Origin of the sequence: Enterobacter sp. BNK-8, from assembly GCF_048685095.1 — a bacterium.
In the GTDB taxonomy this organism is placed as follows: Bacteria; Pseudomonadota; Gammaproteobacteria; order Enterobacterales; family Enterobacteriaceae; genus Enterobacter; species Enterobacter quasiroggenkampii.
On record NZ_JBLQTN010000001.1, the window covers coordinates 4683931 to 4741601 of the forward strand.

The 57671-nt window shown below is 56.3% G+C and carries 46 protein-coding genes and 3 rRNA genes (2 of these 49 only partly in view); 33 read left to right on the plus strand and 16 right to left on the minus strand.

Going from position 1 to position 57671, the window contains the following annotated elements:
* The 5 genes from hemE to ACMGGU_RS22625 form a co-directional block, all read left to right on the plus strand.
* Window positions 1-828 carry the 3' portion of a uroporphyrinogen decarboxylase gene (hemE, locus tag ACMGGU_RS22605; protein WP_395299720.1) on the plus strand. 237 nt of this gene lie to the left of the window's left edge, so 828 of the gene's 1065 nt are visible here — the last part of the coding sequence; the start codon falls outside the window, past its left edge; it ends in the stop codon at window positions 826-828.
* Window positions 829-837: 9 nt separating this feature from the next.
* Window positions 838-1509, plus strand: a complete 672-nt coding sequence (gene nfi / locus ACMGGU_RS22610) for a deoxyribonuclease V (RefSeq protein ID WP_021242964.1) — start codon at window positions 838-840, stop codon at window positions 1507-1509.
* A 41-nt stretch (window positions 1510-1550) separates the two neighbouring features.
* Window positions 1551-2141 (plus strand): YjaG family protein, encoded by a 591-nt coding sequence (locus ACMGGU_RS22615; protein WP_008503468.1) that lies wholly within the window; start codon window positions 1551-1553, stop codon window positions 2139-2141.
* Window positions 2142-2327: 186 nt separating this feature from the next.
* Window positions 2328-2600, plus strand: a complete 273-nt coding sequence (gene hupA, locus ACMGGU_RS22620; protein ID WP_002445246.1) for a nucleoid-associated protein HU-alpha — start codon at window positions 2328-2330, stop codon at window positions 2598-2600.
* Between the two features lie 11 nt (window positions 2601-2611).
* Window positions 2612-3304: a DUF1481 domain-containing protein gene (locus ACMGGU_RS22625; protein ID WP_045909513.1), complete on the plus strand. Its 693-nt coding sequence runs from the start codon at window positions 2612-2614 to the stop codon at window positions 3302-3304.
* A gap of 90 nt (window positions 3305-3394) precedes the next feature.
* On the opposite strand, the gene purD is transcribed toward ACMGGU_RS22625, so the two are convergent.
* Entirely contained in the window at window positions 3395-4687 is a 1293-nt protein-coding gene (purD, locus tag ACMGGU_RS22630) for a phosphoribosylamine--glycine ligase (protein WP_045909512.1), read from the minus strand.
* A gap of 15 nt (window positions 4688-4702) precedes the next feature.
* On the minus strand, window positions 4703-6292 hold the full coding sequence (gene purH, locus ACMGGU_RS22635; RefSeq protein WP_069720473.1) for a bifunctional phosphoribosylaminoimidazolecarboxamide formyltransferase/IMP cyclohydrolase: 1590 nt from the start codon (window positions 6290-6292) through the stop codon (window positions 4703-4705).
* A 561-nt stretch (window positions 6293-6853) separates the two neighbouring features.
* On the opposite strand from purH, the gene ACMGGU_RS22640 reads away from it, so the two are divergent.
* From ACMGGU_RS22640 to aceK, 7 genes are all read left to right on the plus strand, one after another.
* Window positions 6854-8393, plus strand: a 16S ribosomal RNA gene (locus ACMGGU_RS22640).
* Between the two features lie 198 nt (window positions 8394-8591).
* Window positions 8592-11495 (plus strand): 23S ribosomal RNA (locus ACMGGU_RS22645).
* 72 nt (window positions 11496-11567) lie between these two features.
* Window positions 11568-11683 (plus strand): 5S ribosomal RNA (rrf, locus tag ACMGGU_RS22650).
* The 16S, 23S and 5S rRNA genes sit together here, the layout of an rRNA operon.
* A 223-nt stretch (window positions 11684-11906) precedes the next feature.
* Window positions 11907-12836: a homoserine O-acetyltransferase MetA gene (gene metA, locus ACMGGU_RS22655; RefSeq protein ID WP_008503405.1), complete on the plus strand. Its 930-nt coding sequence runs from the start codon at window positions 11907-11909 to the stop codon at window positions 12834-12836.
* Window positions 12837-13106: 270 nt separating this feature from the next.
* Entirely contained in the window at window positions 13107-14708 is a 1602-nt protein-coding gene (gene aceB, locus ACMGGU_RS22660; RefSeq protein ID WP_420300945.1) for a malate synthase A, read from the plus strand.
* Window positions 14709-14739: 31 nt separating this feature from the next.
* Window positions 14740-16044, plus strand: coding sequence for an isocitrate lyase (gene aceA, locus ACMGGU_RS22665; RefSeq protein ID WP_008503407.1), 1305 nt, complete (start codon window positions 14740-14742; stop codon window positions 16042-16044).
* Window positions 16045-16094: 50 nt separating this feature from the next.
* Complete coding sequence (aceK, locus tag ACMGGU_RS22670; RefSeq protein ID WP_048030165.1) at window positions 16095-17831, plus strand: bifunctional isocitrate dehydrogenase kinase/phosphatase; 1737 nt, start codon at window positions 16095-16097, stop codon at window positions 17829-17831.
* A gap of 37 nt (window positions 17832-17868) precedes the next feature.
* On the opposite strand, the gene iclR is transcribed toward aceK, so the two are convergent.
* A complete protein-coding gene (iclR, locus tag ACMGGU_RS22675) occupies window positions 17869-18699 on the minus strand; it encodes a glyoxylate bypass operon transcriptional repressor IclR (protein WP_420300946.1) in 831 nt (276 codons plus the stop codon).
* Window positions 18700-18892: 193 nt separating this feature from the next.
* Here iclR and metH point away from each other — a divergent pair, with 193 nt between their 5' ends.
* Entirely contained in the window at window positions 18893-22576 is a 3684-nt protein-coding gene (metH, locus tag ACMGGU_RS22680; protein ID WP_420300947.1) for a methionine synthase, read from the plus strand.
* 116 nt (window positions 22577-22692) lie between these two features.
* Complete coding sequence (locus ACMGGU_RS22685; protein ID WP_420300948.1) at window positions 22693-24324, plus strand: Na/Pi cotransporter family protein; 1632 nt, start codon at window positions 22693-22695, stop codon at window positions 24322-24324.
* Here ACMGGU_RS22685 and ACMGGU_RS22690 read toward each other — a convergent pair.
* Entirely contained in the window at window positions 24321-24608 is a 288-nt protein-coding gene (locus ACMGGU_RS22690) for an addiction module antidote protein (protein ID WP_021242718.1), read from the minus strand. The genes ACMGGU_RS22685 and ACMGGU_RS22690 overlap by 4 nt on opposite strands.
* A 6-nt stretch (window positions 24609-24614) precedes the next feature.
* Window positions 24615-24917 carry a type II toxin-antitoxin system RelE/ParE family toxin gene (locus ACMGGU_RS22695; RefSeq protein WP_023293553.1) on the minus strand — a complete coding sequence of 101 codons (303 nt, stop codon included), beginning with the start codon at window positions 24915-24917 and terminating at the stop codon, window positions 24615-24617.
* A 197-nt stretch (window positions 24918-25114) separates the two neighbouring features.
* Between ACMGGU_RS22695 and rluF the strand changes: the two genes are divergently transcribed.
* On the plus strand, window positions 25115-25987 hold the full coding sequence (gene rluF, locus ACMGGU_RS22700; RefSeq protein ID WP_008503414.1) for a 23S rRNA pseudouridine(2604) synthase RluF: 873 nt from the start codon (window positions 25115-25117) through the stop codon (window positions 25985-25987).
* Here the strand turns inward: rluF and ACMGGU_RS22705 are convergent, their stop codons facing one another.
* The 3 genes from ACMGGU_RS22705 to rtcR all read right to left on the minus strand — a co-directional run bounded on the left by ACMGGU_RS22705 (window position 25988) and on the right by rtcR (window position 28935).
* Window positions 25988-26260 (minus strand): DUF3811 domain-containing protein, encoded by a 273-nt coding sequence (locus ACMGGU_RS22705; RefSeq protein ID WP_014830263.1) that lies wholly within the window; start codon window positions 26258-26260, stop codon window positions 25988-25990.
* 50 nt (window positions 26261-26310) lie between these two features.
* Window positions 26311-27255: a ketopantoate/pantoate/pantothenate transporter PanS gene (gene panS / locus ACMGGU_RS22710; protein WP_045909140.1), complete on the minus strand. Its 945-nt coding sequence runs from the start codon at window positions 27253-27255 to the stop codon at window positions 26311-26313.
* A 105-nt stretch (window positions 27256-27360) separates the two neighbouring features.
* Window positions 27361-28935 carry an RNA repair transcriptional activator RtcR gene (gene rtcR / locus ACMGGU_RS22715; protein ID WP_048030173.1) on the minus strand — a complete coding sequence of 525 codons (1575 nt, stop codon included), beginning with the start codon at window positions 28933-28935 and terminating at the stop codon, window positions 27361-27363.
* A gap of 440 nt (window positions 28936-29375) precedes the next feature.
* Between rtcR and ACMGGU_RS22720 the strand changes: the two genes are divergently transcribed.
* Genes ACMGGU_RS22720 through ACMGGU_RS22730 form a run of 3 tightly spaced genes read left to right on the plus strand, consistent with a single transcriptional unit; the run spans window position 29376 to window position 32527 of the window.
* Window positions 29376-30503 carry a slipin family protein gene (locus tag ACMGGU_RS22720; RefSeq protein ID WP_048030175.1) on the plus strand — a complete coding sequence of 376 codons (1128 nt, stop codon included), beginning with the start codon at window positions 29376-29378 and terminating at the stop codon, window positions 30501-30503.
* A gap of 4 nt (window positions 30504-30507) precedes the next feature.
* A complete protein-coding gene (locus tag ACMGGU_RS22725; RefSeq protein WP_063622883.1) occupies window positions 30508-31734 on the plus strand; it encodes an RtcB family protein in 1227 nt (408 codons plus the stop codon).
* 4 nt (window positions 31735-31738) lie between these two features.
* Window positions 31739-32527, plus strand: a complete 789-nt coding sequence (locus ACMGGU_RS22730; RefSeq protein WP_063622882.1) for a DNA polymerase beta superfamily protein — start codon at window positions 31739-31741, stop codon at window positions 32525-32527.
* Window positions 32528-32568: 41 nt separating this feature from the next.
* Here ACMGGU_RS22730 and lysC read toward each other — a convergent pair whose 3' ends face one another.
* Complete coding sequence (gene lysC, locus ACMGGU_RS22735; protein WP_045909145.1) at window positions 32569-33918, minus strand: lysine-sensitive aspartokinase 3; 1350 nt, start codon at window positions 33916-33918, stop codon at window positions 32569-32571.
* A 374-nt stretch (window positions 33919-34292) separates the two neighbouring features.
* Here lysC and pgi point away from each other — a divergent pair, with 374 nt between their 5' ends.
* The 6 genes from pgi to psiE all read left to right on the plus strand — a co-directional run bounded on the left by pgi (window position 34293) and on the right by psiE (window position 40688).
* Complete coding sequence (gene pgi / locus ACMGGU_RS22740; RefSeq protein WP_045909146.1) at window positions 34293-35942, plus strand: glucose-6-phosphate isomerase; 1650 nt, start codon at window positions 34293-34295, stop codon at window positions 35940-35942.
* A 367-nt stretch (window positions 35943-36309) separates the two neighbouring features.
* On the plus strand, window positions 36310-36552 hold the full coding sequence (gene yjbE / locus ACMGGU_RS22745) for an exopolysaccharide production protein YjbE (RefSeq protein WP_008503423.1): 243 nt from the start codon (window positions 36310-36312) through the stop codon (window positions 36550-36552).
* Between the two features lie 63 nt (window positions 36553-36615).
* Complete coding sequence (locus ACMGGU_RS22750; RefSeq protein WP_262797321.1) at window positions 36616-37254, plus strand: YjbF family lipoprotein; 639 nt, start codon at window positions 36616-36618, stop codon at window positions 37252-37254.
* A complete protein-coding gene (locus tag ACMGGU_RS22755) occupies window positions 37251-37988 on the plus strand; it encodes a capsule biosynthesis GfcC D2 domain-containing protein (RefSeq protein WP_074180456.1) in 738 nt (245 codons plus the stop codon). Before ACMGGU_RS22750 ends, ACMGGU_RS22755 begins: the two co-directional genes overlap by 4 nt.
* Window positions 37988-40084, plus strand: a complete 2097-nt coding sequence (locus tag ACMGGU_RS22760) for a YjbH domain-containing protein (RefSeq protein WP_420300949.1) — start codon at window positions 37988-37990, stop codon at window positions 40082-40084. The genes ACMGGU_RS22755 and ACMGGU_RS22760 overlap by 1 nt, the downstream gene beginning before the upstream one ends.
* A gap of 193 nt (window positions 40085-40277) precedes the next feature.
* Window positions 40278-40688 (plus strand): phosphate-starvation-inducible protein PsiE, encoded by a 411-nt coding sequence (psiE, locus tag ACMGGU_RS22765; RefSeq protein WP_000202963.1) that lies wholly within the window; start codon window positions 40278-40280, stop codon window positions 40686-40688.
* Window positions 40689-40785: 97 nt separating this feature from the next.
* Here psiE and malG read toward each other — a convergent pair whose 3' ends face one another.
* From malG to malE, 3 genes are all read right to left on the minus strand, one after another.
* Window positions 40786-41676: a maltose ABC transporter permease MalG gene (malG, locus tag ACMGGU_RS22770; protein ID WP_008500077.1), complete on the minus strand. Its 891-nt coding sequence runs from the start codon at window positions 41674-41676 to the stop codon at window positions 40786-40788.
* A gap of 14 nt (window positions 41677-41690) precedes the next feature.
* Window positions 41691-43235 carry a maltose ABC transporter permease MalF gene (malF, locus tag ACMGGU_RS22775; RefSeq protein ID WP_048030187.1) on the minus strand — a complete coding sequence of 515 codons (1545 nt, stop codon included), beginning with the start codon at window positions 43233-43235 and terminating at the stop codon, window positions 41691-41693.
* A gap of 120 nt (window positions 43236-43355) precedes the next feature.
* Entirely contained in the window at window positions 43356-44546 is a 1191-nt protein-coding gene (gene malE, locus ACMGGU_RS22780) for a maltose/maltodextrin ABC transporter substrate-binding protein MalE (protein ID WP_045909150.1), read from the minus strand.
* Between the two features lie 370 nt (window positions 44547-44916).
* Here malE and malK point away from each other — a divergent pair, with 370 nt between their 5' ends.
* The 5 genes from malK (at window position 44917) to ubiA (ending at window position 50049) form a co-directional block, all read left to right on the plus strand.
* Window positions 44917-46026, plus strand: a complete 1110-nt coding sequence (gene malK / locus ACMGGU_RS22785) for a maltose/maltodextrin ABC transporter ATP-binding protein MalK (RefSeq protein WP_008500080.1) — start codon at window positions 44917-44919, stop codon at window positions 46024-46026.
* Window positions 46027-46097: 71 nt separating this feature from the next.
* Window positions 46098-47423, plus strand: a complete 1326-nt coding sequence (locus tag ACMGGU_RS22790) for a maltoporin (protein ID WP_074168353.1) — start codon at window positions 46098-46100, stop codon at window positions 47421-47423.
* A 112-nt stretch (window positions 47424-47535) separates the two neighbouring features.
* Window positions 47536-48489, plus strand: a complete 954-nt coding sequence (gene malM / locus ACMGGU_RS22795) for a maltose operon protein MalM (protein WP_063622880.1) — start codon at window positions 47536-47538, stop codon at window positions 48487-48489.
* Between the two features lie 180 nt (window positions 48490-48669).
* Window positions 48670-49167: a chorismate lyase gene (ubiC, locus tag ACMGGU_RS22800; protein WP_021242729.1), complete on the plus strand. Its 498-nt coding sequence runs from the start codon at window positions 48670-48672 to the stop codon at window positions 49165-49167.
* A 12-nt stretch (window positions 49168-49179) separates the two neighbouring features.
* Window positions 49180-50049: a 4-hydroxybenzoate octaprenyltransferase gene (gene ubiA / locus ACMGGU_RS22805; RefSeq protein WP_420300950.1), complete on the plus strand. Its 870-nt coding sequence runs from the start codon at window positions 49180-49182 to the stop codon at window positions 50047-50049.
* An 89-nt stretch (window positions 50050-50138) separates the two neighbouring features.
* On the opposite strand, the gene zntA is transcribed toward ubiA, so the two are convergent.
* Both zntA and ACMGGU_RS22815 read right to left on the minus strand, forming a co-directional pair.
* Window positions 50139-52310, minus strand: a complete 2172-nt coding sequence (gene zntA, locus ACMGGU_RS22810) for a Zn(II)/Cd(II)/Pb(II) translocating P-type ATPase ZntA (RefSeq protein WP_395299727.1) — start codon at window positions 52308-52310, stop codon at window positions 50139-50141.
* A gap of 76 nt (window positions 52311-52386) precedes the next feature.
* A complete protein-coding gene (locus tag ACMGGU_RS22815) occupies window positions 52387-53013 on the minus strand; it encodes a lysoplasmalogenase (protein WP_045909154.1) in 627 nt (208 codons plus the stop codon).
* Window positions 53014-53142: 129 nt separating this feature from the next.
* Between ACMGGU_RS22815 and ACMGGU_RS22820 the strand changes: the two genes are divergently transcribed.
* Window positions 53143-53502, plus strand: coding sequence for a DUF2500 domain-containing protein (locus ACMGGU_RS22820; RefSeq protein WP_048030196.1), 360 nt, complete (start codon window positions 53143-53145; stop codon window positions 53500-53502).
* 82 nt (window positions 53503-53584) lie between these two features.
* Here ACMGGU_RS22820 and ACMGGU_RS22825 read toward each other — a convergent pair whose 3' ends face one another.
* Window positions 53585-53866 (minus strand): DUF1145 family protein, encoded by a 282-nt coding sequence (locus ACMGGU_RS22825; RefSeq protein ID WP_235401079.1) that lies wholly within the window; start codon window positions 53864-53866, stop codon window positions 53585-53587.
* Window positions 53850-54452: a 16S rRNA (guanine(966)-N(2))-methyltransferase gene (gene rsmD, locus ACMGGU_RS22830; protein ID WP_008500089.1), complete on the minus strand. Its 603-nt coding sequence runs from the start codon at window positions 54450-54452 to the stop codon at window positions 53850-53852. The genes ACMGGU_RS22825 and rsmD overlap by 17 nt, the downstream gene beginning before the upstream one ends.
* 127 nt (window positions 54453-54579) lie before the next feature.
* Between rsmD and ftsY the strand changes: the two genes are divergently transcribed.
* The 3 genes in view from ftsY to ftsX are tightly spaced (at most 2 nt apart) and all read left to right on the plus strand, a layout consistent with a single transcriptional unit that may run on beyond the window.
* Window positions 54580-56040 (plus strand): signal recognition particle-docking protein FtsY, encoded by a 1461-nt coding sequence (gene ftsY, locus ACMGGU_RS22835; RefSeq protein ID WP_395299728.1) that lies wholly within the window; start codon window positions 54580-54582, stop codon window positions 56038-56040.
* A 2-nt stretch (window positions 56041-56042) separates the two neighbouring features.
* The gene (gene ftsE / locus ACMGGU_RS22840; protein ID WP_025758973.1) at window positions 56043-56708 is read left to right on the plus strand and encodes a cell division ATP-binding protein FtsE; all 666 of its coding nucleotides are present in this window, start codon (window positions 56043-56045) and stop codon (window positions 56706-56708) included.
* On the plus strand, window positions 56701-57671 hold the 5' portion of the coding sequence (gene ftsX, locus ACMGGU_RS22845) for a permease-like cell division protein FtsX (RefSeq protein ID WP_045909157.1). Its footprint extends 85 nt past the window's final position; 971 of the gene's 1056 nt are visible here — the first part of the coding sequence; the start codon lies at window positions 56701-56703; its stop codon lies beyond the right edge, outside the window. Before ftsE ends, ftsX begins: the two co-directional genes overlap by 8 nt.

The following is a 57671-nucleotide window of genomic DNA, read 5'->3' on the forward strand; positions in this document are numbered from 1 at the left end:
ACCATTCCGGATGCCATGGGCCTGGGCCTGTACTTTGAAACGGGTGAAGGCCCGCGTTTCACCTCTCCGATCAAAAGCAAAGCCGACGTGGACAAGCTGCCGATCCCCGATCCGGAAGGTGAACTGGGCTACGTGATGAACGCCGTGCGCACCATTCGCCGCGAGCTGAAAGGCGAAGTGCCGCTGATTGGCTTCTCCGGCAGCCCGTGGACGCTGGCGACCTATATGGTGGAAGGGGGCAGCAGTAAAGCCTTCACCCTGATTAAAAAGATGATGTACGCCGAGCCGCTGGCCCTGCATGCGCTGCTCGACAAGCTGGCGAAGAGCGTCACGCTCTATCTGAACGCGCAGATTAAGGCGGGTGCGCAGTCGGTGATGATTTTCGACACCTGGGGCGGCGTGCTGACCGGCCGCGATTATCAGCAGTTCTCCCTGTACTACATGAATAAAATCGTCGACGGCCTGCTGCGTGAAAACGAAGGTCGCCGCGTGCCGGTGACGCTGTTCACCAAAGGTGGCGGCCAGTGGCTGGAAGCGATGGCCGCCACCGGCTGCGACGCGCTGGGTCTCGACTGGACCACCGATATTGCCGATGCCCGCCGCCGCGTGGGCGACAAAGTGGCGCTGCAGGGCAATATGGACCCGTCCATGCTCTATGCGCCGCCTGCCCGCATTGAAGAAGAAGTGTCGACTATACTGTCTGGTTACGGCCAGGGGGAAGGCCACGTCTTTAACCTCGGCCACGGTATTCATCAGGATGTACCGCCAGAGCACGCAGGCGTATTTGTGGAGGCGGTGCATCGGCTTTCTGCCCAGTATCACAAGTAAGGAGTCGTTATGGATCTCGCGTCGCTACGCGCTCAACAAATCGAACTGGCCTCATCGGTGATCCGCGAGGATCGTCTGGATAAGGATCCTCCGCAGTACATTGGCGGAGCAGACGTCGGGTTCGAGCAGGGTGGGGACGTGACGCGAGCGGCGATGGTGGTACTGAAGTACCCTTCGCTCGAGCTGGTGGAGTACAAGGTCGCGCGTATTGCCACCACCATGCCCTATATTCCCGGCTTTCTCTCCTTTCGCGAATATCCCGCGCTGCTGGCAGCGTGGGAGCAGCTCTCGCAAAAACCTGACCTGCTGTTTGTCGATGGGCACGGGATCTCACACCCGCGCCGCTTAGGCGTTGCCAGCCACTTTGGGCTGCTGGTGGATGTGCCGACCATTGGCGTTGCCAAGAAACGCCTGTGCGGGGCGTTTGAGCCACTCTCCGCCGAGCCGGGTGCGCTGGCGCCGCTCATCCATAAGGGCGAGCAGCTGGCGTGGGTCTGGCGCAGCAAGGCGCGCTGTAATCCGCTGTTCATCGCCACCGGCCATCGGGTGAGCATGGACAGTGCTCTGGCGTGGGTACAACGCTGCATGAAGGGCTACCGTTTACCGGAGCCGACGCGCTGGGCTGACGCGGTGGCCTCTTCGCGTCCGGCTTTTGTTCGTTGGCAGGAAATTCAGCGATGATTCAGGTAAACTGCGCCTAATTTTCGATTCGAGAGATCATCATGCTACAAAACCCGATTCACCTGCGCCTTGAAAAGCTGGAAAGCTGGCAGCACGTCACCTTTATGGCTTGCCTGTGCGAGCGCATGTATCCCAACTATGCCGCGTTCTGCAAGCAGACGGGCTTTGGTGATGGCCATATCTACCGCCGTATTCTGGATCTGATCTGGGAAACGCTGACGGTGAAAGACGCGAAGGTGAATTTCGACTCTCAGCTCGAAAAGCTGGAAGAGGCGATTCCGGTGGCGGATGATTTTGACCTGTACGGCGTCTACCCGGCAATTGATGCCTGTGTGGCGTTAAGCGAATTGCTCCACTCCCGCCTGAGCGGTGAGACGCTGGAGCACGCTATCGAAGTCAGTAAGGCCTCTATCACTACCGTAGCGATGCTGGAAATGACCCAGGAAGGTCGCGAAATGACCGATGAAGAGCTGCGCGCAAACCCGGCCGTTGAGCAAGAATGGGATATCCAGTGGGAAATTTTCCGCCTGCTGGCAGAGTGTGAAGAACGCGATATTGAACTGATAAAAGGGCTGCGTGCGGACTTACGTGAGGCCGGCGAGAGTAATATTGGTATAATTTTTAACCAATGAGATAAGAAAACTTGAGATAACGCCCGTTTTGTCGCTCCTCGACTCTTCCCTTTCGCCCCTTGTCTGGTCTACATTTGGGGGGCGAAAAAAAGTGGCTATCGGTGCGTGTATGCAGGAGAGTGCTTTTTTGGCATTTTCGTCGCACTCGATGCTTAGCAAGCGATAAACACATTGAAAGGATAACTTATGAACAAGACTCAACTGATTGATGTAATTGCGGACAAGGCTGATCTGTCTAAAGTGCAGGCTAAAGCTGCTCTGGAATCTACCCTGGCTGCTATTACTGAGTCTCTGAAAGAAGGCGATGCTGTACAACTGGTTGGTTTCGGTACCTTCAAAGTGAACCACCGCGCTGAGCGTACTGGCCGCAACCCGCAGACCGGTAAAGAAATCAAAATCGCCGCAGCGAACGTGCCGGCATTTGTTTCTGGTAAAGCACTGAAAGACGCAGTTAAGTAAGACGCGTGGCAGTGAACAGTTTTAGCGAAGGGGCGGCAACGCCCCTTTTGTCTTTCTGGCGCGGAACGCTCGCGCTGGCAGGCATGCTGCTGCTGTCAGCCTGTAGCCACGACACCGCTTTGCCGCCGTTTACCGCCAGCGGCTACGCGGACAACCAGGGCGCGGTCAGGATCTGGCGTAAAGATTCCGGCGGCGAAGTGCATCTGCTTTCTGCCTTTAGCCCGTGGCATAGCGGCAATACATCGACGGCGGAGTATCGCTGGCAGGGAGATGACCTGTCGCTGATTGAGCTGAACGTCTACAGCAAGACCCCCGAACACGTGAAAGTGCGTTTTGACGACCATGGCGAGCTGAGCTTTATGCAGCGCGAAGTCAGCGGTCAAAAACAGCAGCTTTCCAGCGATCAAATCGCCCTCTACCGTTACCGGGCCGAACAAATCCGCCAGACCAGCGATGCGCTTCGTCTGGGACGCGTCGTGCTGCGCCAGGGGCGCTGGCATAATGACGGGACGGTGACGACCTGCGAAGGGCAAACGGTCAAGCCTGAGCTCGAGTCCTGGGCGACCGAACACATTCAACGCCGTCAGCGTCATTCATCAATGGAAGTGAGTGTGGCGTGGCTGGAAGCGCCGGAAGGTTCTCAATTGCTATTGGTGGCGAACGAAGACTTCTGCACCTGGCAGCCGACAGAGAAGAGTTTCTGAGTTCTGTGGATTAAGCCGGATGGCGCTGACGCTTATCCGGCCTACGAACGATTCCCTCTCCCCGTGGGAGAGGGTGAGGGCGAGGAGGAATTACTCCCCCTGCTCGCGCGCAATCGCGCGATAGCCGATATCCTGACGGCTAAAGCTACCGTTCCAGTGAATATCCGCCATCAGCGCATAGGCGCGCTTCTGCGCTTCTGCCACGGTATGGCCCAGCGCGGTTGCACACAGCACGCGGCCGCCGTTGGTCAGAACGCGATCGTCCTCAGCCAGCTTCGTACCGGCGTGGAACACCTTCGCACCTTCCCTCTCTTCCAGCGGCAGACCGTGGATTTCATCTCCGGTGCTGTAGTTGCCCGGATAACCACCCGCAGCAATCACCACGCCGAGAGACGCACGCTCGTCCCACTCGGAGGTTTTTTCGTCCAGCTTGCCATCGCAGGCTGCCAGGCACAGATCCACCAGATCGGATTTCATGCGCAGCATGATGGGCTGTGTTTCCGGATCGCCAAAGCGGCAGTTGAATTCGATGACCTTAGGGTTACCCTGCTTGTCGATCATCAGACCTGCGTAAAGGAAACCGGTGTAGGTATTCCCTTCTGCTGCCATTCCCTTCACGGTAGGCCAGATGATGCGATCCATGGTGCGCTGGTGGACGTCGTCAGTCACGACCGGAGCAGGGGAGTAAGCGCCCATCCCGCCGGTGTTAGGACCCGTGTCGCCATTACCCACACGCTTGTGATCCTGGCTGGTGGCCATCGGCAGAACGTGCTCGCCGTCGACCATGACGATAAAGCTCGCCTCTTCACCGTCGAGGAACTCTTCAATCACGATGCGGTGGCCCGCATCGCCAAAGGCGTTACCTGCCAGCATGTCCTGAACCGCGGCTTCGGCTTCGTCGAGCGTCATCGCGACGATCACGCCTTTACCGGCGGCCAGTCCGTCGGCCTTGATAACAATCGGCGCGCCCTTCTCACGTAAGTAGGCCAGAGCAGGCTCCACTTCAGTGAAATTCTGATATTCCGCCGTCGGGATGTTATGACGCGCGAGGAAATCTTTGGTGAAGGCTTTGGAGCCTTCCAGCTGCGCGGCGCCTTCCGTTGGGCCGAAGATTTTCAGGCCCGCTGCGCGGAACGCATCCACCACGCCAATCACCAGCGGCGCTTCCGGGCCGACGATGGTCAGGTCGATTTTCTCGCTCTGGGCAAAACTGAGCAGCGCCGGAATGTCGGTCACGCCGATAGCCACGTTCTGCAGCGCGGGTTCCAGTGCGGTACCGGCGTTGCCCGGTGCCACGAAGACCGTTTTCACCAGCGGAGACTGCGCCGCTTTCCACGCCAGCGCGTGCTCGCGTCCGCCGTTACCAATCACTAATACTTTCATTTTCAGCTCCGGGAATTAATGGCGGAAGTGGCGCATGTCGGTGAAGATCATCGCGATGCCGTGTTCGTCGGCAGCGGCAATCACTTCGTCGTCGCGGATTGAACCGCCTGGCTGGATCACGCAGGTGATGCCGACAGCGGCTGCTGCGTCGATACCATCACGGAACGGGAAGAAGGCGTCAGAGGCCATGGCGGAGCCTTTGACTTCCAGACCTTCGTCACCTGCTTTAATACCCGCGATTTTCGCAGAGTAAACGCGGCTCATCTGGCCTGCGCCTATCCCGATGGTCATGTTCTCTTTCGCGTAGACGATGGCGTTGGATTTCACGAACTTCGCCACTTTCCAGCAGAACAGCGCGTCACGCAGTTCCTGTTCGGTCGGCTGACGTTTGGTCACCACGCGCAGGTCGGCTTCTGTCACCATACCCAGATCGCGATCCTGAACCAGCAGACCGCCGTTTACGCGTTTGAAGTCCAGGCCCGGCACGCGTTCTGCCCACTGGCCGCAAACCAGTACGCGCACGTTCTGTTTTGCCGCGGTGATTTTCAGCGCTTCCTCGGAGGCCGATGGCGCGATGATCACTTCGACAAACTGGCGGGAGATGATGGCCTGAGCCGTTTCCGCATCCAGCTCACGGTTGAAGGCAATGATGCCACCGAACGCGGAGGTTGGGTCAGTTTTGTATGCGCGATCGTAAGCTTCCAGAATCGACGTGCTTACCGCCACGCCGCATGGGTTGGCGTGCTTGACGATAACGCAGGCCGGCTCGCTGAACTCTTTCACGCATTCCAGCGCCGCGTCGGTGTCGGCAATGTTGTTATAGGAGAGCGCTTTGCCCTGCACCTGCTGAGCGGTTGCAACAGAGGCTTCTTTTACCTCTTCTTCTATATAGAAGGCTGCCTGCTGGTGGCTGTTCTCACCGTAACGCATATCCTGCTTCTTAATGAAGTTCAGGTTCAGGGTGCGCGGGAAGCGGCCGGAAGGATCTTTGCTTTCACCGTGGTAAGCCGGTACCAGGCTACCGAAGTAGTTGGCGATCATGCTGTCGTACGCCGCGGTGTGTTCGAAGGCTTTGATGGCGAGGTCGAAACGCGTTTCCAGGGTCAGCGACCCTTCGTTGGCGTCCATCTCATTAATAATGGTGGTGTAATCGCTGCTCTTTACCACGATGGCGACATCTTTATGGTTCTTGGCCGCAGAGCGCACCATGGTCGGGCCGCCGATATCAATGTTCTCTACAGCATCTTCCAGAGAGCAGCCTTCGCGGGCAACGGTCTGGGCAAACGGGTAGAGGTTAACGACAACCATGTCGATCGGCGCGATGTCGTGCTGTTCCATAATGGCGTCGTCCTGACCGCGACGGCCAAGAATACCGCCGTGGACTTTCGGATGCAGGGTTTTGACGCGTCCATCCATCATTTCCGGGAAACCGGTGTAATCGGACACTTCGGTTACCGGCAGACCTTTATCTGCTAACAGGCGAGCGGTTCCACCTGTGGAAAGCAGCTCCACACCGCGTGCAGAAAGTGCCTGAGCGAATTCGACGATACCGGCTTTATCAGAAACACTGAGCAGAGCGCGGCGGACTGGACGACGTTGTTGCATGGTAAATCCCCTGGATTTCACGATTACAGAGAGCGTTAGATGAATTTTCCTGTGAAAAACTCATCTAACACACCTGACGAGGCATCCTTGTTAAGCGCGAGCATTTTAACGAAAACGTTTGCGCAACGCTCGCACATTTTTACTTTTTCGTATCATTGTGGATAAGTCTGTGCGTAAAAAGGTATAAGGCGGGGTTTTGCTGTGGAATGCAGCAGTCAGTCATTTTTCTGTCATTTAGCGGTTGCGGCCTGCGGAGAACTCCCTATAATGCGCCTCCATCGACACGGCGGATGTGAATCACTTCACACAACAAGCGGTTCGGTTGAAGAGAAAAAATCCTGAAATAACGGGTTGACTCTGAAAGAGGAAAGCGTAATATACGCCACCTCGCAACGGTGAGCGAAAGCCGCGTTGCACTGCTCTTTAACAATTTATCAGACAATCTGTGTGGGCACTCAAAGTGACATGGATTCTTAATGTCTTCGGACAATAAATGAATACCAAGTCTCTGAGTGAACATGCGTAATTCATTACGAAGTTTAATTCACGAGCATCAAACTTAAATTGAAGAGTTTGATCATGGCTCAGATTGAACGCTGGCGGCAGGCCTAACACATGCAAGTCGAGCGGTAACACAGGGAGCTTGCTCCTGGGTGACGAGCGGCGGACGGGTGAGTAATGTCTGGGAAACTGCCTGATGGAGGGGGATAACTACTGGAAACGGTAGCTAATACCGCATAACGTCGCAAGACCAAAGAGGGGGACCTTCGGGCCTCTTGCCATCAGATGTGCCCAGATGGGATTAGCTAGTAGGTGGGGTAATGGCTCACCTAGGCGACGATCCCTAGCTGGTCTGAGAGGATGACCAGCCACACTGGAACTGAGACACGGTCCAGACTCCTACGGGAGGCAGCAGTGGGGAATATTGCACAATGGGCGCAAGCCTGATGCAGCCATGCCGCGTGTATGAAGAAGGCCTTCGGGTTGTAAAGTACTTTCAGCGGGGAGGAAGGCGTTGAGGTTAATAACCTCAGCGATTGACGTTACCCGCAGAAGAAGCACCGGCTAACTCCGTGCCAGCAGCCGCGGTAATACGGAGGGTGCAAGCGTTAATCGGAATTACTGGGCGTAAAGCGCACGCAGGCGGTCTGTCAAGTCGGATGTGAAATCCCCGGGCTCAACCTGGGAACTGCATTCGAAACTGGCAGGCTAGAGTCTTGTAGAGGGGGGTAGAATTCCAGGTGTAGCGGTGAAATGCGTAGAGATCTGGAGGAATACCGGTGGCGAAGGCGGCCCCCTGGACAAAGACTGACGCTCAGGTGCGAAAGCGTGGGGAGCAAACAGGATTAGATACCCTGGTAGTCCACGCCGTAAACGATGTCGACTTGGAGGTTGTGCCCTTGAGGCGTGGCTTCCGGAGCTAACGCGTTAAGTCGACCGCCTGGGGAGTACGGCCGCAAGGTTAAAACTCAAATGAATTGACGGGGGCCCGCACAAGCGGTGGAGCATGTGGTTTAATTCGATGCAACGCGAAGAACCTTACCTACTCTTGACATCCAGAGAACTTAGCAGAGATGCTTTGGTGCCTTCGGGAACTCTGAGACAGGTGCTGCATGGCTGTCGTCAGCTCGTGTTGTGAAATGTTGGGTTAAGTCCCGCAACGAGCGCAACCCTTATCCTTTGTTGCCAGCGGTTAGGCCGGGAACTCAAAGGAGACTGCCAGTGATAAACTGGAGGAAGGTGGGGATGACGTCAAGTCATCATGGCCCTTACGAGTAGGGCTACACACGTGCTACAATGGCGCATACAAAGAGAAGCGACCTCGCGAGAGCAAGCGGACCTCATAAAGTGCGTCGTAGTCCGGATTGGAGTCTGCAACTCGACTCCATGAAGTCGGAATCGCTAGTAATCGTAGATCAGAATGCTACGGTGAATACGTTCCCGGGCCTTGTACACACCGCCCGTCACACCATGGGAGTGGGTTGCAAAAGAAGTAGGTAGCTTAACCTTCGGGAGGGCGCTTACCACTTTGTGATTCATGACTGGGGTGAAGTCGTAACAAGGTAACCGTAGGGGAACCTGCGGTTGGATCACCTCCTTACCTTAAAGAACCTGCCTTTGCAGTGCTCACACAGATTGTCTGATGAATGATGAACTTCTGAATGTACTTTTGAGTGCATTAAGAAGTTTTGCTCTTTAAAAATCTGGATCAAGCTGAAAATTGAAACGACACATCTTTAAGGTGTGTTCGAGTCTCTCAAATTTTCGCAATCAGAAGTGAAACATCTTCGGGTTGTGAGGTTAAGCGACTAAGCGTACACGGTGGATGCCCTGGCAGTCAGAGGCGATGAAGGACGTGCTAATCTGCGAAAAGCGCCGGCGAGGTGATATGAACCTTTGACCCGGCGATGTCCGAATGGGGAAACCCAGTGTGATTCGTCACACTATCGTTAACTGAATACATAGGTTAACGAGGCGAACCGGGGGAACTGAAACATCTAAGTACCCCGAGGAAAAGAAATCAACCGAGATTCCCCCAGTAGCGGCGAGCGAACGGGGAGCAGCCCAGAGTCTGAATCAGCTTGTGTGTTAGTGGAAGCGTCTGGAAAGTCGCACGGTACAGGGTGACAGTCCCGTACACGAAAACACACAGGTTGTGAACTCGAAGAGTAGGGCGGGACACGTGGTATCCTGTCTGAATATGGGGGGACCATCCTCCAAGGCTAAATACTCCTGACTGACCGATAGTGAACCAGTACCGTGAGGGAAAGGCGAAAAGAACCCCGGCGAGGGGAGTGAAAAAGAACCTGAAACCGTGTACGTACAAGCAGTGGGAGCACCTTCGTGGTGTGACTGCGTACCTTTTGTATAATGGGTCAGCGACTTATATTCTGTAGCAAGGTTAACCGTATAGGGGAGCCGAAGGGAAACCGAGTCTTAACTGGGCGTTAAGTTGCAGGGTATAGACCCGAAACCCGGTGATCTAGCCATGGGCAGGTTGAAGGTTGGGTAACACTAACTGGAGGACCGAACCGACTAATGTTGAAAAATTAGCGGATGACTTGTGGCTGGGGGTGAAAGGCCAATCAAACCGGGAGATAGCTGGTTCTCCCCGAAAGCTATTTAGGTAGCGCCTCGTGAACTCATCTTCGGGGGTAGAGCACTGTTTCGGCTAGGGGGCCATCCCGGCTTACCAACCCGATGCAAACTACGAATACCGAAGAATGTTATCACGGGAGACACACGGCGGGTGCTAACGTCCGTCGTGAAGAGGGAAACAACCCAGACCGCCAGCTAAGGTCCCAAAGTCATGGTTAAGTGGGAAACGATGTGGGAAGGCACAGACAGCCAGGATGTTGGCTTAGAAGCAGCCATCATTTAAAGAAAGCGTAATAGCTCACTGGTCGAGTCGGCCTGCGCGGAAGATGTAACGGGGCTAAACCATGCACCGAAGCTGCGGCAGCGACACTATGTGTTGTTGGGTAGGGGAGCGTTCTGTAAGCCGTTGAAGGTGTGCTGTGAGGCATGCTGGAGGTATCAGAAGTGCGAATGCTGACATAAGTAACGATAAAGCGGGTGAAAAGCCCGCTCGCCGGAAGACCAAGGGTTCCTGTCCAACGTTAATCGGGGCAGGGTGAGTCGACCCCTAAGGCGAGGCCGAAAGGCGTAGTCGATGGGAAACAGGTTAATATTCCTGTACTTGGTGTTACTGCGAAGGGGGGACGGAGAAGGCTATGTTAGCCGGGCGACGGTTGTCCCGGTTTAAGCATGTAGGCGGAGGTTCCAGGTAAATCCGGTACCTTTTAACGCTGAGGTGTGATGACGAGGCACTACGGTGCTGAAGTAACAAATGCCCTGCTTCCAGGAAAAGCCTCTAAGCATCAGGTAACATTAAATCGTACCCCAAACCGACACAGGTGGTCAGGTAGAGAATACCAAGGCGCTTGAGAGAACTCGGGTGAAGGAACTAGGCAAAATGGTGCCGTAACTTCGGGAGAAGGCACGCTGATATGTAGGTGAAGCCCCTGCGGGTGGAGCTGAAATCAGTCGAAGATACCAGCTGGCTGCAACTGTTTATTAAAAACACAGCACTGTGCAAACACGAAAGTGGACGTATACGGTGTGACGCCTGCCCGGTGCCGGAAGGTTAATTGATGGGGTTAGCGGCAACGCGAAGCTCTTGATCGAAGCCCCGGTAAACGGCGGCCGTAACTATAACGGTCCTAAGGTAGCGAAATTCCTTGTCGGGTAAGTTCCGACCTGCACGAATGGCGTAATGATGGCCAGGCTGTCTCCACCCGAGACTCAGTGAAATTGAACTCGCTGTGAAGATGCAGTGTACCCGCGGCAAGACGGAAAGACCCCGTGAACCTTTACTATAGCTTGACACTGAACACTGGTCCTTGATGTGTAGGATAGGTGGGAGGCTTTGAAGTGTGGACGCCAGTCTGCATGGAGCCGTCCTTGAAATACCACCCTTTAATGGCTGGTGTTCTAACGTAGACCCGTGATCCGGGTTGCGGACAGTGTCTGGTGGGTAGTTTGACTGGGGCGGTCTCCTCCCAAAGAGTAACGGAGGAGCACGAAGGTTAGCTAATCCTGGTCGGACATCAGGAGGTTAGTGCAATGGCATAAGCTAGCTTGACTGCGAGAGTGACGGCTCGAGCAGGTGCGAAAGCAGGTCATAGTGATCCGGTGGTTCTGAATGGAAGGGCCATCGCTCAACGGATAAAAGGTACTCCGGGGATAACAGGCTGATACCGCCCAAGAGTTCATATCGACGGCGGTGTTTGGCACCTCGATGTCGGCTCATCACATCCTGGGGCTGAAGTAGGTCCCAAGGGTATGGCTGTTCGCCATTTAAAGTGGTACGCGAGCTGGGTTTAGAACGTCGTGAGACAGTTCGGTCCCTATCTGCCGTGGGCGCTGGAGAATTGAGGGGGGCTGCTCCTAGTACGAGAGGACCGGAGTGGACGCATCACTGGTGTTCGGGTTGTCATGCCAATGGCACTGCCCGGTAGCTAAATGCGGAAAAGATAAGTGCTGAAAGCATCTAAGCACGAAACTTGCCCCGAGATGAGTTCTCCCTGAGACTTTAAGTCTCCTGAAGGAACGTTGAAGACGACGACGTTGATAGGTCGGGTGTGTAAGCGCAGCGATGCGTTGAGCTAACCGATACTAATGAACCGTGAGGCTTAACCTTACAACGCCGAAGATGTTTTGGCGAAGAGACGAACAATCAAAATTCAGCTTTGATACAGATTAACAGAATTTGCCTGGCGGCTTTAGCGCGGTGGTCCCACCTGACCCCATGCCGAACTCAGAAGTGAAACGCCGTAGCGCCGATGGTAGTGTGGGGTCTCCCCATGTGAGAGTAGGGAACTGCCAGGCATCAATTAAGAAGAACCCCGTACCGTAAGGTGCGGGGTTTTTTGCTTTTGTTTTCTCCCTCTCCCTGTGGGAGAGGGACGGGGTGAGGGCGTCAGACTGCACCATCCTCTCCTTGAAACTTTCTCACCTTCTGCTTGCAGACTCGACATTCAAGCCATTTCTGGGTATCGTTAGCTGTCTGGATGTCTAAACGTTTATACGTATGCTGTGAGGATACAAAGCTATGCCGATTCGGGTGCAGGACGAGCTACCAGCCGTCAATTTCTTGCGTGAAGAAAATGTCTTTGTGATGACGACTTCACGTGCGACAGGTCAGGAAATTCGCCCGCTGAAGGTGCTTATTCTCAATCTGATGCCCAAAAAGATCGAAACAGAAAACCAGTTCCTGCGTCTGCTGTCGAACTCCCCGCTGCAGGTCGATATTCAACTGCTGCGAATCGACGCCCGTGAGTCACGCAATACGCCTTCTGAGCATCTGAACAACTTCTACTGCAACTTCGATGACATTCAGGGTGAAAACTTCGACGGTCTGATTGTGACCGGCGCGCCGCTGGGCCTGGTGGAATTTAACGATGTCGCTTACTGGCCGCAGATCAAACAGGTTCTGGAGTGGGCAAAAGATCACGTCACGTCCACGCTGTTTGTCTGTTGGGCGGTACAAGCCGCACTGAATATTCTCTATGGCATCCCCAAGCAAACCCGCACTGAAAAGCTCTCCGGCGTATACGAACACCATATTCTCCATCCCCATGCGTTGCTGACGCGCGGGTTTGATGATTCTTTCCTGGCTCCGCATTCTCGCTACGCTGACTTCCCGGCCCAGCTGATTCGTGATTACACCGATCTGGAGATTCTGGCCGAAACGGAAGATGGGGACGCTTACCTGTTTGCCAGTAAAGATAAGCGCATTGCCTTTGTGACCGGACATCCTGAGTACGATCCGCACACCCTTGCGTCAGAATATTTCCGTGATGTCGAAGCGGGTCTGAACCCGGATGTCCCGTACAACTATTTCCCGAAAGACGATCCGCAAAACAAACCGAGAGCGACCTGGCGAAGCCACGGGAATTTGCTTTTTACTAACTGGCTCAACTATTACGTCTACCAGATAACGCCATACGATCTGCGTCACATGAATCCAACGCTGGAGTAATCGTCTGCACTAAACGATCCTAAAGCGTTTCAGCTATTCAAATCAGGCACCTTCGGGTGCCTTTTTTATTTCCGAAATGTCACTCATCATTCTTTAAAACTTTAATTTCAATAAAATCAATCAATTAATTGCAATTTATAATTAAAATGGAAATTGTTTTTGATTTTAGAAAAAATAGAGATAGTCTTAATTCTGCTGAGCGAAAACTACCCAACGATCTTTCGTTCGCATCGGGAGCGTGATTTTGGATCTTTGATGAGGAGCAGAGTAATGACTCAACAGGCAACGACGGTCGATGAACTGGCCTTTACCCAGCCGTATGGCGAGCAAGAACAGCAAGTTTTGACGGCAGAAGCGGTAGAATTTCTGACTGAACTGGTGACCCGCTTTACCCCGCAGCGCAATAAGCTGCTGGCGGCACGTATTCATCAGCAGCAGGAAATTGATAACGGCAAGTTGCCTGGTTTTATTTCGGAAACCGCTTCCATTCGCCGTGGCGAGTGGAAAATCCGCGGCATCCCTGAAGATTTACAGGATCGCCGCGTCGAGATCACCGGTCCGGTAGAGCGCAAAATGGTGATCAACGCCATGAACGCCAACGTTAAGGTCTTTATGGCCGATTTTGAAGACTCGCTGGCGCCGGACTGGCGTAAGGTCATCGACGGACAGATCAACCTGCGCGACGCCGTAAACGGCACCATCAGCTATACCAACGAAACCGGCAAAATATACCAGCTCAAACCGAACCCGGCGGTACTGATCTGTCGCGTGCGTGGGCTGCACCTGCCGGAAAAACATGTCACCTGGCGTGGTGAAGCCATTCCGGGAAGCCTGTTTGATTTTGCGCTCTATTTCTTCCACAACTACAAAGCCCTGCTGGCGAAGGGCAGCGGCCCATATTTCTATCTGCCTAAAACGCAGGCCTGGCAGGAAGCGGCCTGGTGGAGCGAAGTCTTCAGCTATGCGGAAGATCGTTTCAACCTGCCGCGCGGCACCATCAAAGCCACCTTGCTGATTGAAACGCTGCCTGCCGTGTTCCAGATGAATGAAATTCTGCACGCCCTGCGTGACCACATTGTCGGCCTGAACTGCGGACGCTGGGACTATATTTTCAGCTACATCAAAACGCTGAAAAATTATCCCGATCGCGTACTGCCGGATCGCCAGGTCGTGACCATGGATAAATCGTTCCTGAGCGCCTACTCGCGTCTACTGATCAAAACCTGCCACAAGCGCGGTGCCTTCGCGATGGGCGGCATGGCGGCCTTTATCCCGAGCAAAGATGCCGAGCGCAACAATCAGGTGCTCAACAAGGTGAAAGCCGACAAAGAGCTTGAAGCACGTAACGGCCATGACGGGACGTGGATCGCGCATCCGGGTCTGGCCGATACGGCGATGGACGTCTTTAACCGCGTGCTTGGCGACAATAAAAACCAGCTGTTTGTCACGCGTGAAGACGATGCCCCAACGGCTGAAGAACAGCTGCTGGCCCCGTGCGCGGGCGAACGGACGGAAGAGGGGATGCGGGCCAATATCCGCGTTGCGGTGCAGTACATCGAAGCGTGGATCTCCGGCAACGGCTGCGTGCCGATCTACGGCCTGATGGAAGATGCTGCGACGGCGGAGATCTCACGTACCTCTATCTGGCAGTGGATCCACCATCAAAAAACGCTCAGCAACGGCAAGCTGGTGACCAAATCCCTGTTCCGCCAGATGCTGGCCGAAGAGATGCGGGTGATCCAGGACGAGCTGGGCGAACACCGCTTCAGCAGCGGACGCTTTGACGACTCTGCGCGCCTGATGGAGCAAATCACCACATCAGATGACTTAATCGACTTCCTGACCCTGCCGGGATACCGCTTCCTGGCGTAACTCACCACATAACAATATGGAGCATCTGCACATGAAAACCCGTACCCAACAAATCGAAGAATTAAAGAAAGAGTGGACACAACCTCGCTGGGAAGGCATCCGCCGTCCGTACAGCGCGGAGGACGTGGTGAAATTACGCGGCTCGGTCAATCCGGAATGCACGCTGGCGCAAAATGGCGCGGCTAAAATGTGGAAGCTGCTGCACGGTGGCTCTAAAAAGGGCTACATCAACAGCCTCGGCGCGCTGACCGGCGGTCAGGCGCTGCAGCAGGCGAAGGCCGGTATTGAGGCGATTTACCTCTCCGGCTGGCAGGTCGCGGCGGACGCCAACCTGGCCTCCAGCATGTACCCGGATCAGTCGCTCTATCCGGCTAACTCCGTGCCGTCGGTCGTGGATCGGATCAACAACACTTTCCGTCGTGCGGATCAGATCCAGTGGGCGGCGGGCATCGAGCCTAACGATCCGCGCTTTATTGACTATTTCCTGCCGATCGTTGCAGATGCGGAAGCGGGCTTCGGCGGCGTGCTGAACGCCTTTGAACTGATGAAATCGATGATTGAAGCCGGTGCAGCGGCCGTTCACTTCGAAGATCAGCTGGCGTCAGTGAAGAAGTGCGGACATATGGGCGGTAAGGTGCTGGTTCCCACACAGGAAGCGGTTCAGAAGCTGGTTGCCGCGCGTCTGGCTGCTGACGTGCTCGGCGTGCCGACGCTGGTCATTGCCCGTACCGATGCCGACGCGGCTGACCTGATCACCTCTGACTGCGATCCGTACGACAGCGAGTTCATCACCGGCGAGCGTACCAGTGAAGGTTTCTATCGTACCCACGCGGGTATCGAGCAGGCGATCAGCCGCGGTCTGGCGTACGCGCCGTACGCGGATCTGGTCTGGTGTGAAACGTCTACGCCGGATCTGGCGCTGGCAAAACGCTTTGCTGATGCCATTCATGCGAAGTACCCGGGCAAACTGCTGGCCTACAACTGCTCGCCGTCCTTCAACTGGCAGAAAAAGCTGGATGACAAAACGATCGCCAGCTTCCAGCAGCAGCTGTCCGACATGGGCTACAAATACCAGTTCATTACTCTGGCAGGCATCCACAGCATGTGGTTCAACATGTTCGATCTGGCGCACGCCTATGCGCAGGGTGAGGGCATGAAGCACTACGTTGAGAAGGTGCAGCAGCCGGAATTTGCGGCGGGCAAAGATGGTTATACCTTCGTCTCTCACCAGCAGGAAGTGGGCACCGGCTACTTTGATAATGTGACCACGATTATTCAGGGCGGCACCTCCTCCGTCACCGCCTTGACGGGTTCAACGGAAGAAGCACAGTTCTAATCTTTTCCCCTCTCCCCCCTGGGGAGAGGGTTGGTGGTGAGGGGGAATATATGTCGCGTGGCCTGGAATTACTGATTGCCCAAACTATTTTGCAGGGCTTCGATGCCCAGTATGGTCGTTTTCTTGAAGTGACCTCCGGCGCGCAGCAGCGCTTCGAACACGCAGACTGGCATGCGGTTCAGCAGGCCATGAAGCAGCGTATCCATCTTTATGACCACCACGTGGGTCTGGTGGTGGAGCAGTTGCGCTGTATTACCGACGGTAAAAGTCCGGACGCGGAATTTTTACTGCGCGTAAAAGAGCATTACACCCATTTGTTACCCGACTACCCGCGCTTCGAGATTGCGGAGAGCTTTTTCAACTCCGTCTATTGCCGGTTATTTGATCACCGCTCATTATCTCCTGAGCGGTTATTTATCTTCAGCTCCCAGCCCGAGCGACGCTTTCGTACCATTCCGCGTCCGCTGGCGAAAGATTTCTTCCCCGATCGCGGATGGGAAAAGCTCCTGCACCGCGTGCTTACAGATCTGCCGCTGCGCCTGCCCTGGGAGAATAAAACCCGGGATATCGGGTATATCCACGCCCATCTCAAAGAAGCCTTCGGCGCGGAGGTGCTCAGCCACAGCCATTTGCAGGTGGCCAACGAGCTTTTCTACCGCAATAAAGCGGCCTGGCTGGTGGGCAAACTGGTTACACCGACGGCCATTGTGCCGTTTCTGCTGCCCATTCACCGCACCGACGGCGGGGAACTGTTTGTCGATACCTGCCTGACCACCAGCGCCGAGGCCAGCATCGTGTTTGGCTTCGCCCGCTCCTATTTTATGGTCTATGCACCGTTACCTGCCGCGCTGGTGGAGTGGCTGCGCGAGATCCTGCCGGGCAAAACCACCGCCGAGCTGTATATGGCTATTGGCTGCCAGAAGCACGCTAAAACGGAAAGCTACCGGGAATACCTGCGTTATGTCACTACCGCTGATGAGCAGTTCATCGAAGCGCCCGGCATTCGCGGCATGGTGATGCTGGTGTTTACGCTGCCGGGCTTTGACCGGGTCTTTAAGGTAATTAAGGACAGATTCGCGCCGCAGAAAGAGATGACCGCCGCGCACGTCCGCGCATGCTACCAGCTGGTTAAGGAGCATGACCGCGTCGGGCGCATGGCGGATACTCAGGAATTCGAAAACTTTGTGCTGGATAAGCAGCAGATCGATCCGGCACTCATGGCGCTTTTATTGCAGGAAGCACCTGCCAAAATCACCGATCTTGGCGACAAGATCGCCATCAGCCATCTCTATATTGAACGACGCATGGTGCCGCTGAATATCTGGCTGGAGCAGTCCGACGGTCAGGCTTTAAGAGATGCGATTGAAGAGTACGGCAACGCGATTCGTCAGCTTGCCGCCGCCAACATCTTCCCGGGCGATATGCTGTTTAAAAACTTCGGCGTCACCCGTCACGGTCGGGTGGTGTTCTACGATTACGACGAAATTTGCTACATGACCGAGGTGAACTTCCGCGATATTCCACCGCCCCGCTACCCGGAAGATGAGCTTTCCAGCGAGCCGTGGTACAGCGTTTCGCCGGGCGATGTGTTTCCCGAAGAGTTTCGCCACTGGCTGTGCGCCGATCCGCGCATCGGGCCGCTATTCGAAGAGATGCATGCCGATCTGTTTCGCGCCAGCTACTGGCGCGGACTGCAAACGCGGATCAAAAATGGGCATGTCGAAGATGTGTATGCATACCGCCGCAAGCAGCGGTTTTGCATCAGGTTTTCAGAGGGCATCATGTAGGCCGGGTAAGGCGAAGCCGCCACCCGGCAATGCATGCTTAACGAATCCCACCGTACGCCAGCGTCACCTCTTTCGCCGCCTTAATCACCAGCGCACCCAGTTCGGTTACGCGATCGTCGGTCATACGCGAAATCGGCCCGGAGATAGAGATGGCGGCAAACGGCTCGCGGTGCTCGTCAAAAATACAGGCTGCGATACAGCGCAGGCCGAGGGCGTGCTCCTCGTCGTCAAACGAATAGCCGAGCTTGCGGGTCAGGGCCAGATCTTCTTTCAGATGGACGGGTGACACCAGCGTGGCGTGGGTATAGGCGTGCAGCCCTTTACGGTGCAGCAGCCCCGTCACCTGCTCCTCGCTCAGCTGAGAGAGAAATGCTTTCCCCGCCCCGGACGCGTGCATCGGCAGCTTACCGCCAATAGGCGCGGACATGCGCATCAGCTGCGTGCACTGTACCTGGTCGATGATAATCGCCTGGTGATCGCTCTGGTCGAGCACGGCCAGGTTTACGGTCTCTCCGGACTCCTCCATCAGCTTGCGCAGAATCGGATGCACAATCGCCAGCAGGTTGCGGCTCTGCAGGAAGCTGCTGCCAACGATAAACGCATGCGCGCCCACCGCCCAGTGCCCCAGCTCGCCCACCTGGCGGACAAAACCCAGCTGCTGCATGGTGGTCAGCAGGCGGTGTGTTGTGGAGTTCGGCAGGCCAGCCTGCTGGGCCAGCTCCGTCAGGGCCACGCTGCTGTGCGACTCGGCTATCCACTCCAGCAGCTTCAGACCGCGCGTGAGCGATTGAACCTGTCCGCCCTGTTGTGCGGCGGCGGTGGTGGCAGCAGGTTTTCTGCCGCGTTTAGCGGGAACGGTCGCGACCATGACGATCTCCTTTTTCTGTATCGTGGAAATCATTTTCGTTTTATTTGGTGAATTTGCAACCGTTATCCTGACTGATCGGAGGAGTGATGGTGAACATGTCTCATGTTACCGCTGAGCGGCTTTTCCACTGTGCGAGATTGTGCCAGTATGGAACGCAGCCTTTTGGCCTTGTTGAGCGTTGTCGGGAGCAAGTGTGAGCAGCAAAGTAGAGCAACTGCGTGCGCAGTTAAATGAACGAATTCTGGTGCTGGACGGCGGCATGGGCACCATGATCCAGGGCTATCGCCTGAGTGAAGATGATTTCCGCGGCGAACGCTTTGCCGACTGGCCCTGCGACCTGAAAGGGAACAACGACCTGCTGGTGCTCAGCAAGCAGTCCGTGATTAAAGATATCCACAACGCCTACTTCGAAGCGGGTGCGGATATCGTTGAAACCAACACCTTTAACTCGACAACCATCGCCATGGCGGATTACCAGATGGAATCCCTGTCGGCGGAAATCAACTTTGAAGCCGCGAAGCTGGCGCGCGCCTGCGCCGACGAGTGGACGGCCCGCACGCCGGATAAGCCGCGCTACGTTGCCGGGGTGCTTGGCCCGACGAACCGCACCGCGTCGATTTCACCGGACGTCAACGACCCGGCGTTTCGTAATATCACCTTTGACCAGCTGGTTGCGGCCTACCGGGAATCGACCAAAGCGCTGGTGGAAGGCGGTTCCGATTTGATCCTGATTGAAACCGTCTTCGACACCCTCAACGCCAAGGCCGCGATTTACGCGGTGAAAGAGGAGTTCGAGGCGCTGGGCGTTGACCTGCCGATCATGATTTCCGGCACCATCACCGACGCCTCTGGCCGTACCCTGTCCGGCCAGACCACGGAAGCGTTTTATAACTCCCTGCGCCACGCCGACGCACTCTCCTTCGGCCTGAACTGCGCGCTGGGCCCGGACGAGCTGCGCCAGTACGTGCAGGAGCTGTCGCGCATCGCGGAATGCTACGTCACCGCACACCCGAACGCTGGTCTGCCAAACGCCTTCGGTGAATACGATCTGGATGCCGACACCATGGCGGCACAAATCTGCGAGTGGGCCGAGTCTGGCTTTCTGAACATCGTCGGCGGCTGCTGCGGCACCACGCCGGAGCACATCGCGGCCATGAGCAACGCCGTCGCCGGGCTGCCGCCGCGCAAGCTGCCCGAGCTGCCGGTTGCCTGTCGCCTCTCCGGCCTTGAGCCGTTGACCATTGGTGAAGACAGCCTGTTTGTGAACGTGGGTGAGCGTACGAACGTCACCGGTTCCGCGAAGTTTAAACGCCTGATCAAAGAAGAGAAGTACAGCGAAGCGCTGGACGTTGCCCGCCAGCAGGTGGAAAGCGGCGCGCAGATAATCGATATTAACATGGATGAGGGGATGCTCGACGCCGAAGCAGCGATGGTGCGTTTCCTCAACCTGATTGCCGGTGAGCCGGACATCGCCCGCGTGCCGATCATGATCGACTCCTCCAAATGGGACGTGATCGAGAAGGGGCTGAAGTGCATTCAGGGTAAAGGCATCGTCAACTCCATCTCCATGAAAGAGGGCGTTGATGTCTTCATCCACCACGCGAAGAGGGTCCGCCGCTACGGTGCCGCCGTGGTGGTCATGGCCTTCGACGAAGTGGGCCAGGCCGATACCCGCGCGCGTAAAATTGAGATTTGCCGCCGCGCGTACAAAATACTGACCGAAGAGGTGGGCTTCCCGCCGGAAGACATCATCTTTGACCCGAACATCTTCGCCGTGGCGACCGGCATCGAAGAGCACAATAACTACGCCCAGGACTTTATCGGCGCGTGCGAGGACATTAAGCGCGAGCTGCCGCATGCCCTCATCTCCGGCGGCGTGTCGAACGTCTCGTTCTCGTTCCGCGGTAACGACCCGGTGCGTGAAGCGATCCACGCCGTGTTCCTCTACTACGCCATCCGCAACGGGATGGACATGGGGATCGTTAACGCCGGCCAGCTGGCGATTTACGACGACCTGCCTGCCGAGCTGCGCGATGCCGTAGAGGACGTGATCCTTAACCGCCGCGACGACGCCACCGAACGGCTGCTGGACCTGGCGGAGAAATACCGCGGCAGCAAGTCGGATGACGCAGCCAACGTTCAGCAGGCCGAGTGGCGTGCCTGGGACGTGAAAAAGCGTCTGGAATATTCGCTGGTAAAAGGCATCACCGAGTTTATCGAGCAGGACACCGAAGAGGCGCGTCAGCAGTCAGCCCGCCCGATTGAAGTGATCGAAGGGCCGCTGATGGACGGCATGAACGTGGTGGGCGATCTGTTCGGTGAAGGCAAAATGTTCCTGCCACAGGTGGTGAAATCCGCCCGCGTGATGAAGCAGGCCGTGGCGTACCTTGAGCCGTTTATCGAGGCCAGCAAAGAGAAAGGCTCCAGCAACGGCAAGATGGTCATCGCCACCGTCAAGGGTGACGTGCACGACATCGGCAAGAATATCGTCGGCGTGGTGCTGCAGTGTAATAACTACGAGATTATCGACCTCGGCGTGATGGTCCCGGCGGATAAAATCCTCAAGACCGCGCGCGAAGTGAATGCCGATTTGATTGGCCTCTCCGGGCTGATCACCCCGTCGCTGGACGAGATGGTTAACGTGGCGAAGGAGATGGAGCGTCAGGGCTTCACCATTCCGCTGCTGATTGGCGGCGCGACCACTTCTAAAGCGCACACGGCAGTGAAAATCGAGCAGAACTACAGCGGGCCGACGGTGTACGTGCAGAACGCCTCGCGCACGGTGGGCGTTGTCTCCGCGCTGCTCTCTGACACCCAGCGCGACGAGTTTGTCGAGCGCACCCGCAAAGAGTACGAAACCGTTCGCATCCAGCACGGGCGCAAGAAACCGCGCACCCCGCCAGTTTCACTCCAGGCGGCGCGTGATAACGATCTGGCGTTTGACTGGTCGAGCTATACGCCACCGGTCGCGCATCGCCTGGGCGTTCAGGAGGTCAGCGCCAGCATCGAAACGCTGCGCAACTACATCGACTGGACGCCGTTCTTTATGACCTGGTCGCTGGCGGGCAAATATCCGCGCATCCTGGAAGATGAGGTGGTAGGTGAGGAGGCGAAACGCCTGTTTAAAGATGCCAACGACATGCTCGACAGACTGAGTGCTGAGAAAACCCTTAACCCGCGTGGCGTCGTGGGGCTGTTCCCGGCCAACCGCGTGGGTGACGACATCGAAATTTACCGCGATGAAACCCGCACTCACGTACTGGCGGTCAGCCGCCATCTGCGTCAGCAAACCGAGAAAGTGGGCTTTGCCAACTACTGCCTGGCCGATTTTGTCGCGCCGAAGCTTAGCGGTAAAGCCGACTATATTGGCGCCTTTGCCGTGACCGGCGGTCTGGAAGAAGATGCCCTGGCTGACGCGTTCGAAGCGCAGCACGACGATTACAATAAAATCATGGTGAAAGCGATCGCCGACCGACTGGCGGAAGCCTTCGCCGAGTACCTGCACGAGCGCGTGCGTAAGGTGCACTGGGGCTACGCGGCGAATGAAAACCTCAGCAACGAGGAGCTGATCCGCGAAAACTACCAGGGGATTCGTCCGGCACCGGGCTATCCGGCCTGCCCGGAGCACACCGAAAAGGGCACGATCTGGCAACTGCTGGACGTCGAAGCCCATACCGGGATGAAGCTCACCGAGTCGTTCGCCATGTGGCCGGGTGCGTCAGTTTCAGGCTGGTACTTCAGTCATCCGGACAGCAAGTACTTTGCCGTGGCGCAGCTGCAGCGCGATCAGATTGAAGATTACGCCCTGCGCAAAGGCATGAGCGTGTCAGAAGTCGAGCGCTGGCTGGCCCCGAACTTAGGCTACGACGCCGACTAACGTCACTTTTCCTTACAACAAACAAGGCACCTCAAGGGTGCCTTGTCTCTTTCTTACGCTTAACCCCTTATACTAAACCTATGGAAAACGAATAATGATAAGGAGGAAGACCTTCCGTGCTGACCCTGTTACATCTGCTCTCTGCAGTTGCACTGCTCGTATGGGGCACCCATATCGTCCGTACCGGCGTGATGCGCGTTTTTGGCGCCCGTTTACGTACCGTTCTCAGCAGTAGCGTTGAGAAGAAGCCGCTCGCCTTCTGCGCGGGCATTGGCGTAACGGCACTGGTTCAGAGCAGCAACGCCACAACCCTGCTTGTCACCTCCTTTGTGGCGCAGGATCTGGTGGCGCTGGCCCCGGCGCTGGTCATTGTGCTGGGGGCTGATGTGGGTACCGCGCTGATGGCGCGTATCCTGACGTTTGACCTCTCCTGGCTGTCGCCGCTGCTGATTTTTGTCGGCGTCATCTTTTTCCTCGGCCGCAAACAGACGCGGGCGGGCCAGCTCGGACGCGTGGGCATTGGCCTGGGGCTAATCCTGCTGGCGCTGGAGCTGATTGTGCAGGCGGTCACCCCGATTACCGAGGCCAACGGCGTGCAGGTCATCTTCGCTTCCCTGACCGGGGACATCATGCTCGACGCGCTCATTGGCGCGGTGTTTGCCATCGTCAGCTACTCCAGTCTGGCGGCGGTTCTGCTGACGGCCACGCTTACCGCCGCCGGGGCGATCTCCTTCCCGGTGGCGCTGTGTCTGGTGATCGGGGCTAACCTCGGCTCGGGCCTGCTGGCGATGCTCAACAATAGCGCGGCCAATGCTGCCGCCCGCCGCGTGGCCCTCGGTAGCTTGCTGTTTAAGCTGGTGGGCAGCCTGATTATCCTGCCCTTTATCCATCCGCTGGCGAACCTGATGGACAACCTCCCGCTGCCGAAGGCGGAGCTGGTGATCTATTTCCACGTGTTCTACAACCTGGTGCGCTGCCTGGCGATGATCCCTTTTGCCGGGTCGATGGCCCGCTTCTGCGAACGACTCATTCAGGACGAACCGGAGCTGGATGCGCGCCTGAAGCCGAAGCACCTGGATACCTCCGCGCTGGACACCCCGGCGCTGGCGCTGGCGAATGCCGCACGCGAGACACTGCGCATGGGCGACGCGATGGAGACCATGCTCGAAGGCCTGCAAAAGGTAATGCACGGCGAGCCGCGGGAGGAGAAAGAGCTGCGCAGACTGGCGGACGATATCAACGTGCTCTATACCGCCATTAAGCTCTACCTGGCGCGCATGCCGCAGGACGAGCTGGCGGAGGAGGAGTCCCGCCGCTGGGCGGAAATCATTGAGATGTCGCTCAACCTTGAGCAGGCCTCCGATATCGTTGAGCGCATGGGCAGCGAGATCGCCGATAAGTCGCTGGCCGCACGCCGGGCGTTCTCCGTTGAAGGCCTGAAGGAGCTGGAAGCGCTGCACGAGCAGTTGGTCAGTAACCTGAAGCTGGCGATGCTGGTCTTCTTTTCCAGCGACGTCCCGAGCGCGCGCCGCCTGCGCCGTAACAAGCATCGATTCCGCATTCTTAACCGCCGCTACTCGCACGCCCACGTTGAGCGTCTGCATCAGCAAAACGTGCAGAGTATCGAAACCAGCTCACTCCACCTGGGACTGCTGGGCGATATGAAGCGCCTTAACTCGTTGTTCTGTGCGGTGGCCTACAGCGTGATGGAACAGCCGGATGAAGATGACCTGCGGGATGAGTATTAATCCCCGGCGTGTTTGAGTGTTAACCCAAAACCCAATGCTTTCATGACCGCGAGCGTAGTTTTGAGCGTTGGGTTTCCTTTATCACTGAATGACCGATAAAGCTGCTCACGTGATAAACCGGTTTGCTGTGAAATGTTCGACATGCCTTTGGCTCGCGCGACAACACCAAGGGCTTTAGCGATATATGTCGAGTCGCCTGTTTCTAGTGCATCAGCGATAAACACGGCGATTTCCTCGTCATCCACCAACGCGTTGGCGGGATCGTAAGGTGTTAATTTATGCATGCTCATTCACTCCTGCCATTGGGATACATTGCTCAGCATTTTTGCCATCAGTATGTCTCTGGCCTGGCTGCTTTTGTCACCACCACATAACAGCACGATGATGTAATTGCCCTGGTCTTTAAAATAGATTCTGTAGCCCGGACCAAAGTGGATCCTTAGCTCACTTATACCTTCTCCCACGGGTTTAACGTCGCCAGCTAAGCCATTTGCCAACCGAAAGAGGCGGGAAGCGATAATGGTCTTCGCTCGTCGATCTTTTAAGTTTTGCTCCCAGCGTCGGAAGGATTCTGTCTGAACAATCTCCTTCATATTACTCCCTGTGATTTATAAACTACAAATACTTCTCCATGGAGAGTAAAACTAAAAGGCTTGAACACATGGGTAAATGACAGGATGCAAAATCCTGAAAGCGTCTCGCAAACTAAAAAACCCGTCTCAGTTACCGTCGGCTAATCTTTTTTTCCAGTCCATACCTAAGGTATATTTCGCCCTTCACAGGAGAAACTATGCTGCCAACTCAATCAACCCGATTAAACAAATACATTAGCGAGAGCGGGATCTGCTCACGTCGCGAGGCGGACCGTTACATTGAACAAGGTAATGTGTTCCTCAACGGCAAACGCGCCACGATTGGTGACCAGGTGATGCCTGGCGATGTGGTTAAAGTGAATGGTCAGCTCATCGAACCGCGTGATGCCGAAGACCTGGTGTTTATCGCGTTGAACAAACCGGTTGGGATTGTCAGCACCACGGAAGATGGCGAGCGGGACAACATCGTTGATTTCGTGAACCACAGCAGCCGTATCTTCCCGATTGGCCGTCTGGATAAAGACTCTCAGGGGCTGATTTTCCTCACTAACCACGGCGATCTGGTCAACAAGATCCTGCGTGCCGGTAACGATCACGAGAAAGAGTACATTGTGACGGTGAATAAGCCGGTCACGGACGACTTTATTCGCGGTATGGGCGCCGGTGTGCCGATCCTCGGTACCGTTACGAAAAAGTGTAAGGTGAAGAAAGAAGCGCCGTTCGCGTTCCGTATTACCCTTGTGCAGGGCTTAAACCGCCAGATCCGCCGCATGTGCGAGTACTTCGGTTATGAAGTGACGAAGCTGGAGCGCACGCGCATCATGAACGTCAGCCTGTCCGGCATTCCGCTGGGCGAATGGCGCGACTTAACGGACGACGAACTGATCGAGCTGTTCAAGCTTATCGAGAACTCCTCGTCCGAAGCGAAGCCGAAAGCCAAAGCAAAACCGAAAACCCAGGCGATTAAGCGTCCGGTCGTGAAGGCACCGCAGGCGGAAGAGAAAGGACGCGGCAAACCGGGCAACGGGAAGCGATTTACCCAGCCTGGCCGTAAAAAGAAAGGGCGCTAGCTAGCGCCTTCCACGGGTAGAGGTATTGGCCGACCAGGAAAAGGTCGTTTCGGTATCCGGCTTGTAAGCCTGCTGCTTTTTCAGTTTGCGGGCTTTTTTCGCCTCGGCGTCACGCTGCGCCATCAGTTTGTCGATGTACTCTTTTTTCACCTGATTGGTTTCGGCGTTGGTCAGCGTACGGCCATGCGCGATGCGGGCGCGGTCGAGAAGCGTTTTCAGTTCGCGCTGCTCGGCTTCCGTCATGTCTTTCTGGGTCAAACGTGGTGTCGCCATTGCTGAAGCCTCCTGAGAGAGAGGCTTCAGTGTAAAGCAAGCTGAGTCAATTAACCCTGCTTCACCGCATCTTTTTTCGTTTGTTCCTCAATCGGTTTGCCGGACCAGTACCCCGCCAGCAGCGAGCCGGAGAGGTTGTGCCAGACGGAGAACAGCGCACCCGGCAGGGCCGCCAGCGGCGAGAAGTAGATTTTACCGAGCGCCGCCGCCAGGCCGGAGTTCTGCATCCCTACCTCGATTGCCAGCGTGCGGCAGGTCGATTCGTCGAAGCCAAACAGTTTCCCGCCCCAGTAGCCGCCCAGCAGGCCAATGGTGTTATGCAGCACCACCGCGACGATCACCACAAAGCCTACGGAAGCAATGTGCGAGGCGGAGCCCGCCACCACGGCGCTGATGATGGCCAGAATACAGACCATCGAAAATGCGGGCAGGTATGGCTCAACGGCCTTCACCACGCGCGGGAAAAGATGGTGAATGACCAGCCCCAGCGCAATCGGGATCACCACGATTTGCAGAATGCTCAGCAGCATACCCATCACGTCCACCTGAATATGCGCATCCACGTACAGGCGGGTTAACAGCGGCGTGGCAATCACGCCCACCAGCGTAGATACGGACGAGATAGTGACGGAGAGCGCCACGTCGCCTTTCGCCAGATAGATCATGACGTTGGACGCCGTGCCGCTGGCCACGCTGCCCACCAGCACCATCCCGGCGGAAAGGTCGGGCGGCATCTTAAAGGCCATCGCCAGCAGCCACGCCGCGAGCGGCATCACCAGGTAGTGCAGAAATATTCCTGCCGCGACGGGCGCAGGGCGAGACAGCACGCGTTTGAAGTCGTCGACTTTCAGATGCACGCCCATACCGAACATGATCAGCATCAGCAGCGTGGTGACCCACGGACCAATACCGGTGAACGTGGTGGGCGTGTAATACGCGAGTACGGAGAGCAGCAGCGCCCATAACGGGAACAGCCGCGTAATAGCGGATAACATAATGATTTCCTTGCGATGAATGTTGTATGTGTTTGTTATAAAAAGCCGGGATCGAGCCCGGCTATAGTTATTGTTTATCGCGTAAGGAAGTAATATTCAAATGAATTATGACCGGATGCTTTCCCAGCTCAGACTAAAGCGAGCCAGATATTTGCGCAGTCGGTCGGCGTCGTTAGGATTGGCTTTTTTGAGCCGTGAAACGGCAAACAGCTCACGTCCGGCTTCAGACAACGATGCGCTGCGGCGACATACCTCCAGCACCGTTTCAAGTTGCCGCTGGTCAAAGAGGTCAATCTCCATGTCAGTTGCAGGCTGCGTCACGTCAGTTTGCCAGTCGGTCTGAAGACGTGAGATCTCCTCCAGCACCAGATCCTGAGTAATACGCCCTCGTTCCGCCAGGGTCGCCATGCGTGCGACGCTGGCGCTCAGTTCGCGAAAGTTGCCCCGCCACAGCGCCCTGCTGGAACAGGCAAAGGCCAGATAGCCTTCGCGCGCCTCTTTATCGAAGCGGATTTGCGTCTGGCTTTCGCGAGAGAAACGTTGAAGTTCGTAGTCGACATTCGGCGTGATGTCCTCTTTCCGTTGGGCAAGGCCGGGCAAGGCAAAGCTCCACATATTAATACGGGCATAGAGATCTTCACGAAAACGTCCCTCTGCCACCCACTGGCGCATATCACGGTGGGTTCCGGCGATAAGTTGAAAATCGCTGTGAACTTCTTTATCGGAGCCAAACGGGAAAAAAGTTTTCTCTTCAATGGCTTTGAGCAGCATCGCCTGTTCATCCAGGCCTAGTTCGGCAATCTCGTCGAGGAAAAGGACGCCGCCATCGGCTTCACGCAGCAGGCCGCTGCGCGCCGACAGTGCGCCGGTAAAGGCTCCTTTCACATGGCCGAACAGCGTGGACATGGCGTTATCACCGCGCAGGGTCGCGCAGTTGACGGAAACCAGCTTGCCGGAAACTTGATGGCGTGACTGCTTAAGCTGATAAATGCGGTTCGCGAGGAACGACTTGCCCGCGCCGGTGGGGCCGGTCAGCAGAATCGGGGCTGTTGAACGTAGCGCCACGCGTTCAATCTTGTCGATAAGAGTGTTAAAGGTGGCATTTCGCGTATCAATGCCCGCTTTCAGAAATGAGATTGACTGCTGCTGCTCGCGCTGAAAACGGTTGGTAAGGGTCGTGTAGCGGCTTAAATCCAGGTCGATAATTGAGTAAGTTCCGGCTGCAGTCTCCTCAGCAGAGGCTTCTTTTCTGGCAGGGCCAGTCTGCAAAAGGCTGGCGGGAAGATAGCGGGCTTCCGTCAGCAGGAACCAGCAGATCTGCGCCACATGCGTGCCGGTGGTGATGTGGACGAAATACTCTTCGTGATCGGTATCAAAAGTATACTGGGTGGCGAAATCGAGAAACGCGGCATAAACCTCTTCGAAATCCCACGGGTCTTCAATGATTACCGTGCTGGGACGCACCTCGGTGTGGGGGGAAACCAGCACAATATCTTCCGCCAGTTGCTGAGCCATGCCGAGATCTCGCGGTTGATGTAGCAGCTCCAGCCTGTCGACCGGGAAATCCGGCTGTTGGCACAGCCCGACGGTCGGTCGCCATTTGCGAAAGCGATTAGCCCGCTTTCCCCGTTTATCCATCACGGTGCCAAGCACCCCGATTACCACCTTCCGCTTCTTCATGTTTATCCAGAAAGATAATTGTCGATATAACAGGATAAAAAATGTTGAGCCGAACGGCAATGAATGAAAAGTGTGATAAATAAAAAGCATTAATTATCAATGAAATAAAAAAATAAAACGACAATTTTTGTTTTTGGCACGCTTCTGGCAATACAGATAACGTCACGACGTTGAGCACACTGGGGGTTAAGGCCCCGTCGGCGCACCAGGAACGGCAAGGCTGTTTTCCGGGGCGTTCCGTCAACCAATGACAGACAGAAGGGTTCGATTCCCGATTCATTCTCCCAATGAAAACTGGTTGTAAACATCAAAGTAAAAACGGGGATTGCGCAGTCAGCAATCCCAATGAAGGTCGCCGGTAATGGTGCCGGATCGCAGGCGAAAAGGCATTCCCCTGTGATTTCGTGCCTGCACCCGCGCCTGACTTTAAGGAATATAAAATGGCTAAAAAAATCACGATAAAAAAAGGTCAGTTAGGACTGGTAGCAAAAGCTGGCGATTATTACCGGGTACTGGAGGCGGGTGAACACCGTCTGGGTTGGTTCAATACTGACGACGTGCTGGTGGTGAGCCAGGACGGCAGCGAGGTGCCGGGTGCGCTGGCGGATTATCTGCGCCGCTTTCAGCCTGACTGGGTGGCACGTTACTGCCTGGCGGTTGATCTTACTGCGGATGAAATCGGGGTGTTATCGAACAACGGCGTATTGCAGGAGATTGTGCCGCCTTGTACACGTCGTCTGTACTGGCAGCAGGATGCGGCGTTGAGCCTGCGAAGAATTGATACCCGTGATGTGCGGGTGCCGGAGGACGTGATGAATGCTGCTCTGCAGCCGCGTCGCAATGGCGCGGTAAAAGGGCGTGACGCGATGCTGGTCGTACAGGTACCTGCCTGGCACGTCGGGGTGGTGAAAATCGACGGAGAAATTCAGGCACTGTTACCGCCGGGACTGACGGCTTACTGGAAAATTAACCATCTGGTTGAGGCAGAGGTAGTGGATACGCGCCTTCAGGTGGTGGAAGTGAGCGGGCAGGAGATCCTGACGAAGGACAAAGTTAACCTGCGCCTGAACCTGGCGGCTAACTGGCGCTACAGCGACGTGCTGCAGGCCTGCGGACAGCTTACGAAACCGCTGGAACATTTGTACCGCGAACTCCAGTTCGCACTGCGTGAAGCGGTCGGCACCCGCACTCTCGATGAGTTACTGGAAGATAAGCAGATCATTGACGAGGTGGTCAGCAAACAGGTGCAAGGCCGCCTGTCATCCTTTGGAATGGAAATTGCGTCGCTTGGGGTAAAAGATATTGTTTTACCTGGTGATATGAAAACGATTTTATCCCGTCTGGTAGAGGCCGAAAAAGCGGCCCAGGCGAATGTTATTCGCCGACGTGAAGAAACGGCGGCGACACGATCGCTGTTAAACACCGCAAAGGTGATGGAGAACAACCCGGTGGCGCTGCGTTTAAAAGAGCTGGAAACCCTGGAAAGGGTCGCGGAGCGTATCGACAAAATTTCAGTATTTGGTGGCCTGGACCAGGTATTACACGGCCTTGTTAACCTGAAAGGATAACGCAATGCAACAAAATGATTTTGAATTACTGACAGCGCCAAACGGCGCCCCGATCAAAATGTGGACTCACGGTGTGCCCGTGGAGCCAGAGGCACAAGCGCAGTTACTGAATACTGCAAAGATGCCTTTTATTTTCAAACACCTTGCGGTGATGCCCGACGTTCATCTCGGTAAAGGTTCTACCATCGGCAGCGTGATCCCGACCAAAGGGGCAATTATTCCTGCGGCGGTTGGCGTGGATATTGGTTGCGGGATGATTGCCGTTCGCACGTCGCTGGTGGCCGGTGATTTGCCGGATAATCTCAGCGGTTTACGTAGCGCCATCGAACAGGCTGTGCCGCATGGGAGAACCAATACCCGTTCTCGACGGGATAAAGGCGCGTGGGAAACGCCACCGAAAGAAGTGGACGATCGCTGGTGGGTGCTGGCCCCACGTTTTAAACAACTCACGGATAAATACCCGCAGTTGCTGAAAACCAACAACTACCAGCATCTGGGCACGCTGGGTACCGGAAACCACTTTATTGAAATTTGCCTCGATGAGCAGCAGCGCGTCTGGGTGATGTTGCACAGCGGCTCGCGCGGCGTAGGAAACGCCATCGGTAATGTGTTTATCGCCCTGGCACAGCAGGATATGCAGCATCACCTGGGACATCTGCCGGATAAAAATCTGGCCTATTTTCAGGAGGGGAGTCGTCACTATGAGGACTACATCGAGGCGGTGGAGTGGGCGCAGGATTTTGCCCGCCACAATCGGGAAGTGATGATGTCGCGCGTGCTGGCGGCGCTCTCTCGCGAAGTGACTAAGCCCTTTATTACGCAGCAGGAGGCGGTTAACTGCCATCACAACTATGTGCAGAAAGAGCATCACTTTGGGGAAGAGGTACTGATCACGCGCAAAGGTGCGGTGTCGGCGCAGAAAGGGCAAATGGGGATTATTCCGGGCTCAATGGGCGCAAAGAGCTTCATCGTGCGTGGCCTCGGCAACGAGCAAAGCTTCTGTTCCTGCAGCCACGGCGCTGGGCGAGTGATGAGCCGAACGGCGGCAAAAAAACGCTATACCCTTAGCGACCATATTCAGGCGACCTCTCACGTAGAGTGTCGCAAAGACAATGAGGTGATCGATGAAACGCCGATGGCCTATAAAGACATTGATGCCGTGATGGCCGCGCAATCGTCGCTGGTGGAGATCGTTCACACCCTGCGTCAGGTAGTGTGTGTAAAAGGATAAAAAAATGAGCAACAACGATGTTGATAGCGCGATGCGCGCACGTGTCTGCGCGCAACTTCGCGATATAGAGCAGCGCTATAACGTGCGCGTGCTCTACGCCTGTGAATCGGGCAGCCGGGGATGGGGATTTGCCTCACCGGATAGCGATTATGATGTGCGGTTTTTGTACGTTCACCGCCCAGAATGGTATCTGCGCGTCGAAGCCCAACGGGATGTGATCGAGCTGCCGATAGATGATGAACTGGACGTATGTGGCTGGGAATGGCGCAAGGCACTGGGCCTGCTGAAGGGGGCAAACCCGACGCTTATCGAGTGGCTGGATTCCCCTGTTGTTTATCAGGAGGATGAGACGGTAGTGGCCGAGTTGCGCGCGCTGATACCCGCGTGGTTCTCACCATTGCGCGCCCGCTGGCATTACTACTCGATGGCCCGAAAAAACTTCCATGAATATTTACAGGGGGAAACGGTTCGGCTGAAAAAGTACTTTTATGTTCTGCGCCCTTTGCTGGCGGCGCGGTGGGTAGAAGCGGGGAAAGGCGTTCCACCGATGCGTTTTACCGAACTGCTTGCCGGGAGCGAACTGTGTGCGCCGTTACGTGCGGAAATCGATGCATTGCTGGAAATAAAACAGCGCGCAGATGAAGCGGAATATGGTCCTAAACGGCCATTACTCCACGCTTTTTTGCAAAATGAGCTGGTGAGAGGAGAAGTACCGCCGGTACTACCCGACAGCAGAGAAGGAAATTTAAAAGATCTGGATTCGTTGCTGATGAGAACAGTAATGAAAAGCTAAAGATTGGCCCGGTAGTGAAAATGCCCGGGCCATTCTTGCGCTTATTCAAACAAATTCTGATGAAGCTTCTGCACCACCTGCTCGGCCTGATCGGCTGGCACCAGGAAGCAGAGGTTATAGCTGGACGCACCGTAGCAAATCATGCGGATGTTGAACGGGTCGAGCACGCCAAACACCTCTTTGCCCACGCCGCAGGCGCGCGACAGCTTGTTGCCGATGATGGCAACCAGCGCCAGGTCTTCTTCGACTTCCACGCGGCACAGCTCAGACAGCTCAATCAGCAGCGACTGCGTCAGCAGGGTATCACCGGTTGAGGTAGAGCCCGTGGTGTCCAGCGTCAGCGCAATGCTCACTTCAGAGGTGGTGATCAGATCCACGGAGATATTGTGGCGCGCCAGAATGCCAAACACTTCCGCCAGGAAACCGCGGGAGTGCAGCATATTGTGGCTATGCAGCGTGACCAGCGTCTGGCGACGGCGCAGGGCCAGGGCGCGGAACAGCGGCGGGTTTTCCGTTTTCTTGCAGACCAGCGTCCCGCCCGCTTTCGGATCTTTACTCGAGCCGACGAAGACCGGAATATCGCTGCGTACGGCTGGCAAAAGGGTTGCCGGATGCAGCACTTTCGCGCCGAAGGTGGCCATTTCCGCCGCTTCTTCAAACGCGATCACATCAATACGTTTCGCCGCGGAAACAACGCGCGGGTCGGTGGTGTAAATACCCGGAACGTCAGTCCAGATATCGACGCGCGTGGCATGCAGAGCCTCGCCCAGCAGCGCGGCGGTGTAGTCGCTGCCGCCACGGCCAAGCGTGGTGGTGCGGCCCTTCGCTTCGCTGCCGATAAAGCCCTGGGTGATCACGATGCCGTCTGCCAGACGCGGGGCCAGCTGCTGATTGGTCAGCTCGGCCAGTGCTTCAACGTCCGGCTCGGCGCGGCCAAAGCGGTCGCTGGTGCGCATCACTTTACGCACGTCAAACCACTGCGCCTGAATGTTACGCTCGCGCATGATTTCAACAAACAGCAGGGTGGACATCAGCTCACCGTGGCTGACCAGCTCGTCGGTCAGGGCGGTGGAGGTGGCCAGCGAGGCGGCTTCTGCCAGGGTGGTGATGTTTTCCAGCAGACGTTCCACTTCCTCGCGGATGACGTTCGGGTTCTGCAGACGCTCAAGAATGTCGAACTGAATTTTGCGCAGTGCATCCAGCTTCACGAAACGTTCTGTCGCTTCCAGTCCTTCAGACAGAGAAACCAGCAGGTTCGTCACGCCGGCAGAGGCAGACAGCACCACCAGGCGGGTATTCGGATCGGCCAGCACCACATCGGCGCTGCGGTTCATGGCATCGTAATCGGCCACACTGGTGCCGCCAAATTTGGCGACCACAAAACTCGTCATAACAACCTCGTGTCAGGGAATGAATAAGCGACCTTGGCACAAGAGTGAAACGAAAACAGGTGCAGGCGCAAAATACGGCCCTATAAATAAAATGCGGGGGAGGTCCTGTCAATGCTGGGATTATGCGGATTTTTTATGGGGGGGTACCCCTGAGAAACAGGACTTATAACAGGGCCAGATTTTATGCTCCGTTTTAGGGCATTTTGACCGACATTTCACCGCTCCTGGAAGGCGCTTCAGCAGCTATACTTTTCGGGTCTTTTCACCTGTGTTTGATGCAGGCCAGGGCAATGGCATAAAAACCATCACAATTTTTATTTGCAGGCGCTACAATCGACCGCAGTCACAATTCTCAAATCAGAAGAGTATTGCTAATGAAAAACATCAACCCAACGCAGACCGCTGCCTGGCAGGCACTCCAGAAACATTTTGATGAAATGAAAGACGTCACCATCGCGGATCTGTTCGCGAAAGATGCCGATCGTTTCAACAAGTTCTCCGCGACTTTCGACGACCTGATGCTGGTGGATTTCTCTAAAAACCGCATTACCGAAGAGACGCTGGCAAAACTGCAGGATCTGGCGAAAGAAACCGAGCTGGCGGACGCCATCAAATCCATGTTCTCCGGTGAGAAAATCAACCGCACCGAAGACCGTGCCGTGCTGCACGTCGCTCTGCGTAACCGTAGCAATACGCCAATCATCGTTGACGGCAAAGACGTTATGCCGGAAGTGAACGCGGTGCTGGAAAAGATGAAAACCTTCTCCGAAGCGATCATCTCCGGTAGCTGGAAAGGCTACACCGGCAAAGCGATCACCGACGTGGTAAACATCGGTATCGGCGGTTCTGACCTCGGCCCGTTCATGGTGACCGAAGCGCTGCGTCCGTACAAAAACCACCTCAATATGCACTTTGTGTCTAACGTCGATGGTACCCACATCGCCGAAGTGCTGAAGAACGTGAACCCGGAAACCACCCTGTTCCTGGTTGCGTCTAAAACCTTTACCACCCAGGAAACCATGACCAACGCCCACAGCGCGCGCGACTGGTTCCTGAAAACCGCGGGCGACAACAAGCACGTGGCGAAACACTTCGCGGCGCTGTCTACCAACGGTAAAGCCGTCAGCGAGTTCGGTATTGATACCGCGAACATGTTCGAGTTCTGGGACTGGGTTGGCGGCCGCTACTCCCTGTGGTCTGCGATTGGCCTGTCCATCATCCTGTCCGTAGGCTTCGACAACTTCGTTGAGCTGCTCTCCGGCGCGCACGCGATGGATAAACACTTCTCCACCACCGCACCAGAGAAAAACCTGCCGGTGCTGCTGGCGCTGATCGGGATCTGGTACAACAACTTCTTCGGCGCTGAAACCGAAGCGATCCTGCCGTACGACCAGTATATGCACCGCTTTGCTGCGTATTTCCAGCAGGGCAACATGGAATCCAACGGTAAATACGTTGACCGTAACGGCAACGCGGTGGACTACCAGACGGGCCCAATCATCTGGGGCGAACCGGGTACTAACGGCCAGCATGCTTTCTACCAGCTGATTCACCAGGGCACCAAAATGGTACCGTGCGATTTCATCGCGCCGGCTATCACCCATAACCCGCTGTCCGATCACCATCCGAAGCTGCTGTCCAACTTCTTCGCCCAGACCGAAGCGCTGGCGTTCGGTAAATCCCGCGAGGTGGTTGAGCAGGAATACCGCGACCAGGGTAAAGATCCGGCAACGCTGGACCACGTGGTGCCGTTCAAAGTATTCGAAGGCAACCGTCCAACCAATTCCATCCTGCTGCGCGAAATCACGCCGTTCAGCCTGGGTGCGCTGATTGCTCTGTACGAGCACAAAATCTTCACGCAGGGCGCGATCCTGAACATCTTCACCTTTGACCAGTGGGGCGTTGAGCTGGGCAAACAGCTGGCAAACCGTATTCTGCCAGAGCTGGGTGATGATAAAGCGATTACCAGCCATGACAGCTCGACCAATGGTTTGATCAACCGTTATAAAGCATGGCGTGCGTAATTAAAACGTCATGAAAACGTGCCGGCTTAATGCCGGCATTTTTTTATCGGATAATTCCTGATGTCTGTTAGTTAACTCAAATTCTGGTTCTGAGTTTAATCCGAAAAAGACGCTTAACCCGTTAATTGCTGCGGTTTATTTTAAGAAAATACGCAGAAGTCAGTTAATGTCTCTATATTATAACCTATTGATTTTTATTGGTTATATATTTTCCTGTTTTTCCTTTCATTTCGATTTTATCCATTAGTCCGAAAACCCTCTCCCTATTTCCCCTTACGGCAAACCCGCGGCAGTAGTTGTGTATACTCGATTCCGCCTGAAATTCTTTTCGGGCAAATCTCCATTCATTCATTGAAGGGAAATTGTTATGAAGAAAGTACTGTATGGCATTTTTGCCATATCTGCGCTTGCGGCGACATCTGTCTATGCAGCTCCGGTTCAGGTCGGGGAAGCGGCAGGGTCGGCTGCGACGTCTGCGTCTGCGGGGAGTTCTACCGCAGCCAGCGCCAGCACCGTAAGTTCAGCCGTGGGTGTCGCGCTGGCGGCAACCGGTGGCGGTGATGGCTCCAACACCGGAACCACGACCACCACGACAACCAGCACCCAGTAATAGCGGGTGTTTTAATCATAACCACACTTCGGTGTGGTTATTTCGCCCCTTCGGAGAAGAGTCGTGAAGCGACCTGCAATCATTCTGATTTGCCTGCTGCTGCAGGCGTGCTCGGCCACCACTAAGGGGCTGGGAAACTCACTGTGGGAAAGCCTGTTCGGCACACCGGGCGTGCATCTGACCGATGACGAACTTCAGAACATGCCCTATGCCAGTCAGTACATGCAGCTTAACGATGGCCCGCAACTGTTTGTGGTGCTCGCTTTCGATGAAAACGGGCAGCAGAAATGGGTGACGCAGGATCAGGCCACCATCGTGACGCAGCATGGCCGTATCGTGAAAACCCTGTTGGGCGGCGATAACCTGCTGGAGGTGAATAATATCGCCGACGACCCGCTGATCAAGCCGAACCAGATCGCCGACGGCGCAGGCTGGACGCGTACGATGGGCTGGACCGAACACAAGCAGGTGCGTTACGCCACGGCACGCTCGACCTTCCGCTGGGATGGCACCGACAGCGTGAAAGTCGGCAGCGACGCAACGCAGGTTCGCGTGCTGGATGAAGAGGTCACCACCGACCAGGCCACCTGGCACAACCGCTTCTGGATCGACGAGGAAGGGCAGATCCGTCAGTCCTTACAGTATCTCGGTGCCGGTTTCTTCCCGGTCAAAACCACCCTGATCAAGGCGGCGAAATCATGAAAACGCTCATTCACGTTGCGCTTATCGCCAGTTTTGCCGCGCCGCTGGCATGGTCCGCCGGGACAGTAAAGGTCTACACGCCGGACAGTGAAAAACCCAAAACCTTAACCCACGCCGAGCATCTGCTCGATCTTGTCGGACAGCCAAGGCTCGCCAACAGCTGGTGGCCAGGCGCGGTCATCGCTGAACGGCAGAAGACCGTGGAAGCGGAACAGCAGCACAAGGCGCTTCTTGCCAGGCTAACGGGACTCGCGGAGCAGGAAGATGGCGACGACGCGGCGGCCATTAATAGCGTCCGTCAGCAGCTGCAGGCGCTGAAGGTGACGGGCCGACAGAACGTCAATCTTGATCCGGATGAGGTGCGCGTCACGGAAAACGGCAACCCCACGCTGGAAGGGGACTATACGCTCTGGCTTCCGGCGAAGCCGACGACGGTGACCGTGATGGGGCTTATCAGCAGCCCGGGTAATAAGCCCTTTACCCCCGGTCGTGACGTGGCGAGCTATCTCGACGAGCAGAGTCTGCTGAGCGGCGCGGATAACAGCTATGCCTGGGTGGTTTACCCTGACGGCCACACGCAAAAAGCCCCTGTCGCTTACTGGAATAAGCGTCATATCGAACCCATGCCGGGCAGCATTATTTTTGTCGGTTTTGCCGACCATTTCTGGACGAAGGCGTATGACGGGCTTAACGCCGATATCCTTCACTCCCTGATTCAGCGGATACCGGAATAATGAAAAGAACCTATCTCTACAGCATGCTGGCGCTCTGCGTGAGTGCCGCCTGCCATGCAGAAACGTATCCGGCACCCATTGGCCCGTCTCAGTCAGACTTCGGCGGCGTCGGTTTACTGCAAACGCCCACCGCGCGTATGGCGCGTGAAGGGGAAATTAGCCTTAACTACCGTGATAACGACCAGTATCGCTACTACTCGGCGTCGGTGCAGCTGTTCCCGTGGCTTGAAACCACCCTGCGCTATACCGACGTGCGGACGAAACAATACAGCAGCGTCGAGGCGTTCTCAGGCGATCAGACCTACAAAGATAAAGCCTTCGACGTCAAGCTGCGCCTGTGGGAAGAGAGCTACTGGATGCCGCAGGTCTCCGTGGGCGCCAAAGATATCGGCGGTACCGGCCTGTTTGATGCGGAATACATCGTGGCCAGCAAGGCCTGGGGACCGTTTGATTTCTCACTCGGTCTGGGATGGGGCTATCTTGGCACCAGCGGCAACGTGAAAAACCCGTTTTGCTCCTACAGCGATAAATACTGCTACCGCGATAACAGCTACCAGAAAGCGGGCTCCATCAACGGTGACCAGATGTTCCACGGTCCGGCGTCACTGTTTGGTGGCGTTGAATATCAGACGCCCTGGCAGCCGTTACGCCTGAAGCTGGAGTACGAGGGGAATGACTACTCGCAGGACTTCGCCGGGAAGATTGAGCAGAAGAGCAAGTTTAACGTCGGCGCCATTTATCGCGTCACCGACTGGGCCGACGTTAACCTCAGCTACGAGCGCGGCAATACGGTAATGTTTGGCTTCACGCTGCGCACCAACTTTAACGACATGCGGCCGCACTACAATGATAACGCGCGGCCTGCATACCAGCCGGAGCCGCAGGATGCGATTCTGCAGCACTCCGTGGTGGCAAACCAGCTGACGCTGCTGAAATACAATGCCGGTCTGGCGGATCCGAAAATTCAGGTGAAAGGCGATACGCTGTACGTCACCGGCGAGCAGGTGAAATACCGCGACTCGCGTGAAGGGATCGAACGCGCCAACCGGATCATCATGAACGATCTCCCGGACGGGATCCGCACGATCCGCGTGACGGAGAATCGTCTCAACCTGCCGCAGGTGACGACGGAAACGGATGTTGCCAGCCTTAAGCGCCACCTGGAGGGCGAACCGCTTGGGCATGAAACCGAGCTGGTGCAAAAACGCGTTGAGCCGATCGTGCCGGAGACCACCGAGCAGGGCTGGTATATCGACAAGTCGCGCTTCGATTTCCATATCGATCCGGTGCTGAACCAGTCCGTCGGCGGGCCGGAAAACTTCTACATGTATCAGCTGGGCGTCATGGCGACGGCGGATCTGTGGCTCACCGACCACCTGGTGACCACTGGCAGCCTGTTCGGCAACATCGCCAACAACTACGACAAGTTCAACTACACCAATCCGCCAAAAGACTCGACGCTGCCGCGCGTGCGTACCCGCGTGCGTGAGTACGTGCAGAACGATGCCTACGTGAATAACCTGCAGGCCAACTACTTCCAGTACTTCGGCAACGGCTTCTACGGCCAGGTGTACGGCGGGTATCTGGAAACCATGTACGGCGGTGCGGGGGCAGAAGTGCTTTATCGTCCTGTCGACAGCAACTGGGCGTTCGGGATTGATGCCAACTACGTCAAACAGCGTGACTGGCGCAGCGCCCAGGACATGATGAAGTTCACCGACTACAGCGTCAAAACCGGCCACCTGACCGCCTACTGGACGCCGTCGTTCGCGCCTGACGTGCTGGTGAAAGCCAGCGTCGGCCAGTACCTGGCGGGCGACAAGGGCGGCACGCTGGACATCTCCAAACACTTCGACAGCGGCGTCGTGGTGGGCGGCTATGCCACCATCACCAACGTCTCGCCGGACGAGTACGGGGAAGGGGACTTCACCAAAGGGGTTTACGTGTCGATTCCGCTGGATCTCTTCTCGTCAGGCCCAACCCGCAGCCGCGCGGCCATCGGCTGGACGCCGCTGACGCGCGACGGCGGTCAGCAGCTTGGACGTAAGTTCCAGCTGTACGACATGACGAGCGATAAGAACATTAACTTCCGCTGATGCCCCTCACCCTAACCCTCTCCCCAAAGGGGAGAGGGGATCGCTCGGTGCTGTCTTTTCCCCCTCGTCCCTTTGGGGAGAGGGCCGGGGTGAGGGGAATCCTCTCCGGTGCGCTAAACATAAACAAAAAATATAGATCTCCGTCACATTTTTGCGTTATACAGAAACCTCGCCCTGGAGAATGAGGTGCTGTATGACATCCCTGACTCGCCCGCGCGTTGAGTTTATCTCAACTATCCTCCAGACCGTGCTAAACCTCGGTCTGTTGAGCCTTGGCCTGATACTGGTCGTCTTTTTGGGTAAGGAGACGGTGCATCTGGCGGATGTGCTGTTTGCCCCTGAACAAACCAGCAAATATGCGCTGGTGGAAGGACTGGTGGTCTACTTTCTCTACTTTGAATTTATCGCCCTGATTGTGAAGTATTTTCAGTCCGGCTTTCACTTCCCGCTGCGTTATTTTGTCTACATCGGGATCACCGCGATTGTGCGGCTGATCATCGTCGATCATAAATCCCCGCTCGACGTGCTGATCTACTCGGCGGCGATCCTGCTGCTGGTGATCACCCTCTGGCTGTGTAACTCGAAGCGGCTGAAACGCGAATAAAAAAATGGCGGCCCGGAGGCCGCCTAACAACAGTCACAAGTTGGGTCAATACAATACGTCTAAAGTTGAGGGTTGCAGTGGCATAACAAAATGAAACTTAACCTTTCACACCGCCCGCCGTCAGGCCGTTGACCAGCCAGCGCTGCGCCAGCAGGAACACCACGGTAATCGGGATGGCAGAGAGTACGGCCGCCGCGGCAAAGTCGCCCCACAGGTAGTTTTGCGGGTTGAGGTATTGCTGCATACCCACGGCCAGGGTGTAGCTGTTCACATCACGCAGTAACAGTGAGGCAACCGGTACTTCGGTGATCGCAGCGATAAACGACAGGATAAACACCACCGCCAGAATCGGCACCGACAGCGGCAGCAGCACCAGGCGGAACGCCTGCCACGGGGTAGCCCCATCCAGCGCGGCCGCTTCTTCCAGCGAACCGTCGATGGTTTCGAAATAGCCTTTAATGGTCCACACATGCAGTGCGATACCGCCAAGGTAGGCGAAGATCACGCCGCCGTGGGTGTTCAGGCCGATGAACGGAATGTACTGGCCCAGGCGGTCAAACAGGGCGTACAGCGCCACCAGCGACAGCACCGCCGGGAACATCTGGAAAATCAGCATCCCTTTCAGCAGCGTCGCTTTGCCCGGGAAACGCATACGGGCAAAGGCGTAAGCGCAGGTGGTGGACAGCGCTACGATACCGATCGCAGTAATGCCTGCGATTTTCACCGAGTTCCACAGCCACAGCAGCACCGGGAACGGCGGCGGCGTGACGCGGCCATCCGCGTGCTCCACGCTGAAGCCCAGCGCGAGCTTCCAGTGCTCCCAGGAGATTTCGTCCGGGATCAGGCTCCCGGTGGCAAAGTTACCCGAACGCAGGGAGATGGCGATTACCATCAGCAGCGGGAACATGATCGCCGCGATAAAAATCAGCAGGCCTAAATGCGTCGCCAGGAGGCGCAGTTTCTGAGATTTGGGTTGTACCATAGCCATGTTCAGTGCCCTCCTTAGTCAAATTTCATACGCGTGGCTTTCAGGTTCACTATCGCCAGTGCGCCTACCAGCAGGAAGATCAGGGTGGCAATCGCCGCCGCCAGACCGAAGTCCTGACCGCCGCCGCCTTCGAAGGCGATACGGTAGGTGTAGCTCACGAGCAGGTCGGTATAGCCTGCCGGCGTGGTGGTGCCCAGGCGGTCCGGGCCGCCGTTGGTCAACAGCTGAATCAGCACGAAGTTGTTAAAGTTAAAGGCGAAGCTGGCAATCATCAGCGGGGTGAGTGGCTTGATGAGCAGCGGCAGCGTAATCTTAAAGAAGTTCTGGAACGGGCCCGCACCGTCCATCGCCGAAGCTTCGTACAGGTCATCCGGGATGGCCTTCAGCAGCCCCATGCACAGGATCATCATGTACGGATAGCCCAGCCAGGTATTGACGATGATGATCATCGAGCGGGCGGTGGTTGGGTCGCTGAACCAGGCCGGTTTGATGCCAAACAGCGCGCTCAGCATCATGTTGATTTCACCGAAGCTCTGGTTAAACAGCCCTTTGAAAATCAGAATCGAGATAAACGACGGCACGGCATACGGCAGAATCAGCAGCACGCGGTAGATCGCTTTGCCCTTCAGGGATTCCCACTGGACAAGACAGGCCAGCACCATGCCCACGGCCACGGTGAGGATCACGGTCAGTACGGAGAAGACCACCGTCCAGACGAAGATGGCGAAGAACGGTTTCTGAATGCCTTCGTCGGTAAACACGCGGGTAAAGTTGTCCCAGCCGATGGTGACGGTGTAGCCCGGGCTGAGCTTGTCATCACCCCATTTGCCGTCGGCAGTAATGGACTGATAGAAACCAATGTCGTTATTCGGACGATATTTCACACCGCTCTGGTTGTTGGTCAGCGTGCCGTCATCCGCCAGGGTATAGAGCGGTTGGGTGCCTGAGAACTGGCGCAGCGAGCTCATGATCACTTTGCTTTCGTCCGGCAGCACGGCGGTGAGCTGGGTCAGCGCCTGACGGTTCTGGGTAATGACGCGCAGGTTGGCACGTTCACCTTCCGGCAGGGCTTGCGCCTCTTTTAAGGCCAGCTTCTGCTCGCCGCCAAATTTGAAGGCGTCAGAGACATAGTATTTCCCGCTTGCTTCGTCAGTGAGCGCTAACTTCCACTCATTGCCTGCAGGATAGAGGCCGAAGTTAAAGGTCTTGCCTGCCTGGTATGAGCGGTCCAGCAGGACCTGCTGCGCGCGTTCCTGCGCAAGCTGGTTGGTGCTGCTGTAGTTGGTAAACGCAATAGCGACGGTACAAATCAACGGGAACAGGACAAACAGCCCCATCCCGGCCACGCCAGGGTAGACATAGCGCCAGGCGTAGGCTTTACGGTTGGCGAAAATATACAGGCCAGCAGAGCTTAAAATCAGCGTCATGATGGCGAACAGATATTCCCCTTGTACGTACATTAAAACAACAAGGTAACCCACCAGCAGGCACAGCAGACCGATCGCTGACCATTTCAGCGCGTCGCTTTGCCACCAGCGTTTCTTTTTAATGACATCCATGGGGTTCTTCCTCTACAACGGTGGAATCTTATCGTCAGGTGGCGCTGCGCTTACCTGACCTACGGATCGTGCCGTAGTCGTAGGGCGGGTAAGCGCACGCGCCACCCGCCGTTTTTCTGCTTACTTAGTAATACGACCCTGAGCATCTTTCAGCGCGGCATCAACGGTCTGGCGACCGCTTGCAGCGTTGATAACCGCGGTACGGGTGGCGTACCAGAATGCGGCCATCTGTGGGATGTTCGGCATGATTTCGCCTTTCTGGGCGTTATCCATGGTGGCCGCGATGCGTGGGTCTTTCGCCAGCTGATCCTGGAAAGATTTCAGCGCGACGGCGCCCAGCGGTTTGTCCTTGTTCACTTCATCCAGACCCTGATCGGTCAGCAGGTAGTTTTCGAGGAACTCTTTCGCCAGCTCTTTGTTCGGACTGGCAGCGTTGATGCCTGCGCTCAGCACGCCAACGAACGGTTTAGACGGCTTGCCTTTGAAGGTTGGCAGCAGCGTCACGCCGTAGTTGATTTTGCTCTTATCGATGTTGGTCCAGGCCCACGGACCGTTGATGGTCATCGCGGTTTCGCCTTTGTTGAACGCCGCTTCCGCGATGGAGTAATCGGTATCCGCGTTCATGTGTTTGTTCTTGATCAGGTCAACCAGGAAGGTCAGACCCGCTTTCGCACCCGCGCTGTCGACGCCCACGTCTTTCACGTCGTATTTGCCGTTTTCAAACTTGAACGCGTAACCACCGTCGGCAGCAATCAGCGGCCAGGTGAAGTACGGCTCTTGCAGGTTGAACATCAGGGCGGATTTACCTTTCGCCTTCAGCTCTTTATCCAGTTTCGGGATCTCTTCCCAGGTTTTCGGTGGGTTAGGGACCAGGTCTTTGTTGTAAATCAGAGACAGGGCTTCGACCGCGACAGGGTACGCGATCAGCTTGCCGTTATAGCGAACGGCATCCCAGGTGAACGGGAACAGTTTGTCCTGGAACGCTTTGTCCGGGGTGACTTCAGCCAGCAGGCCAGACTGCGCGTAACCGCCGAAACGGTCATGCGCCCAGAAGATGATGTCCGGGCCGTCGCCGGTTGCCGCAACCTGCGGGAATTTCTCTTCCAGTTTGTCCGGATGCTCTACGGTCACTTTGATGCCGGTGTCTTTCTCGAATTTTTTGCCCACTTCGGCCAGGCCGTTATAGCCTTTGTCGCCGTTAATCCAGATAACCAGTTTGCCTTCTTCAATTTTGGCGAGCGCCGGTGCGGAAATCATCATTGCTGCGAGGGCGGACAATGCGAAAACGCGTGCGCCAGTCTTGATATTCATATCTGCCATCCTTTTTGGTGATGTCTCGTGGTATGACTTCAGTGGTTCAACGTGACTCAGTCTCCTTATTTGACATCCTCTTTCCATCCTCCCAACCCCTACGCCCCACCCCCCGTTTGTGTGATCTCCGTTGCATAAATTTAAGTTATGAGTGCTGGCGCACATAAAAACGCACTGAATTTTGCAGGCGGCTTCACGAATTTTGCCCTGGCCCGCCCGTGCCGGTCGCAGAGCCTGCTCTCTCATCCTCCCGCCTCCTCCCCCATAAAAAAGCCGGGGGGTGGAGGATTCGGGAAAGTAATGGATACCCCATAGTGAACTTATCTTGAATGTTTCTGTCGGTGACAGGTTGTAACGAAGGGAGAAGGGCATGGCGAGCGTACAGCTGCGTAATGTAACGAAAGCCTGGGGTGACGTTGTGGTGTCGAAAGACATCAATCTGGACATCCACGAAGGTGAATTCGTGGTATTTGTCGGCCCATCAGGCTGCGGTAAATCAACTCTGCTGCGTATGATTGCCGGTCTTGAAACCATCACCAGCGGCGACCTGCTGATCGGTGATACCCGAATGAATGACATCCCGCCTGCCGAACGTGGCGTAGGCATGGTGTTCCAGTCTTATGCTCTCTATCCCCATCTTTCCGTCGCCGAGAACATGTCTTTTGGTCTGAAGCTGGCCGGCGCGAAGAAAGAGGTCATTAACCAGCGCGTGACGCAGGTGGCGGAAGTGTTACAGCTGGCGCACCTGCTGGAGCGTAAGCCGAAAGCGCTTTCCGGCGGTCAGCGTCAGCGTGTGGCGATCGGCCGTACCCTGGTCGCCGAGCCGCGCGTCTTCCTGCTCGACGAACCGCTTTCCAACCTGGATGCCGCCCTGCGCGTCCAGATGCGTATCGAAATCTCCCGTCTGCACAAGCGTCTTGGCCGCACGATGATTTACGTCACCCACGATCAGGTCGAAGCGATGACCCTCGCCGACAAAATTGTGGTGCTGGATGCCGGCCGCGTGGCGCAGGTGGGCAAACCGCTGGAGCTGTATCACTACCCGGCAGACCGCTTTGTTGCGGGCTTCATTGGCTCGCCAAAGATGAACTTCCTGCCCGTCAAAGTGACCGCGACCGCGATTGAACAGGTACAGGTGGAGCTGCCAAACCGCCAGCAGGTCTGGCTGCCGGTCGACAGCGCCAACGTACAGGTGGGGGCAAACATGTCCCTCGGTATTCGTCCTGAGCATTTACTGCCGAGCCACATCGCCGATGTGACGCTGGAAGGTGAAGTTCAGGTCGTCGAACAGCTTGGTCACGAAACACAGATTCATATCCAGATCCCCGCCATCCGTCAGAACCTGGTCTACCGCCAGAACGACGTGGTGTTGGTAGAAGAGGGTGCCACATTCGCTATCGGCTTGCCGCCAGAGCGCTGCCATCTGTTCCGTGAGGATGGCACTGCATGTCGTCGGTTGCACAAAGAGCCAGGCGTTTAAGCAATCCCAAAAGAAGACACGAAACCGACAGGTGAAGTGTTCAAAGAAAAGCAATGATCTCAGGAGATAGAATGATGATTACTCTGCGCAAACTTCCTCTGGCAGTTGCCGTCGCAGCGGGCGTAATGTCTGCTCAGGCAATGGCCGTGGATTTCCATGGTTATGCTCGTTCCGGTATCGGCTGGACGGGGAGTGGCGGCGAACAACAGTGCTTCCAGGCAACCGGTGCTCAAAGTAAATACCGTCTGGGTAACGAATGTGAAACCTATGCGGAACTGAAGCTGGGCCAGGAAGTATGGAAAGAAGGCGACAAGAGCTTCTACTTCGACACCAACGTAGCGTACTCCGTGGCGCAACAGAACGACTGGGAAGCCACTGATCCGGCGTTCCGTGAAGCCAACGTGCAGGGTAAAAACCTGATTGAGTGGCTGCCAGGTTCCACCATCTGGGCCGGTAAGCGCTTCTATCAGCGTCATGACGTCCACATGATCGACTTCTACTACTGGGATATTTCAGGTCCTGGTGCGGGTATCGAAAACGTCGATCTGGGCTTCGGTAAACTGTCTCTGGCCGCGACCCGTTCTCAGGAAGCGGGTGGTTCATACATCTTCACCAGCAACGATATCTATCATAACTTCAAAGACACCGCTAACGACGTCTTCGATGTGCGTTTAGCGCAGATGGAAATCAACCCGGGCGGTACGCTGGAGCTGGGTGTTGACTATGGCCGAGCTAACAAAACTGACGGTTACAGCTTCGCTGACGGCGCATCTAAAGATGGCTGGATGTTCACCGCTGAACATACCCAGAGCATGCTGAAAGGCTACAACAAGTTTGTTGTCCAGTACGCTACCGATGCAATGACCACTCAGGGCAAAGGTATTCCGCAGGGTTCCTTCACCGGCAACAACTATGACAAAGACGCTGAAATTGGTGTTGTAGACAACAAGATCAACAACAATGGCTCTCTGGTTCGTATTCTCGACCACGGTGCGATCTCTCTGGGTGACAGCTGGGATCTGATGTACGTCGGTATGTATCAGGATATCGATCGTGACGACAACAACGGTACGACCTGGTACACCGTGGGTGTGCGCCCAATGTATAAATGGACGCCAATCATGAGCACCTTGCTTGAAGTGGGCTACGACAACGTTAAGTCGCAGAAAACTGACGATACCAACAACCAGTACAAAATTACCCTTGCACAGCAATGGCAGGCCGGTGACAGCATCTGGTCCCGTCCAGCGATCCGTGTCTTCGCAACTTACGCGAAGTGGGATGAGAAATGGGGTTATGACAACGGCATTGCAAAAAGCGATACCAAAGCCACAACCTACAGCCGCGGTGACAACGACGAGTGGTCCTTCGGCGCCCAGATGGAAATCTGGTGGTAATACCGTCTTAACCTGACGTAATGACCAAACTGAGGGGCGCAAGCCCCTCAATCCTTGGGACGGCGCGCTATTGCCTGGCTACCGCTGACCTGTGCATTTTGAGGTGATAACAATGAAAATGAACAAAACTCTCCTTGCCCTTTGTTTATCCGCAGGGCTGCTGGCGAGCGCGCCTGCTGTAACGCTCGCTAATGTGAATTTCGTTCCGCAAAACACAACATCCGCGCCGGCCATACCGGCCTCAGCGTTGCAACAGCTGGTCTGGACGCCTGTCGATCAATCTAAAGCCCAAACGACCCAGCTCTCGACGGGGGGACAACCGCTTAATGTTCCTGGCATCAGTGGCCCGGTGGTCGCATACAGCGTGCCCGCTAACATTGGCGAACTGACGTTAACGCTCTCCAGTGAAGTCAATAAACAGACCAGCGTCTTTGCACCGAACGTGCTGATTCTTGACCAGAACATGACGCCTTCTGCATTCTTCCCGAGCGAATACTTTACCTATCAGGAACCCGGCGTCATGAGCGCAGACCGCCTGGAAGGGGTAATGCGCCTGACGCCTGCGCTGGGTCAGCAGAAAATTTATGTGCTCGTCTTCACCACGGAAAAAGATTTGCAGCAAACCACTACGCTGCTTGATCCCGCTAAGGCCTATGCCAAAGGCGTAGGTAACGCCGTGCCGGATATTCCGGACCCGATTGCCCGCCATACCACTGACGGCCTTGTGAAGCTGAAAGTATCGACTAGCAGTGCATCCAGCGTCCTGGTCGGCCCGCTGTTTGGCTCCTCCGGTACCGGCCCTGTCACCGTAGGCAACACCGCTGCACCTGCCTATACCGCGCCAGCTGCCACGGCAGCCGCACCGGTAGCAACCGCAGCGCCAGCCCCGGCGAAGAAAGCGGAGCCGGTACTGAACGACACCGAAGAATACTTCAACAACGCCATTAAGCAGGCGGTGAAGCGCGGCGATGTCGATAAAGCGCTGAAACTGCTTGATGAAGCCGAACGTTTAGGTTCAACCACTGCCCGTTCCACCTTTATCAGCAGTGTAAAAGGCAAGGGGTAACCGTTTCCCCGCAGTGCTGATTTGTTAGTCGTTTGGTGCGCCTGAGTGGGCGCACTTTTTTTCGTCTCCGCCGGGCTGTTGCACTCTTGTTGCGATCGTGATCGTTAAATAACGTTTGGCCCCCCTCAATCCGTGTTTCTGCGATACAATGCCATTACGTTATGTATCGGAGAGTCTGGCATGTCACACCCTGCGCTAACGCAACTGCGTGCGCTGCGCTATTTCGACCAAATACCTGCGCTTGATCCCCAGCAACTGGACTGGTTGCTGCTGGAAGATTCCATGACGAAACGTTTTGAGCAGCAGGGAAAAACGGTCACGGTGACCCTGATTCAGGAAGGGTTTGTCTCTGGCGATGAGATCGCCAACGAGCTGCCGCTGCTGCCGCACGAGCCACGTTACTGGCTGCGTGAAATTTTACTTTGTGCCGATGGCGAGCCGTGGCTTGCCGGGCGGACGGTGGTGCCCGAGTCCACCCTTTCCGGGCCCGAGCTGGCGCTGCAACGTCTGGGGAAAACGCCGCTGGGGCGTTACCTTTTCACCTCGTCTGAGCTTACCCGGGATTTTATTGAGATTGGTCGTGATGCCGAACTGTGGGGGCGTCGTTCCCGCCTTCGCCTGAGCGGTAAGCCGTTAATTCTGACAGAGCTTTTTTTACCGGCATCGCCGTTGTACTAAGAGGAAGAAAAAATGGAGTGGAGCCTGACGCAGAATAAGCTGTTGGCGTATCACCGCTTAATGCGTACCGATAAACCGATTGGCGCGTTGCTGCTGCTGTGGCCGACCCTATGGGCGCTGTGGGTTGCCACGCCGGGCGTGCCGCCGCTGTGGATCCTTGGCGTGTTCATGGCTGGCGTCTGGCTGATGCGCGCGGCGGGCTGCGTGGTCAATGATTATGCCGATCGTAAATTCGACGGCCATGTAAAGCGTACTGCCGGTCGTCCGTTACCCAGCGGGCAGGTCACCGGGAAAGAAGCCCGCGTGCTGTTCATCATTCTGGTGCTGCTCTCTTTCCTGCTGGTGTTAACCCTCAACACCATGACCATCCTGCTTTCCGTTGCGGCGCTGGCCCTGGCCTGGGTTTATCCGTTTATGAAGCGCTATACCCACCTGCCTCAGGTGGTGCTCGGGGCGGCGTTTGGCTGGTCGATTCCGATGGCGTTTGCGGCGGTTAGTGAGTCCTTACCGCTCAGCTGCTGGTTGATGTTCCTGGCGAACATACTTTGGGCGGTGGCGTACGACACGCAGTACGCGATGGTTGACCGCGATGACGACCTGAAAATTGGCATCAAATCCACCGCCATCCTCTTTGGCCGTCAGGACAAGCTGATTATTGGTATCCTGCAGGTCGCGGTACTGGCGCTGATGGTGGCGATCGGTCGCCTGAACGGGCTGAACTGGGAGTTTTACTGGTCCGTGCTGGTGGCGGGGCTGCTGTTTGCCTACCAGCAAAAGCTGATTGCGAAGCGCGAACGCGACGCCTGCTTCAAGGCGTTTATGAACAATAACTACGTCGGTCTGGTGCTGTTTTTAGGGCTGGCGATGAGCTACTTCATATAAAAAAAGCCGGGTGGCGGCTTCGCCTTACCCGGCCTACGATTTAGCAGGATATGTAGGCCCGGTAAGCGTCAGCGCCACCGGGCGTTTTTTTACCGGCGACGCAACAGCCGGAGCGCGTTCGCCGTCACCAGCACCGTCGCGCCGGTATCCGCCAGCACCGCCAGCCACAGCCCGGTCATGCCCAGCAGCGTGGTCACCAGGAAAATCCCCTTCAGCCCCAGCGCGATGCCGATGTTCTGACGGATATTGGCCCGCGTCGCGCGCGCAAGATCGATCATCTGCGCCAGTCCGGTCAGGCGGTTGTGGGTCAGCGCCGCGTCAGCCGTTTCCAGTGCGACGTCGGTACCGCTGCCCATCGCAATACCGATGGTGGACGCTTTCATCGCCGGGGCATCGTTAATCCCGTCACCGACCATCGCCAGCGGCGCCTGAGCATTCAGTTCCGTCACCGCGCTGACCTTATCCGCCGGCAGCAATCCGGCTTTAAACGCCAGCCCCAGCTCACTGGCAATCGCTGCCGCCGCGCGAGGGTTATCGCCGGTGAGAATCACGCCCTGGACGCCCAACTGATGCAGCGCCGACACGGCCTCTTTTGCGTCATCGCGCAGGGTGTCGCGCAGCGCCAGCCTCCCTTTTGCGGTGCCGTCCTGCATGACGGTCACGACAGTTTGTCCGGTCTGTTCTAGCGCCTCCACCTCTGGCGTAGAAGACTTGCCCGCCGCGACAATCAGTACCTTTTTACCGTCAACGGTGGCCTCAATCCCTGTCCCGACCAGCGCCCGCTGGGCGGTTGCCGGAGGGATGTTCAGTCCGCGCGACTGCGCTTCTCGCACAATCGCCTGCGCCAGCGGGTGAGTGGACCCCTGCTCAACGGCGGCGGCCAGGGTCAGCAGTTCATCTTCACTGATGTCCTGCGGATACACGCCGGTCACCTGCGGCTTGCCGACGGTCAGCGTACCGGTTTTATCAAAAGCGATATGCTGGACCTGGCTTAGCTGCTCCAGCGCCGCGCCGCCCTTAATCAGCGCCCCGCGACGTGCCGCAGCCGCCAGCCCGGAGGTAATCGCCGCCGGGGTGGAAATCACCAGCGCGCACGGACAGCCGATCAGCAATAGCGTCAGCCCTTTATAAATCCACCCCTCCCACGGCGCGCCAAAGAACAGCGGCGGAACGACGGTAACCAGCAGGGCAACCAGCATAATGGCGGGCGTGTAGATCCGGCTGAAGCGGTCGATAAAGCGTTCGACTGGCGCGCGGCGCTCTTCGGCCTCTTCAATCAGCTTCAGGATGCGGTCGATGGCGCTGTCACCCGGCTCGGAAAGCACGGTGAGCTGCACCAGACGGTCGACGCTGGTGGCGCCTGCAGGCACTTTTTCACCCGCCTCACGTTCGACCGGAATGGATTCGCCGGTCAGGGCGCTTTCATCAAAGCTCGCGGTGGCGGTAAGCAGCGCACCGTCTGCAGGCAAGCGTCCACCTGCCGCGACTTCAATCACGTCGCCCGGACGAAGGGTCGTGATGGCGACCGTTTCACGCGTGCCGTTTACCACGCGCGTGGCGGTTTCCGGCTTCAGCGCCATCAGCGCGCTGACCCCTTTACGCGCCCGGCTGGCTGCCCAGCCCTCAAGGCGTTCACCAATTAAGAACAGCAGCAGCACCATCGCCGCTTCTGCCGTCGCGCCAATAAACAGCGCGCCGATGGCCGCCACGCTCATTAGCGTTTCGATGGCAAACCAGCTGCCGCTTTTCATCAGGCGCAGCGCCTGACGGGCAATCGGGAACAGACCGACCAGCGTGGTGGCGATAAACGCCAGGTTGCCGAACGGATGGTTAATCTGTTCCAGCCCCCAGCTCAGGGCCATCATGATGATGAGGGTGATGAGCGGCAGGTTTTCCCGCAGGGATGACGTTTTTTCCGCGGGCGCGGCTTCGCTACGCAGGCTGTAACCCGCCTTGCTTACCGCGGCTTCAACCTGTTTGCTGACGTCGTTTTCGGCGCTAACCAGCAGCTTTTCGGTGGCGAACAGCACCTGAACGTGGCTGACGCCCGGCACCTGTTTCACCGCATTTTCTACTTTACGGGCGCAGGCGGCGCAGTCCATGCCGTTAACGACCCAGCTGTAGCGGTTGCCGCTTTCGGGCAGCATTTCCGTTTGCGTTTCGCACGTGCCTTCGCAGCAGCAGTCGTCTTGCGGCGGAACCGGACTGAGCTTAAGCGCCGAGAATTGAGGAACTTTTTTGGGTGTTTCTGGAGTCGACATGGCAGTCTCCGGCAATGATAATTTTCTCATTAACCGCAGCATACACTCTGGAGTCGACTCCAGAGTCAAGCGTTATTTAGATATACAGCGAACGCACAATCAGGAAGTGCCCGGCAAAGTAACAGGCGGCGGCAATCGCGTTATCCGCCCGGAAACGGCGGCGATAGTGGCTGCCCAGCCACACGATATTCCCAATCAGCAGCAGCGCGGCGCCGAAGAATGCGGACATTGCCGGAGCGGTCGGACGGAAGAACCACAGTTCACCTGCCAGCCATACCATTACCAGGGTCATGGCGATAAACGTGCAGACCGGCAAACGCATCTCTTCCAGACGCGACCAGATCACCGCGATCAGCAGGGCGCCAATCACCAGCAGGACCAGCGGCAGCGGCCAGAAGAAAGAGAGCGTCATCTGGCTGGCGAAGTAGATGGTATACAGCAGGTGCGACAGGAAAAATGCCCCTACGGCATACAGCAGGCGCTGGCGCGGCAGCAGGGTCAGGGCGTCGCCAATCAGAGAGGCGCACAGCCCGGCGAGCACCAGATAGCTGACGGCGTTGAACATCGGCGCTTGCCAGGCCAGCAGCAACAGGAGCAACAGCGTGACCGGTTTAAACAGCCAGCGCTGCCAGGTGGGACCACGGTACGACGCATCGACATAAAGCCATGCGGAAAAACAGACAGCGATAAATGACCAAAGCATATTAACTCCCTGTATCTGTTAAGTCTGAATAATCAGTTTCTGATCCAGTGTAGTGACGCGGGCGGGCGTTTGGCAATGCCGGGGAAGGCAGGGTATCCTGAATTCCGCATAATCTGATGGGATTGTAGAATGAGCAAGATGCCGCTGTTTTTCATTATCGTGGTGGCGATTATCGTCATTGCCGCCTCGTTCCGCTTCGTGCAGCAGCGCCGCGAGAAGGCGGATAACGATGCCGCACCGCTGATGCAAAAGCGCGTGGTGGTGACGAACAAACGCGAAAAACCGCTCAATGACCGCCGCTCGCGCCAGCAGCAGGTGACGCCTGCGGGCACAACAATGCGCTATGAAGCGAGCTTTAAGCCAGAAACGGGCGGCCTGGAGATGACCTTCCGTCTGGAGGCGCAGCAGTACCACCAACTGACGGTGGGAGAGAAAGGAACGCTGAGCTACAAAGGGTCGCGATTCGAAGGGTTTGCACCGGAGCGGTAACGCCGGGCGGCACTGCGTTTGCCCGGCCTACAGGGTTTCGTAGGCCCGGTAAGCGAAGCGCCACCGGGCGATAGCGCGCACCTTACTTCTTCACCTGCGCCTTAAACTTCTTCATCCACACCAGCAGCTCAAACACGCCGAAAAGAAACACGCGCAGCTGCTGCCAGCCCGTCATCTGCGGGCCGTCTTTCGGCAGACCGTTTTTCAGCATCACCATCTGCAGGGCGTGCATGAACGAGGTGAAAATCAGCGCCACGTTAACGAAAATATTCATCGGACGCGGGAACGGGTGCACCAGGTTGAGCAGCAAAAACGCCCAGACGCCCAGCATCAGCAAACGTCCCAGATTAATCAGTACCGGCATCGGATCCTCCTTGTGCCTGACGGTGATACAGACGATAAGCAACCTGACCTGCCACTTTTTCGCGGTGCAGATCCCAGTGGGCGGGAACCGGCGGCAAACCGTTTTCCACTTCGCTTTCCACGTAAATCAATGCGTCATCCGCCAGCCAGCCGTTTTGCTCCAGCAGGGATAACGTCTCTTCCAGCAACCCCTTGCGGAACGGCGGGTCGACAAACACCACGGTGTGCGGCGTGCCCTTTTGTGCGAGGAAGCTCAGCGTGTTGGTGTTCACCACTTTCGCGTTGCTCGCCTTCAGCGTCGCCAGATTTTGCTGCAACGTCTGCGCCACGCCGCGCTCCATCTCCAGCAGCGTGGCGCTGGCAGCATAGCGCGACAGCGCTTCCAGCCCGAGCGCACCGCTTCCGGCGAAGCAGTCCAGGCAGCGGGCGTCTACCATTGACGGGGCCAGCCAGTTAAACAGCGTCTCGCGCACGCGATCGGTAGTAGGGCGTAAACCGGGGCTGTCCGGCACCGGTAATTTCCGGCCTCGCCACTGACCGCCGATAATACGAATTTGACCGGCCGGGGCGCGGTTGGGTTTCTTCATCTCAGGAAAGCTCTGTTAACAATTGGCCTGCGATTGCGGGCGGTGATGTCAATTAAGTAAAGTGTTAGACTATTTCATCATTTTTTTAGCTTCCATGTATATAGCGCCGCGAGGAGTGTAGTCGCAGATGGCAAAACAAAAAAAACGTGGCTTCTTTTCCTGGCTGGGCTTCGGTGAAAAAGAGCAAGAAACAGAACAGAAAACCGAAGAGCAACATGCCGTTGAAGAGCCGTCGCAGCCTGAAACGCCAGTAGAAACCGCCGCGGTTGTCGATGCGGAAGAAACGGCGCACAGCAAAGAAGAGGTTGAAACCTTTGCTGAAGAGGTGGTTGAGGTCACTGAACAGGTTCAGGAAAGCGAGAAGCCAGAGCCGGTTGTCGTAGAAGCCGCTATCGAAGCACCACAGGCTGCTATCGAACACGAAGAGCTGCCGCTGCCGGAAGAGGTGAAAGCCGAAGCGGTGTCTGCCGAAGAGTGGCAGGCCGAAGCGGAAACCGTTGAAATCGTTGAGGCGGTGGAAGAAGAGGCGGCGCTTGAGCCAGATCTGACCGACGAAGAGCTGGAAGCTCAGGCGCTGGCGGCTGAGGCCGCTGAAGAAGCGGTCATCGTGGTGCCGGTAGAAGAAGAACCGGAAGAAGAGACCGTTCAGGAGCAGGAAAAACCGACCAAAGAGGGTTTCTTCGCGCGTCTGAAACGCAGCCTGCTTAAAACCAAAGAAAACTTAGGTTCCGGATTTATCAGTCTGTTCCGCGGCAAGAAGATCGACGACGATCTGTTTGAAGAGCTGGAAGAGCAACTGCTGATTGCGGACGTGGGGGTCGAAACCACCCGTAAGATCATCACTAATCTGACCGAAGGGGCGAGCCGCAAACAGCTGCGTGACGCCGAAGCGCTGTACGGCCTGCTGAAAGACGAGATGGGTGAAATTCTCGCAAAAGTTGACGAACCGCTTAATATTGAAGGCAAAACGCCATTTGTTATTCTGATGGTCGGCGTGAACGGCGTGGGTAAAACCACCACCATCGGCAAGCTGGCGCGTCAGTTCGAGCAGCAGGGTAAATCGGTGATGCTGGCGGCGGGCGACACCTTCCGTGCGGCGGCGGTTGAGCAGCTGCAGGTCTGGGGCCAGCGCAACAACATTCCGGTGATTGCTCAGCATACCGGCGCGGATTCCGCGTCCGTGATCTTTGACGCCATCCAGGCGGCGAAGGCGCGTAACGTGGACGTGCTAATTGCCGATACCGCAGGGCGTTTGCAGAATAAATCGCACCTGATGGAAGAGCTGAAGAAAATCGTTCGCGTCATGAAGAAGCTGGACGAAGACGCACCGCATGAAATTATGCTGACCATTGATGCCAGCACCGGACAGAACGCCATCAGCCAGGCGAAGCTGTTCCATGAAGCGGTAGGACTGACGGGGATCACGCTGACCAAACTGGACGGCACCGCGAAAGGCGGGGTGATCTTCTCCGTGGCCGACCAGTTCGGCATTCCTATCCGTTACATCGGTGTGGGCGAGCGTATTGAGGATTTACGTCCGTTTAAGGCGGACGACTTTATTGAGGCATTATTTGCCCGAGAGGACTAACAATGATTCGCTTTGAACACGTCAGCAAGGCCTATCTCGGTGGGAGACAAGCGCTGCAGGGGGTCACATTCCACCTGCAGCCGGGCGAGATGGCATTCCTGACCGGCCATTCCGGCGCGGGGAAAAGTACCCTGCTCAAGCTTATCTGTGGGATCGAGCGGCCAAGCGCCGGGAAAATCTTTTTCGGCGGCCATGAGATCAGCCGCCTGAAAAACCGCGAAGTGCCGTTCCTGCGTCGTCAGATCGGCATGATTTTCCAGGATCACCACCTGCTGATGGATCGCACCGTTTTCGATAACGTGGCCATTCCGCTGATTATTGCCGGCGCCAGCTATGATGATATCCGCCGTCGCGTTTCCGCGGCGCTGGATAAGGTCGGGCTGCTGGACAAAGCGAAGAACTTCCCGATCCAGCTCTCCGGCGGTGAACAGCAGCGCGTGGGTATCGCCCGTGCGGTGGTGAACAAGCCTGCGGTGCTGCTGGCGGATGAACCGACCGGTAACCTGGACGATGCCCTGTCAGAAGGGATTTTGCGTCTGTTTGAGGAGTTTAACCGCGTGGGGGTTACCGTATTGATGGCGACGCACGACATCGGGCTGATTTCCCGTCGTTCGTACCGCATGCTGACCCTGAGCGACGGTCATTTGCACGGAGGCCACGGTGAATAAGCGTGATGCAATAAACCAGATTCGGCAGTTCGGGAACCGGTTTGACCGTTTCCGTAAGCCGCAGGGCGGGGGTGACGGCAATCGTAATGCGCCGAAGCGCCAGAAGGCCGCGCCAAAGCCAGCCTCCCGTAAAACCAACGTGTTTAACGAGCAGGTGCGCTACGCGTTCCACGGCGCGCTGCAGGACCTGAAAAGCAAACCGCTGGCGACGTTCCTGACGGTGATGGTGATCGCCATCTCCCTCACGCTGCCAAGCGTCTGCTATATGGTCTATAAAAACGTCAACCAGGCGGCGTCGCAGTATTATCCGTCTCCGCAGATCACGGTCTATCTGGATAAAGCGCTCGACGATAACGCGGCGGCGCAGGTGGTTGGGCAAATTCAGGCCGAGCAGGGCGTGGAGAAGGTCAATTATCTCTCACGTGAAGACGCGCTGGGTGAGTTCAGGAACTGGTCTGGCTTTGGCGGCGCGCTGGATATGCTCGAAGAGAACCCGCTGCCCGCCGTGGCGGTGGTGATCCCGAAGCTGGATTTCCAGGGGACAGATTCGCTTAACACCCTGCGCGATCGCATCACGCGCATTAAGGGGATTGATGAAGTGCGCATGGATGACAGCTGGTTTGCGCGTCTCTCTGCTCTGACCGGGCTGGTAGGCCGCGTCGCGGCGATGATTGGCGTGCTGATGGTGGCGGCGGTCTTCCTCGTCATCGGCAACAGCGTTCGCCTGAGCATCTTCGCCCGTCGCGACACCATCAACGTGCAGAAACTGATTGGTGCGACAGATGGCTTCATCCTCCGACCGTTCCTTTACGGTGGCGCACTGCTCGGTTTTTCCGGCGCATTTCTTTCACTGATATTGTCAGAAATTTTGGTGATGCGGCTTTCCTCTGCCGTGACTGAAGTGGCGCAGGTTTTCGGAACGAAGTTTGATATCAGTGGCTTAGGGTTCGATGAGTGCCTGTT

Bases quoted from the DNA above. Each gene is read 5' to 3' on its own strand.
- nfi (WP_021242964.1), top strand. From the start codon at position 838: ATGGATCTCGCGTCGCTACGCGCTCAACAAATCGAACTGGCCTCATCG.
- ACMGGU_RS22615 (WP_008503468.1), top strand. From the start codon at position 1,551: ATGCTACAAAACCCGATTCACCTGCGCCTTGAAAAGCTGGAAAGCTGG.
- hupA (WP_002445246.1), top strand. From the start codon at position 2,328: ATGAACAAGACTCAACTGATTGATGTAATTGCGGACAAGGCTGATCTG.
- purD (WP_045909512.1), bottom strand. From the start codon at position 4,687: ATGAAAGTATTAGTGATTGGTAACGGCGGACGCGAGCACGCGCTGGCG.
- purH (WP_069720473.1), bottom strand. From the start codon at position 6,292: ATGCAACAACGTCGTCCAGTCCGCCGCGCTCTGCTCAGTGTTTCTGAT.
- metA (WP_008503405.1), top strand. From the start codon at position 11,907: ATGCCGATTCGGGTGCAGGACGAGCTACCAGCCGTCAATTTCTTGCGT.
- aceB (WP_420300945.1), top strand. From the start codon at position 13,107: ATGACTCAACAGGCAACGACGGTCGATGAACTGGCCTTTACCCAGCCG.
- aceA (WP_008503407.1), top strand. From the start codon at position 14,740: ATGAAAACCCGTACCCAACAAATCGAAGAATTAAAGAAAGAGTGGACA.
- aceK (WP_048030165.1), top strand. From the start codon at position 16,095: ATGTCGCGTGGCCTGGAATTACTGATTGCCCAAACTATTTTGCAGGGC.
- iclR (WP_420300946.1), bottom strand. From the start codon at position 18,699: ATGGTCGCGACCGTTCCCGCTAAACGCGGCAGAAAACCTGCTGCCACC.
- ACMGGU_RS22690 (WP_021242718.1), bottom strand. From the start codon at position 24,608: ATGCATAAATTAACACCTTACGATCCCGCCAACGCGTTGGTGGATGAC.
- ACMGGU_RS22695 (WP_023293553.1), bottom strand. From the start codon at position 24,917: ATGAAGGAGATTGTTCAGACAGAATCCTTCCGACGCTGGGAGCAAAAC.
- rluF (WP_008503414.1), top strand. From the start codon at position 25,115: ATGCTGCCAACTCAATCAACCCGATTAAACAAATACATTAGCGAGAGC.
- ACMGGU_RS22705 (WP_014830263.1), bottom strand. From the start codon at position 26,260: ATGGCGACACCACGTTTGACCCAGAAAGACATGACGGAAGCCGAGCAG.
- panS (WP_045909140.1), bottom strand. From the start codon at position 27,255: ATGTTATCCGCTATTACGCGGCTGTTCCCGTTATGGGCGCTGCTGCTC.
- rtcR (WP_048030173.1), bottom strand. From the start codon at position 28,935: ATGAAGAAGCGGAAGGTGGTAATCGGGGTGCTTGGCACCGTGATGGAT.
- ACMGGU_RS22720 (WP_048030175.1), top strand. From the start codon at position 29,376: ATGGCTAAAAAAATCACGATAAAAAAAGGTCAGTTAGGACTGGTAGCA.
- ACMGGU_RS22725 (WP_063622883.1), top strand. From the start codon at position 30,508: ATGCAACAAAATGATTTTGAATTACTGACAGCGCCAAACGGCGCCCCG.
- ACMGGU_RS22730 (WP_063622882.1), top strand. From the start codon at position 31,739: ATGAGCAACAACGATGTTGATAGCGCGATGCGCGCACGTGTCTGCGCG.
- lysC (WP_045909145.1), bottom strand. From the start codon at position 33,918: ATGACGAGTTTTGTGGTCGCCAAATTTGGCGGCACCAGTGTGGCCGAT.
- pgi (WP_045909146.1), top strand. From the start codon at position 34,293: ATGAAAAACATCAACCCAACGCAGACCGCTGCCTGGCAGGCACTCCAG.
- yjbE (WP_008503423.1), top strand. From the start codon at position 36,310: ATGAAGAAAGTACTGTATGGCATTTTTGCCATATCTGCGCTTGCGGCG.
- ACMGGU_RS22755 (WP_074180456.1), top strand. From the start codon at position 37,251: ATGAAAACGCTCATTCACGTTGCGCTTATCGCCAGTTTTGCCGCGCCG.
- ACMGGU_RS22760 (WP_420300949.1), top strand. From the start codon at position 37,988: ATGAAAAGAACCTATCTCTACAGCATGCTGGCGCTCTGCGTGAGTGCC.
- psiE (WP_000202963.1), top strand. From the start codon at position 40,278: ATGACATCCCTGACTCGCCCGCGCGTTGAGTTTATCTCAACTATCCTC.
- malG (WP_008500077.1), bottom strand. From the start codon at position 41,676: ATGGCTATGGTACAACCCAAATCTCAGAAACTGCGCCTCCTGGCGACG.
- malF (WP_048030187.1), bottom strand. From the start codon at position 43,235: ATGGATGTCATTAAAAAGAAACGCTGGTGGCAAAGCGACGCGCTGAAA.
- malE (WP_045909150.1), bottom strand. From the start codon at position 44,546: ATGAATATCAAGACTGGCGCACGCGTTTTCGCATTGTCCGCCCTCGCA.
- malK (WP_008500080.1), top strand. From the start codon at position 44,917: ATGGCGAGCGTACAGCTGCGTAATGTAACGAAAGCCTGGGGTGACGTT.
- ACMGGU_RS22790 (WP_074168353.1), top strand. From the start codon at position 46,098: ATGATGATTACTCTGCGCAAACTTCCTCTGGCAGTTGCCGTCGCAGCG.
- malM (WP_063622880.1), top strand. From the start codon at position 47,536: ATGAAAATGAACAAAACTCTCCTTGCCCTTTGTTTATCCGCAGGGCTG.
- ubiC (WP_021242729.1), top strand. From the start codon at position 48,670: ATGTCACACCCTGCGCTAACGCAACTGCGTGCGCTGCGCTATTTCGAC.
- ubiA (WP_420300950.1), top strand. From the start codon at position 49,180: ATGGAGTGGAGCCTGACGCAGAATAAGCTGTTGGCGTATCACCGCTTA.
- zntA (WP_395299727.1), bottom strand. From the start codon at position 52,310: ATGTCGACTCCAGAAACACCCAAAAAAGTTCCTCAATTCTCGGCGCTT.
- ACMGGU_RS22815 (WP_045909154.1), bottom strand. From the start codon at position 53,013: ATGCTTTGGTCATTTATCGCTGTCTGTTTTTCCGCATGGCTTTATGTC.
- ACMGGU_RS22820 (WP_048030196.1), top strand. From the start codon at position 53,143: ATGAGCAAGATGCCGCTGTTTTTCATTATCGTGGTGGCGATTATCGTC.
- ACMGGU_RS22825 (WP_235401079.1), bottom strand. From the start codon at position 53,866: ATGCCGGTACTGATTAATCTGGGACGTTTGCTGATGCTGGGCGTCTGG.
- rsmD (WP_008500089.1), bottom strand. From the start codon at position 54,452: ATGAAGAAACCCAACCGCGCCCCGGCCGGTCAAATTCGTATTATCGGC.
- ftsY (WP_395299728.1), top strand. From the start codon at position 54,580: ATGGCAAAACAAAAAAAACGTGGCTTCTTTTCCTGGCTGGGCTTCGGT.
- ftsE (WP_025758973.1), top strand. From the start codon at position 56,043: ATGATTCGCTTTGAACACGTCAGCAAGGCCTATCTCGGTGGGAGACAA.